At 50.8% G+C, this 57671-nt stretch carries 49 protein-coding genes, 1 tRNA gene and 1 pseudogene (2 of these 51 cut by a window edge); 23 read left to right on the top strand and 28 right to left on the bottom strand.

Annotated features, from left to right (window positions below):
• Positions 1–236, bottom strand: the 5' end (the start) of a protein-coding gene (locus tag QZN53_RS04100; RefSeq protein ID WP_163437644.1) for a transketolase. It extends 1837 nt beyond the left edge of the window; the window shows 236 of its 2073 coding nt (coding positions 1–236); it begins with the start codon at positions 234–236; its stop codon lies off the left edge, out of view.
• Between the two features lie 196 nt (positions 237–432).
• On the opposite strand from QZN53_RS04100, the gene QZN53_RS04105 reads away from it, so the two are divergent.
• The 4 genes from QZN53_RS04105 (at position 433) to gmk (ending at position 5731) form a co-directional block, all read left to right on the top strand.
• Complete coding sequence (locus QZN53_RS04105) at positions 433–1500, top strand: hypothetical protein (RefSeq protein ID WP_163437600.1); 1068 nt, start codon at positions 433–435, stop codon at positions 1498–1500.
• A gap of 79 nt (positions 1501–1579) precedes the next feature.
• Positions 1580–4138, top strand: a complete 2559-nt coding sequence (locus QZN53_RS04110; protein WP_163437645.1) for an NPCBM/NEW2 domain-containing protein — start codon at positions 1580–1582, stop codon at positions 4136–4138.
• A 7-nt stretch (positions 4139–4145) separates the two neighbouring features.
• Positions 4146–5057 (top strand): glycosyltransferase family 2 protein, encoded by a 912-nt coding sequence (locus QZN53_RS04115; protein WP_163437646.1) that lies wholly within the window; start codon positions 4146–4148, stop codon positions 5055–5057.
• Positions 5058–5167: 110 nt separating this feature from the next.
• Entirely contained in the window at positions 5168–5731 is a 564-nt protein-coding gene (gene gmk, locus QZN53_RS04120; protein ID WP_163437647.1) for a guanylate kinase, read from the top strand.
• Here the strand turns inward: gmk and QZN53_RS04125 are convergent.
• Complete coding sequence (locus tag QZN53_RS04125) at positions 5728–6687, bottom strand: L-threonylcarbamoyladenylate synthase (protein WP_294651822.1); 960 nt, start codon at positions 6685–6687, stop codon at positions 5728–5730. The genes gmk and QZN53_RS04125 overlap by 4 nt on opposite strands.
• A gap of 93 nt (positions 6688–6780) precedes the next feature.
• Positions 6781–9675, bottom strand: a complete 2895-nt coding sequence (locus QZN53_RS04130) for a DUF349 domain-containing protein (protein WP_163437649.1) — start codon at positions 9673–9675, stop codon at positions 6781–6783.
• A 127-nt stretch (positions 9676–9802) separates the two neighbouring features.
• Between QZN53_RS04130 and priA the strand changes: the two genes are divergently transcribed.
• Positions 9803–11884 (top strand): primosomal protein N', encoded by a 2082-nt coding sequence (priA, locus tag QZN53_RS04135; protein WP_163437650.1) that lies wholly within the window; start codon positions 9803–9805, stop codon positions 11882–11884.
• A 54-nt stretch (positions 11885–11938) separates the two neighbouring features.
• Here the strand turns inward: priA and QZN53_RS04140 are convergent, their stop codons facing one another.
• Positions 11939–12622: a M15 family metallopeptidase gene (locus QZN53_RS04140; protein ID WP_294651826.1), complete on the bottom strand. Its 684-nt coding sequence runs from the start codon at positions 12620–12622 to the stop codon at positions 11939–11941.
• A 41-nt stretch (positions 12623–12663) separates the two neighbouring features.
• Positions 12664–15033 (bottom strand): carboxypeptidase-like regulatory domain-containing protein, encoded by a 2370-nt coding sequence (locus QZN53_RS04145; protein ID WP_163437651.1) that lies wholly within the window; start codon positions 15031–15033, stop codon positions 12664–12666.
• Between the two features lie 61 nt (positions 15034–15094).
• Here QZN53_RS04145 and QZN53_RS04150 point away from each other — a divergent pair, with 61 nt between their 5' ends.
• The 4 genes from QZN53_RS04150 (at position 15095) to QZN53_RS04165 (ending at position 17771) form a co-directional block, all read left to right on the top strand.
• On the top strand, positions 15095–15865 hold the full coding sequence (locus tag QZN53_RS04150) for a nitrilase-related carbon-nitrogen hydrolase (RefSeq protein WP_163437652.1): 771 nt from the start codon (positions 15095–15097) through the stop codon (positions 15863–15865).
• 222 nt (positions 15866–16087) lie between these two features.
• Positions 16088–16219 carry a hypothetical protein gene (locus QZN53_RS04155; RefSeq protein WP_283428338.1) on the top strand — a complete coding sequence of 44 codons (132 nt, stop codon included), beginning with the start codon at positions 16088–16090 and terminating at the stop codon, positions 16217–16219.
• Between the two features lie 17 nt (positions 16220–16236).
• Positions 16237–16590, top strand: a complete 354-nt coding sequence (locus QZN53_RS04160) for a hypothetical protein (RefSeq protein WP_163437653.1) — start codon at positions 16237–16239, stop codon at positions 16588–16590.
• Positions 16591–16610: 20 nt separating this feature from the next.
• Entirely contained in the window at positions 16611–17771 is a 1161-nt protein-coding gene (locus QZN53_RS04165; protein WP_163437654.1) for a phosphotransferase, read from the top strand.
• A 12-nt stretch (positions 17772–17783) separates the two neighbouring features.
• On the opposite strand, the gene QZN53_RS04170 is transcribed toward QZN53_RS04165, so the two are convergent.
• The 7 genes from QZN53_RS04170 to QZN53_RS04200 form a co-directional block, all read right to left on the bottom strand.
• The gene (locus tag QZN53_RS04170) at positions 17784–17936 is read right to left on the bottom strand and encodes a hypothetical protein (protein ID WP_163437655.1); all 153 of its coding nucleotides are present in this window, start codon (positions 17934–17936) and stop codon (positions 17784–17786) included.
• Positions 17937–17945: 9 nt separating this feature from the next.
• The gene (locus tag QZN53_RS04175) at positions 17946–19532 is read right to left on the bottom strand and encodes a carbohydrate-binding domain-containing protein (protein ID WP_163437656.1); all 1587 of its coding nucleotides are present in this window, start codon (positions 19530–19532) and stop codon (positions 17946–17948) included.
• Positions 19533–19680: 148 nt separating this feature from the next.
• The gene (gene queA, locus QZN53_RS04180) at positions 19681–20727 is read right to left on the bottom strand and encodes a tRNA preQ1(34) S-adenosylmethionine ribosyltransferase-isomerase QueA (RefSeq protein ID WP_163437657.1); all 1047 of its coding nucleotides are present in this window, start codon (positions 20725–20727) and stop codon (positions 19681–19683) included.
• 1 nt (position 20728) lies between these two features.
• Positions 20729–21712 carry a WYL domain-containing protein gene (locus QZN53_RS04185; protein WP_163437658.1) on the bottom strand — a complete coding sequence of 328 codons (984 nt, stop codon included), beginning with the start codon at positions 21710–21712 and terminating at the stop codon, positions 20729–20731.
• A gap of 9 nt (positions 21713–21721) precedes the next feature.
• A complete protein-coding gene (locus tag QZN53_RS04190; protein ID WP_163437659.1) occupies positions 21722–22798 on the bottom strand; it encodes a BON domain-containing protein in 1077 nt (358 codons plus the stop codon).
• A gap of 172 nt (positions 22799–22970) precedes the next feature.
• Positions 22971–24443 (bottom strand): glutamate--tRNA ligase, encoded by a 1473-nt coding sequence (gltX, locus tag QZN53_RS04195; protein ID WP_163437660.1) that lies wholly within the window; start codon positions 24441–24443, stop codon positions 22971–22973.
• A gap of 70 nt (positions 24444–24513) precedes the next feature.
• Positions 24514–27285, bottom strand: a complete 2772-nt coding sequence (locus QZN53_RS04200) for a TIGR02171 family protein (protein ID WP_163437661.1) — start codon at positions 27283–27285, stop codon at positions 24514–24516.
• A gap of 77 nt (positions 27286–27362) precedes the next feature.
• Between QZN53_RS04200 and QZN53_RS04205 the strand changes: the two genes are divergently transcribed.
• Both QZN53_RS04205 and ispD read left to right on the top strand, forming a co-directional pair.
• A complete protein-coding gene (locus QZN53_RS04205; RefSeq protein ID WP_163437662.1) occupies positions 27363–28802 on the top strand; it encodes a sodium:alanine symporter family protein in 1440 nt (479 codons plus the stop codon).
• 27 nt (positions 28803–28829) lie between these two features.
• On the top strand, positions 28830–29552 hold the full coding sequence (ispD, locus tag QZN53_RS04210) for a 2-C-methyl-D-erythritol 4-phosphate cytidylyltransferase (protein WP_294651840.1): 723 nt from the start codon (positions 28830–28832) through the stop codon (positions 29550–29552).
• A gap of 2 nt (positions 29553–29554) precedes the next feature.
• On the opposite strand, the gene QZN53_RS04215 is transcribed toward ispD, so the two are convergent.
• Both QZN53_RS04215 and QZN53_RS04220 read right to left on the bottom strand, forming a co-directional pair.
• Entirely contained in the window at positions 29555–31060 is a 1506-nt protein-coding gene (locus QZN53_RS04215) for an SO_0444 family Cu/Zn efflux transporter (RefSeq protein ID WP_294651842.1), read from the bottom strand.
• Entirely contained in the window at positions 31061–31393 is a 333-nt protein-coding gene (locus QZN53_RS04220) for a helix-turn-helix transcriptional regulator (protein WP_072800525.1), read from the bottom strand.
• A 128-nt stretch (positions 31394–31521) separates the two neighbouring features.
• Here QZN53_RS04220 and galE point away from each other — a divergent pair, with 128 nt between their 5' ends.
• Both galE and QZN53_RS04230 read left to right on the top strand, forming a co-directional pair.
• Complete coding sequence (gene galE / locus QZN53_RS04225) at positions 31522–32541, top strand: UDP-glucose 4-epimerase GalE (RefSeq protein ID WP_163437663.1); 1020 nt, start codon at positions 31522–31524, stop codon at positions 32539–32541.
• Between the two features lie 94 nt (positions 32542–32635).
• Positions 32636–32708 (top strand) — tRNA-Gly (locus QZN53_RS04230).
• 566 nt (positions 32709–33274) lie between these two features.
• On the opposite strand, the gene QZN53_RS04235 is transcribed toward QZN53_RS04230, so the two are convergent.
• Positions 33275–33490, bottom strand: coding sequence for a CopG family antitoxin (locus tag QZN53_RS04235; protein WP_163437664.1), 216 nt, complete (start codon positions 33488–33490; stop codon positions 33275–33277).
• A 141-nt stretch (positions 33491–33631) separates the two neighbouring features.
• On the bottom strand, positions 33632–34780 hold the full coding sequence (locus QZN53_RS04240) for an FISUMP domain-containing protein (RefSeq protein ID WP_163437665.1): 1149 nt from the start codon (positions 34778–34780) through the stop codon (positions 33632–33634).
• A gap of 231 nt (positions 34781–35011) precedes the next feature.
• Here QZN53_RS04240 and QZN53_RS04245 point away from each other — a divergent pair, with 231 nt between their 5' ends.
• The 4 genes from QZN53_RS04245 (at position 35012) to QZN53_RS04260 (ending at position 39342) form a co-directional block, all read left to right on the top strand.
• A complete protein-coding gene (locus QZN53_RS04245) occupies positions 35012–36169 on the top strand; it encodes an HRDC domain-containing protein (RefSeq protein ID WP_163437666.1) in 1158 nt (385 codons plus the stop codon).
• A gap of 58 nt (positions 36170–36227) precedes the next feature.
• Positions 36228–36803: a 5-formyltetrahydrofolate cyclo-ligase gene (locus tag QZN53_RS04250; protein WP_163437667.1), complete on the top strand. Its 576-nt coding sequence runs from the start codon at positions 36228–36230 to the stop codon at positions 36801–36803.
• 65 nt (positions 36804–36868) lie between these two features.
• Positions 36869–37855 (top strand): RNA methyltransferase, encoded by a 987-nt coding sequence (locus QZN53_RS04255; RefSeq protein ID WP_283428349.1) that lies wholly within the window; start codon positions 36869–36871, stop codon positions 37853–37855.
• Between the two features lie 113 nt (positions 37856–37968).
• Complete coding sequence (locus QZN53_RS04260) at positions 37969–39342, top strand: sensor domain-containing diguanylate cyclase (protein WP_163437668.1); 1374 nt, start codon at positions 37969–37971, stop codon at positions 39340–39342.
• Between the two features lie 97 nt (positions 39343–39439).
• Here QZN53_RS04260 and pheS read toward each other — a convergent pair whose 3' ends face one another.
• From pheS to QZN53_RS04275, 3 genes are read right to left on the bottom strand one after another with little or no spacing between them, the layout of a single operon-like run.
• Positions 39440–40462, bottom strand: a complete 1023-nt coding sequence (gene pheS / locus QZN53_RS04265) for a phenylalanine--tRNA ligase subunit alpha (protein ID WP_072801315.1) — start codon at positions 40460–40462, stop codon at positions 39440–39442.
• Positions 40463–40499: 37 nt separating this feature from the next.
• Positions 40500–40919: an AgmX/PglI C-terminal domain-containing protein gene (locus tag QZN53_RS04270; RefSeq protein WP_163437669.1), complete on the bottom strand. Its 420-nt coding sequence runs from the start codon at positions 40917–40919 to the stop codon at positions 40500–40502.
• Positions 40920–40943: 24 nt separating this feature from the next.
• Complete coding sequence (locus QZN53_RS04275; RefSeq protein WP_163437670.1) at positions 40944–41453, bottom strand: pyridoxamine 5'-phosphate oxidase family protein; 510 nt, start codon at positions 41451–41453, stop codon at positions 40944–40946.
• Positions 41454–41684: 231 nt separating this feature from the next.
• Here QZN53_RS04275 and QZN53_RS04280 point away from each other — a divergent pair, with 231 nt between their 5' ends.
• The 3 genes from QZN53_RS04280 to QZN53_RS04290 all read left to right on the top strand — a co-directional run bounded on the left by QZN53_RS04280 (position 41685) and on the right by QZN53_RS04290 (position 46139).
• On the top strand, positions 41685–43748 hold the full coding sequence (locus QZN53_RS04280; protein WP_163437671.1) for a carbohydrate-binding domain-containing protein: 2064 nt from the start codon (positions 41685–41687) through the stop codon (positions 43746–43748).
• Between the two features lie 48 nt (positions 43749–43796).
• A complete protein-coding gene (locus tag QZN53_RS04285) occupies positions 43797–44867 on the top strand; it encodes a class I SAM-dependent RNA methyltransferase (protein WP_163437672.1) in 1071 nt (356 codons plus the stop codon).
• A 78-nt stretch (positions 44868–44945) separates the two neighbouring features.
• Positions 44946–46139 carry an MFS transporter gene (locus QZN53_RS04290; RefSeq protein ID WP_163437673.1) on the top strand — a complete coding sequence of 398 codons (1194 nt, stop codon included), beginning with the start codon at positions 44946–44948 and terminating at the stop codon, positions 46137–46139.
• Between the two features lie 29 nt (positions 46140–46168).
• Here QZN53_RS04290 and QZN53_RS04295 read toward each other — a convergent pair whose 3' ends face one another.
• Complete coding sequence (locus tag QZN53_RS04295; RefSeq protein ID WP_294651851.1) at positions 46169–47302, bottom strand: GGDEF domain-containing protein; 1134 nt, start codon at positions 47300–47302, stop codon at positions 46169–46171.
• A 131-nt stretch (positions 47303–47433) separates the two neighbouring features.
• Here QZN53_RS04295 and QZN53_RS04300 point away from each other — a divergent pair, with 131 nt between their 5' ends.
• A complete protein-coding gene (locus tag QZN53_RS04300; protein ID WP_163437674.1) occupies positions 47434–47985 on the top strand; it encodes an NUDIX hydrolase in 552 nt (183 codons plus the stop codon).
• Here the strand turns inward: QZN53_RS04300 and QZN53_RS04305 are convergent.
• Genes QZN53_RS04305 through QZN53_RS04315 form a run of 3 tightly spaced genes read right to left on the bottom strand, consistent with a single transcriptional unit; the run spans position 47963 to position 50914 of the window.
• Positions 47963–48505, bottom strand: a complete 543-nt coding sequence (locus QZN53_RS04305) for an outer membrane beta-barrel protein (protein WP_163437675.1) — start codon at positions 48503–48505, stop codon at positions 47963–47965. The two genes, QZN53_RS04300 and QZN53_RS04305, sit on opposite strands and share 23 nt — an antisense overlap.
• 25 nt (positions 48506–48530) lie before the next feature.
• Positions 48531–49343: a tRNA (N6-threonylcarbamoyladenosine(37)-N6)-methyltransferase TrmO gene (gene tsaA / locus QZN53_RS04310; RefSeq protein ID WP_163437676.1), complete on the bottom strand. Its 813-nt coding sequence runs from the start codon at positions 49341–49343 to the stop codon at positions 48531–48533.
• Between the two features lie 11 nt (positions 49344–49354).
• Positions 49355–50914 carry a hypothetical protein gene (locus QZN53_RS04315; protein ID WP_163437677.1) on the bottom strand — a complete coding sequence of 520 codons (1560 nt, stop codon included), beginning with the start codon at positions 50912–50914 and terminating at the stop codon, positions 49355–49357.
• 105 nt (positions 50915–51019) lie between these two features.
• On the opposite strand from QZN53_RS04315, the pseudogene prfA reads away from it, so the two are divergent.
• Positions 51020–52109: pseudogene (gene prfA / locus QZN53_RS04320) on the top strand (peptide chain release factor 1).
• Positions 52110–52118: 9 nt separating this feature from the next.
• Positions 52119–52997, top strand: a complete 879-nt coding sequence (gene prmC / locus QZN53_RS04330) for a peptide chain release factor N(5)-glutamine methyltransferase (RefSeq protein WP_163437678.1) — start codon at positions 52119–52121, stop codon at positions 52995–52997.
• A gap of 61 nt (positions 52998–53058) precedes the next feature.
• Here prmC and QZN53_RS04335 read toward each other — a convergent pair whose 3' ends face one another.
• The 5 genes from QZN53_RS04335 to QZN53_RS04355 all read right to left on the bottom strand — a co-directional run.
• On the bottom strand, positions 53059–53286 hold the full coding sequence (locus tag QZN53_RS04335) for a hypothetical protein (RefSeq protein ID WP_163437601.1): 228 nt from the start codon (positions 53284–53286) through the stop codon (positions 53059–53061).
• Between the two features lie 90 nt (positions 53287–53376).
• The gene (locus tag QZN53_RS04340; RefSeq protein WP_294651856.1) at positions 53377–53844 is read right to left on the bottom strand and encodes a septal ring lytic transglycosylase RlpA family protein; all 468 of its coding nucleotides are present in this window, start codon (positions 53842–53844) and stop codon (positions 53377–53379) included.
• Entirely contained in the window at positions 53831–55738 is a 1908-nt protein-coding gene (locus tag QZN53_RS04345; protein WP_163437679.1) for a tetratricopeptide repeat protein, read from the bottom strand. Before QZN53_RS04345 ends, QZN53_RS04340 begins: the two co-directional genes overlap by 14 nt.
• A gap of 35 nt (positions 55739–55773) precedes the next feature.
• Positions 55774–57489, bottom strand: coding sequence for a tetratricopeptide repeat protein (locus QZN53_RS04350; protein ID WP_163437680.1), 1716 nt, complete (start codon positions 57487–57489; stop codon positions 55774–55776).
• Positions 57489–57671: the end of an RNA polymerase sigma factor RpoD/SigA gene (locus QZN53_RS04355; protein WP_073057730.1), read on the bottom strand. It continues 669 nt past the right edge of the window; 183 of the gene's 852 nt are visible here — the last part of the coding sequence; its start codon lies off the right edge, out of view; the stop codon is at positions 57489–57491. The genes QZN53_RS04350 and QZN53_RS04355 overlap by 1 nt, the downstream gene beginning before the upstream one ends.

Genomic DNA, 57671 nt, shown 5'->3' on the forward strand with positions numbered 1-57671 from the left:
ATGGCCAGTTCGCCGTACAGGAGCGCGGACATGTGGCCCGGGTCCATAAAGAAGCGGTCGCGGGCTTCCCAGTAGGGGTTTTCGGGGTCAAAACGGAGAAATTCCGAATACAGGAGCGTAATGGCGTCTGCTGCGCCCATGGCTCCACCCGGGTGACCGGACTTTGCCTTCTGCACCATGGCAGCGGAAAGGATTCGAATGTTGTCAGCCGCTTTTGTAACCAACGCGTCTTGCACTTTTTTAACCTCTCTTTAGAATTTGCGACCCAAATTTAACTTTTTTTGGCCAATCTCTCAAGGTAAGCAGTCAGAAAACACCTTATAATCTCCTTATAATTAACGAAACTTAGTGAAAAATGTTTTACCAAATCCATAGGAATATACGGCCGTTTTATATCTATTTTTGGGGCAGGAAAAACAAAGGTCTCTTAACATGTTAAAAAATATTTACAAAACAGTCTTTATCGCCTTGGCAGGTCTCGTCGGAACAGCCAACGCACTCGAAATCCGTCCTCTTGCTGAAATCGAATTCCCGACAAAAGTGAATATCGCTTATGAACAAGCGGGCAACAAGAATGACTCCAAGTGGGACACCGATCTTCTGTTCATGGGCGGTACCGAAGTTCTCTTCTCTCCCGTAATTCCTATCCGCTTCGGTGGCGGTATCGCTTACAAGAGCGCCCAGAAAAAGGGCGGCACGATTGTGACTCCGGCAACTCTCCCTATCTGGGGAACCATTTCTTACGATCCCATCAAGGGCCAATATGCCGTTTCGCCCTACATCGTTGCAAGATTAGGTACCCTTCTGCCGCTTTCCAGCAACGGAAACTGGTATGAAAAGCCTCTCAACTTTTTTGCCCAAGGCGGTATCGGCGTCATCCTGCCGTTCAACATCGGACTTGAAGTCAACTACGACTACACCACACTGCTCAAGTCTTACAAGAGCTTAGATACCCAGGCTAGGGCATCCTCCGGTCGCGTGGGCGTCATGATTTCTTACGGATTCGATCTCGGATCTAATAACTCGAAGCCCGAAGAAGAACCTAAGGGCTACGACGTCTCCTCCATTACCAACGAAAGCACAAGCGAAGAACCCGCCGAATCCCAGGAATCTTCCGGTTTCGACTACTCCGGCGGAGCTTATGACTCTTCTGAACCGGACACCACGGCAACGACTTCTGAAACGGATTATGGTTACGGCTATGGCGCCTCTGAAGAAACTCCGGCTGAATCTACCGAAGACACCGCAAGTGCCCCTGTAGCAGAAGAAGCCCCGGCAGAAGAGAGCGCCGCTGAAGAACCGGCTGCAGAAGAAGCCGCCGCAGAGCCCGAAGCTGTCGCAGAGCCCGAACCGGAACCTGAACCGGCTGCAGAACCCGCTCCGGAACCGGAACCCAAGCCCGCAGCAAAGAAGGCTTCGAAGAAGTCCAGCAAGAAGTCTAAGAAGTCTTCCAAGAAGTCCTCCAAAAAGTCCAGCAAAAAGAGCAAAAAGAAGAAGTAATGCTCACACAAAATTGAAAACTGAATAGTTAACAAAGAACTAGGCGCCCACGGGCGCCTTCATTATTTATATTTATAAAATGAAAGCTTTCATTACTGGACTTTTGAAGAATCTCGCCCACCCGGGAACGATTGTAGGCCTCATTGTTTCGATTGCTATTCCGTTCCTGATTTACCTGGGTCCGAACGTAGGTCACAAGGGCACCATTAAAAATCTTGACCTTTACCTGCCACTTCCGCTATTTATCATCCAGCTGATTGCAGCGATTGTTATTTTCGCTCTTTTGCATAAGGATTTTCGCGAATGGATCAAGGGGATTCTGCCCGAAAAGAAGATTTCGATCTTGATGATTGCCTTTACCGCGGCAATTACGATTTTCGCCGGCACCCAGATTGAAGCCCGCCACCGCGTGCAAAGCGACGAAAGCGTATTCATGTCAGTCGCCCAGAACATGTACTACAACCATGAATCGGGCACTTGCAACCAGGGATTCTTCGAAGACGGCAAGCTGAAATGCGTAGCAACCTCCAACAGTTTCAAGACCAAGGGACTCGCCTTCCTTTACCTGCTCGGCATGCCGCTCTTGGGCAACAACCTGCACTGGATTTTCCACATGGAACTCTTGATGCTCCCGCTTGCGGTGCTCTTGATGTTCCTTGCGATTGTCGCCTGGACGCGAATGCCCTTGCTCGCTTTCTTTGCAGCTCTTTTGACAGCGCTCCAGCCCACGGTACTTTTCCAGTTCCGCGCCATGTCGGTGGAACCGCTCTACATTTTCCTTTCTGCCCTTTCACTGTTGATTTTCAAGTGGGCCTACGACCGTAACACCGTCAAGCACTGGGCGCTCCTCGCTCTTTCGCTCGCGTTCTTTGCACAGACCCGCCAAGAAACCGCATTCTGCCTGCTCGCTTTTATCGTATTCGCTCTCCCCAAGCTCCTCGACAGCAAGAGCGCCAAGGCACCCACATTCTTTGTAACTCTTTCTCTCTTCTCGGTTCCGGCGCTCCTCACCATCAGTTACTTCCAAGGTTTTGGATTCCAGGGTGGAGAATTCGATGCCCACGGGCATTTCTTTGAAGACCTCGCCCGCAACTGGGAAGAAATGACCAAACCGCTCAACAAGAACGGCGAACTCGAAAACCCCTTCCTCACCTACTTTAATTACCTGTTCGCCATTGGCGCCATTTACCTGGTAGTTCGTGCAATCTGGGGCGCCAAGAAGAAGGAATACTTCTACCTTGAAATCCTCGCTTTCTTGCTCCTGTACCACATCCAAACCTACATGATCCTTGAAAACGTCTCAGGCGATTTCAGCATCCAGATCAACCAGCGTTACAGTTTGGTCATGTTGCCGTCGATGGCTTTTGTCGGCGCACTCCCGGTAACCCACTTGGTACAATTGCTGATCGGTTCCATGAGCACCAAGGACGCCAAGCAAAACGCGATGACGACCGCCCTGGTTACCCTTGTTGCAGGCATTATCTTTACCGGTTGGACCTTCCACTATAAAGAAGACTTCAACAAGAATATCATGTACAACCGTAACCACCTGACCATCGAAGAACACGAGATTCTGGGCTGGCTCGCAGAACAGCCGAAAAAGGAACGCATGTTCATTTACGGTCGCCCCTGGCACTTTATCGGTTACGGCGTATCGTCTATCCATTACGACCGCGCACGCCAAATGAGCACGCTTGACCTCAAGAAACTCATCGACAAGTACAAAGGCGAAGTCTACTACATTCGCGGTCTAGATTGCTGGGACAGCCAGACTTATCACAAGAAGGCCGTAGAACACCGCATTGCTACCACCTGCGATGTATTTGAACGCGACATGGACTTGGAAGGAGTCAAGAACATCCTGATTACGAACAACTACTGGGTACAAATCGCCAAGTTCAACGGCCGCAAGGAATTCAACCCGCAAAAAATCATAGCCGTAAGCGACCTTGAACTAAGAGCCGCCTCCGAGGATTCCACCAAGCAATCACTTTTCTACCGATTCAACCTGAACGAAACCGCAGCCGTTGCAAACCAATGGGACTACACCATTCTTTTCGATGGCGACACCATTGCTCACAGCGCCTACTCTAACGGAAGCTTTAGCGGAAGCATCGCTAATGACAAGTTAAAGTCCGGCTACAACCAAATGGAATTCGTGGTACAGAATCGCGAAAACGGCAAGCTCATGGCCGACATCCAGAAATTCTACTTTAACAATGCCGCAGGCGCCGTGCAGCTGACCGAAATGCCTTACGTAAGCCACAAGCAAGCTTGGGGCAAACTCCACAAGAACACCTCGCTCGAAGGCAACACGTTCAAGGTGGGCGGCAAGCTCTATAACGAAGGCTTTGGCACGCACGCCTCTTCCGAAACGGTATTCAATATCGAAGGCAAGTACAAGACCTTCAAGATGGGCTACGGCCTCGACGAAGAATCGCTCTGCAGCGACGGCGTGCAATTGCAAATCATTGCCGACGGCAACGTGATTCACGACAGCGGCCGATTCGTTCTCGGCAATTTAAAGGTTGCCGAAGTGAATGTCGAAAACGTGAAGACGCTTACTATCAAGACCAACTCGTTTGAAGACATGGACTGCGACCACGTCGACATCATCAATCCCGCGCTTATTCCCTAGGTAAATCATGCTGTTATCTGTAATCATTCCTGTTTTTAACGAAGAAGAAATCGTCGCCGAAACCTACCGCGTTCTCGAAGAAGAACTCAAAGACATCGAGCACGAACTCATCTTTGTAAACGATGGTTCCAAGGACAAGACCCGCGAAATCGTAGAATCGCTTTTGCCCCAGAATCCGAACAACAAGATTATCAACTTTAGCCGCAACTTCGGTCACCAGGCCGCATTCAGCGCGGGCCTCGACCATTCTACGGGCGATGCCGTGGTGATTATCGACGGCGACCTGCAAGACCCGCCGAGCCTGATTCACGAAATGCTCGAAAAGTGGCGCGAAGGTTACCAGGTCGTTTACGCCCAGCGCAACAAGCGCAAAGGCGAAACCATTTTCAAGCGCTTTACCGCCTTCTGTTTCTACCGCCTGATTGGCAAGCTCACCAGCATCGACATTCCGCCTGATACCGGCGACTTCCGCCTGATGGACCGCTGCGTGGTGAATCAGCTGACCAACCTGCCCGAACGCAGCCGATTCTTGCGCGGGCTCGTTTGCTGGGTCGGATTCAAGAAGATTGGAGTCAAGTACGACCGCGCCGAACGTACCGCAGGCACCTCCAAGTACCCGCTCAAGAAGATGGTGCGTCTCGCCCTCGACGGCATTACCGGTTTCAGTTCCGCACCGCTCAAGATTAGTTTCTACGCTGGATTGTTCGCAACCGTCGTCGGTCTCGGCGTGTTGATTTGGTCGATCCTCGAAAAGTTCCTCAGCCCCGCGACAACCGTTCCCGGATGGGCATCGCTCATGACAGCCATCGTATTCTTCGGTGGCATCCAGCTGATGTCTATCGGCATCATGGGTGAATACATCGGTCGCATTTACGACGAAGTCAAACAGCGTCCGCTTTATATTGAAGACAAGAAGTAAACAGTGATTAGTGATGAGGAATGTGAAATGAGAAATGCATGACGAAACATTACACATTACACATTTCACATTTCACATTGAAATTGATTGCAAGAAGTTAAAAGGTTTTTATGCGCAACAAATTATTCGTTATGAGTGCCGCTAGCGGCGCAGGCAAGACCACCCTCAAGGATTTGGTCATCAAGGATTTTCCGGACATCAAGTATTCCATTTCGGCCACCACGCGCAAGCCGCGCGAAGGCGAAGTTGACGGCGTTCATTATTTTTTCAAGACCAAGGAAGAATTCGAAAAGCTCATTAAAGAAGACGGCCTGATCGAATGGAACGAAGTCCACGGCAATTACTACGGCACGCCCAAGAGCTTTGTCGAGAAGACGCTCGCCGAAGGCAACCGCGTGATTTTCGACCTTGACGTTTTTGGCAAGGTGAACTTTGACAAGGTCTACCCCGACGCTACCGGCATTTTGATTTTGCCGCCGAGCGAAGAAGAACTTGAAAAGCGTCTGCGCGGTCGCGGTACCGATTCCGAAGAAGTGATTCAGCTGCGCCTGAAGAACGCCAAGAAAGAAATGGAATTCGCAAAGACCCAGGGCAAGTACGAATACGTCATCATCAACGACGACTTGCAGCGCGCCGCTAACGAACTCCGCGAGATTTTAAAGAAGAAAGACTAAAGCTTGATGCTCGCCCGTTTGAGGCGATCATTCAAGGCCATACCGACTCCGACATTCGGAATCGGGTCTACCAGAATCAAGTCGTACCTGGGGTCATCCAAGTCATGCATGTAGGCGTACAGTTTTGCTGTCGCCTCTAGCATATTGCCCGATTCAGAGAGATTGAGAGTTGCGGGAATCACGCCGGGGGTATTGCCGAAGGCAATACGCACGCAGTGTTCCGGCAGCGTAAAGCCAGCAGGAATTTCGCCATAGAGCAGCGGAACCTGCGGGCGGTAGTGCGTATCGCACTGCCCCGGCGCCGCCATCGCTTGCCCAGGCTTAGAGGTAGATTCCTTAATCTTCACGTCACCGATGACTTTTGCAATCATCTCGGGCGTAATCGCCCCCGGTCTCAGCACCGTCGGCTCGCCCACTAAAGAGACAATCGTGCTTTCTACGCCCACGTTGCAGGGGCCGCCATCGACAATGCCTGCAAGGCCACGATCGGCCAGCTGTGCCGCTACATGTTCGGCTGTCGTCGGGCTCACATGCTTGAACAAATTCGCGCTAGGAGCAGCGAGCGGCACGCCCGCCTTCCAGATAATTTCTTGCGCCACCGGGTGCGACGGGAACCTCACCGCTACAGACGGGAGTCCACTCGTACACAAATCCGGAATGCATTCCTTCTTGGGCAGAATCATGGTCATGGGGCCCGGCCAATAGGCCTTCGCCAACGCATACGCCGCCTCGGGAATATTTTCGGCAATGTCAGCCAACTGCGAAATCTCGCAAATGTGAACAATCAGCGGGTCAAAAGTCGGGCGTTCCTTAATCGCAAAAATCTGCGCCAGGGCCGACGGCAAATAAGCATTACCCGCAAGGCCGTAAACAGTCTCGGTCGGAATCGCGACCACCTGTCCATCGTGGAGCAGGCGCGCGGCATCGTCAATACTTGTCCAAGGAGGAAATTGCATGATAGACCAAAAATAAAAAAATCGCGAGACATGCTCGCGATCAAAAATTGATAAAAGAAGATCCCGGCTTAAAAGCCGGGATGACATTGAGGACTAAGCTTCTGCCGGAGCGGCTTCTGCTGCCGGAGCTTCTTCCTTGTCCTTGCGGCCAAAGGCAAACACCTTGTCGCAAGCAGTATTGAAGCGCTGCCAGGTCTTTTCGGAATGTTCGCGAGGCACGGCGCCCACTTCCTTCCACAAACGACGCAAGTGCTTCACCTTGTTCATCGAGGCACCGACAGTCTGTTCGTTCAAGTCAGTCAGCAAGTCTTCGGCCTGTTCGCAGAGCAACAGCTTTTTCTGCAAATTGTTCTGGCGAGCCTGTTCCTGAATGTCGAGCTGGTCGCGACGGCGGGTAAAGAAGTCATCGCAAGCTTCGCGGAACTTCTTGTACAAGTCCATGTCTTCCAAACCGCAGAATCCAAGTTCACGCCATTCCTTCTGGAGTTCGCGAACAGCGTCAGCAAGCTGGTTAGAGCCTGCGCTTTCGGCAAACTGGCGGACCTTTTCGATCATGGCATTCTTCTTTTCCTTAATCACGTCAAGACCTTCGGCCAAAGTCGAATCAGCGTGAGCGAGGCGTTCGAGAATCTTGTTGTAAACCGTATTGTAGCGGTTGCTGATAGATTCAATCGCTTCCTTCGGAACCATGCCAATGGCCTTCCATTCCGCTTCCATGGCCTTGAGTTCGTCAAGCGTACCCTGGGCTGCAGCTTCCATGGCTTCGAGTTTTTCGCACAGAGCGTTCTTGGCATCCAGATTCTTCTGCTTCGAGGCATCCATTTCTTCAAAATGGGCGCGTTTCTTTTCGAAGAAGCTGTCGCATGCGGTACGGAAACGAGTCCAGATTTCGTCGGACTTGCTCTTCGGCACAGGGCCAACGGCCTTCCAGGATTCCTGAAGCTGTTTTAATTTGTTCGAAGTTGCGTTCCAGTCGTTGGATTCCTTGAGGGCTTCGGCTTCCATGCAAAGCGCCACCTTCTTTTCGTAGTTGGCTTCGCGGTTTTCGTCTTCAGCCTTCAGGTTTTCCTTATGCTGTGCATAGTAGGCAGTCGTTGCAGCCTTAAAGCGTTCGGTCAAGGCAGCCACATTTTCCTTAGGCACCATGCCAATGGCCTTCCACTGTTCCTGGATTTCCTGCATGGCCTTGTACTTGTCCTTCCAGAACATTTCCGTGTTCTTGACAAGTTCTTCGATCTTGGCGCAAAGGGCTTCCTTGTCGGCCAAGTTCTTCTGGCGTTCCGCATTCATCTCTTCGATAAAGCCGGCGCAGTTTTCCTTGATCTTTTCGTAGTTGCTCTGGAAGTGGTCACGGTATTCCTGCAGCTTGGCGGCAGAGATAGGTCCGATTTCTTTCCAGCGGTTCGTAATATCCTTGAGTTTGGCAAGAACAGCCTGGCTGCCCGGTTCCTTGGTCAAGGCATCCATTTCAACGAGCAAGTCGTCGCGGTCCTTTTCGTTATGCCAGTTTTCCCACTGCTGCATTTCCTGGAAGCGCGCCGTAGCGGCCTTGTATTCCTGCCACAAGTCGTGATACTTGAACTTGTTTTCGCCCACGATTTCTTTCCACTGCTGGTAGAATTCGCGAACCTTCTTGTTCAAGTCGCGGAAGTCTTCGTTTTCGTCGAGAGCCTTTACCTTTTCGATAATAGCCTTGAGCTTTTCGGAATTGGCTTCGAAACGCTTCTGGGAATCTTCTTCGTATGCAGAGATCTTGTTAGAGAGCGTGTTGCGGAGTCCGTTGTAAGACTGCAACATCGGGTCTTCGCCTTCCAGCAGCGGAAGCTTTTCCCATTCACGCACAATGGCGTGCAAATGCTTCTTGGTCATGTCGTTCACGTCGGTGTCTGCCAAGGCCTTAAGGCGTTCCAGCAGTTCCGGTCGCACCGATTCGTCGGTCGCTTCGGGCACGTCCACGACGACTTCTTTAACCTTGCGCAAATCCTGCACCTTGAAGGTGGCGTTGTTGTAACGCTTGGTCCAAGCGGAATCCATCAGGGACTTGCTTTCGGCACATTCAGCGAGAATGGCATCCACGCGTTCGGCGTTGTCTGCCACCTTGTTTTCAGAAATCAAGGTTTCGAGTTCTTCGAGAGCTGCCGTGAGAGAAGCAATCTTTGCCTGCTTTTCGGCTTCGGCCTTTTCGGCTGCGATGCGTGCGGCATCGGCTTCGTCGCAAAACTTCTTGAAGCTTGCATAAACTTCGTCAATCGTCGCCTGCTTGTCGCCCATACCGAGCTTAGCGGCTTCTTCCATCAGAGATTCAAACTGGGACTTGACAGAGAGGGGTTCCTTCTGTGCTGCCAAGAAATGAGCTTGCTGTACAAGAGCTTCGCGCTTGCTTGCCAAGAGTTCGGCCGCCTTCTTACCGTTGTCTTCAGCTTCTTTTCTTGCGCGGATACGTTCACTTGCAGCCTTACGAACTTCGGGCTGTCTGGAGCTCTTTGCGATATCCTGGAGCAAGGAGTCGGAGGTCACCTTGCGTGCAGCCGTCATCGCGATATCTTCGTCCAAGTCGCGGTTAGCGGCAAGGGCCAAGATAGACTGCTTGGTACAAATCTTTACGAGTTCGGCACGAACGAGACCTGCGGTGTTCACACCCTTGAGCAAGTCTTCGGCATAGTGCGTATCCTTAATGTCTTGCAGATAAGCGAGATCCTCGGCACTCGGTTGAGCCTCGGTTTTAAGCTTCTTGACCACTTCTTCCAAATAACGAGTCTTCGCGATACGCTTCACTTCTTCGTCGGAATCACGTTCTGAAATCTTTTTCAGAGTAGCAATGATGGACAACTTCTTTACGGCAGCAATCCTTACAGAAGCATCGGTATCGGATTCGGCAATACGTTCCAGGACATCCTGGTTGTCCGCACCCAATTCAGCGATCGCTTCGAGTCGCTTTTCGGGGTTGGAATTTTGCCACTTCGGTTTAAAGGCGTCAAATAAGCTCATAGAGATCTCCAATAGTATGGCAACTCCCAAAGGGGAATTGCATACTATAATCTAACAAAAAAAGTTTTTTGAAACAAAAAAGATTGAAAAATAGGCGCTTTTTGCGGTATTAACTATCTTTTAGCCCGTGACAAAACGAATCCCAAAACTTAGCGCCCCAGAAGAGGTACATCAGAAACTCAAGTCCGAATTGTTAACGGATTTTTGCGAAGTGTACATTCCCATGGCCCCCGATGTATACACCTACGGAGTGCCCGCAGGCATTAGCCTTGTGCGCGGAGACGTTGTATGGGTTCAGTTTGCCACCCGTAAAAAGCCGGCCCTCGCCGTGGTCTCTAAAGTCCACCAGGACCGCCCCAAGTTTGACGTGCGCCCCGCTTACCCGCACCAGTCCGGTTACCGTTTTAGCGAACGCTACATGGAAATGCTCGAATGGACGGCACGCTATTATATCAGCACGCCCATGAAGGCGCTGTTCGTGTTCTGGCCCAGCGATTTCGAGAAGTACCTGGATGCCTTAGCATTTGCAAAGGGGGAAGCCTCCCCCTCGCATGAGCCCCAAGGGTCTCCCGCTACCCCCTCTGCGGGGAGCCACCCCGCAACGCCCCCGAACGCTCCGGCGTTAACCTTAGAACAAACTAACGCATTCAACACGCTTTGCGAAGAACTGAACAAGACCGGTTTCCGTGGCGTATTGCTTCACGGCGTCACCGGTTCGGGCAAGACCCGCGTTTACCAGGAGCTCGCCCGCGAAGCCCTCAAGCAAAACAAGAAAGTTTTAATCCTCGTGCCCGAAATCGGGCTTACCCCGCAAACGCTCAAGCGCTTTGAAGATTTTCTGCAAGTTCCGATTGTGGTTTTGCACTCGGCGCTTTCCGCCCCCAAAAAGCGCGAAGGCTACGTCTCCATTTTGAAGGGCGATGCGCAAGTAGTTCTCGGCACCCGCAGTGCCATTCTTGCGCCGTTTGATTTCGACCTGGTGATTCTCGACGAAGAGCACGACACCTCCTTCAAGCAGCAGGATCCGGCGCCGCGCTACCACACCCGCGAAATGGCTTTCCATTTGGCGTACAAGTACGGCGCCCTCGTGGTTCTCGGAAGTGCCACGCCTTGCCTCGAGACATTCTATAACGCCCAGGCAAAAAATTTAAAGATTGTCTCGCTCAAGGAACGCGCCACGCAGGCGCCGCTCCCAAAAGTGCAAATCGTAGACATGGGCAAGATGCGCCAGCAAAAGGGAATTCTCCTATCACCCACGCTGCGCGAAGCTTTGACCGATTGCATTGAGCGGGGCGACCAAGCGATTATCCTCATGAACCGCCGCGGCTTTTCGAAGATGCGCGTGTGTACCGAATGCGGCGAGACGCTTTACTGCAAGCATTGCCACATTCCGCTCGTATACCACAAGCAATACCGATCGCTCATGTGTCACTACTGCGCCGCCCTTTACCCGGTGAACACACCGTGTAGCGCCTGCGGCGCCGAAACTTACGAGTTTGTGGGCGGCGCCATCGAGATGCTCGAAGAAGAAATTGCCGAATGGATTCCGAATGCGAAGGTGATTCGCATGGACCGCGACACCACCCAGAACGTGGGCGCCAGCGAAAAGATTCTCGATGCGTTCCGCAACCGCGAATACAACATTCTGATTGGAACGCAGATGGTCGCCAAGGGCCACGACTTTCCGGGCGTGCAATTAGTCGGGGTCGTTGGCGCCGATAGCGGGCTCGGCATTCCCGATTTCCGCTCCACCGAAAGGCTATTCCAATTGCTCAGCCAGACAGCAGGGCGCGCGGGTCGTGCCGGCGGCGAAGGCCAAGTGCTTATCCAGACGCTCAAGCCGTCTGAACCCATCATGAAATTTGCCGTGAATCACGACTTCAACGGATTCGCGAATAAAGAAATGGAAGACCGGCGCGCCGCCTTCTACCCGCCCTTCTGCAAGCTTGTAGAAATCAGCTGCGGCAGCCGAGACGAAGACTTGTTGCGTCACACCGTCGAACGGCTCGAAGCCCTTCTCCGTGCGAACAAGAACCTCATGGTGCTCGGCCCTGTGGATGCATTCGTGCCCGTCGTGCAAAACGTACATTGGGCAAAGCTCTACATCAAGACACAAGACCTCGCCCCCGTCCGCAAAATTCTGCATCCCATCATAAACGCACCCAAGCCCTGGGTGCAAAATGTGGAGATTAAGGTAGAAATCGAATAAAGAATCTCCTATAAAAAGGAGATGCCCGTCTACACGGGCATGACAGATAGGCTATTACAGCGGGAACTTCGGATAGTTCTCGCGAACGTACTTGCTGGGGTAAGCGTTAAAATGCCACCACTCGCTGCCGAGCGGAACCCAGCCCGCCCCGCGCATGATCTTGCGAAGCTTGTTGCGGTTATCCACTTGCTGCTGCGTAAGCCTGCCGCTCTTTAAAGCTTCCGCTTCGCCGACTTCGCCCGCGCAGCGTTCAAACGAATCAAAGTCCGTGCCCATGTCAAGCAAGTTGCCATCGGCATCGGTAATGCTCAAATCCAGCGCCAAGCCAAAGTTATGGAGCCCGCCCGTGGCCGGCGAAGACACGTAGGCCGAATAAGGCGTACCGCGCACGGTCTTCCGCAAAGCCTCTTGCGCATACAACGGCCGCGAGGCGTCAAAAATCACAAGTTCAGAGCCCGGCATTTCGCGTTCCATAATCTTCACGGCCTTGCGGAGTTTTGCTGCAGCATCCTTATGCACAAAAGCGCGCTGCACGCCACAATACAAATCGTGCCCCGTTACATTCTCGAAGGTGGCGTAACGCAAGTCCATGCGCACGCCCTTCAGGCGCGTGATTTCGACCATGTTGGAATCAGCCGTCGCAAAAGCGATCCACTTCTTGACGGAGCTGCAATAGCGCAAGGGCTTTTCGGGCTTCGGCGGAACAAATAGAGAATCCGTCTCATGGGCAAAAGCCATGGCACTCAGAAAAAGCGCTGCGAGAAGAATCCTTTGAGCCACTAAATTCCCAATTGAACTTCGACGCCGAATTGCACGTACAGGCCCATGCCCTTGGCAATGAACGGCACCAGGTCGTAGCCATCGGTAATGTCATCGTTATTGTCGCGAGTCACCCAAGAACGTTCGCGGGCGTTTTCGCTACCCAAGAACTTAAGCGCACTCACGTCCAAGTTAGCAAAGATGTTGTCCACTTCCACGAAGAATCTTGCCGTCCTGAAGAAGCTATTGTTCTTGCCGATCAAGTCAAGGTTCACGCGGGCATCCGTGCGGAACATGTCCGTATAGTCATTGAAATCCTTAAGGCGGCGAGTTCCATTGCTACGGTCCATGGCGTTAGAGGGCGTAATCTCGTAGTAGTACAGCGGACGGTGCAATGCCGCATGGTGCGTAATGATGAATGAAAGAATCGAATCCTTACGCGGATAATAACGGAAGTGAGAAAGAATATCCAGACGAGAGTTCGCTTCCCACGGGAGCGACTTGCCACCATCAAGTTCGTATTCACCGTACACGGAGCTCACGTTTGTCGCCATCGAGAAATGATGCGAGGTCTTGAGTTCCATGGTGGCAGAGGCGCCCGCCACCCAAGCGTAGTCAATCGGAGTCACGTCTTCGTACTGTGCAAATGCCTTGGGCATCGGGAGCAGCGGATCCGGGTAATAACGGCCAAAGCCGGAACCCTGCGCAATCAAGTACTTGGAATTGTAGCCCAAGCCGAGCTTGCCGGATACGCCCGATTCCAAGCGCCCCGTCAGTTCGCCATCGTCATAGTAAGGCTTCCAGTCGCTACGGTAAGCGGCATTTGCAATCAAACGCCAGAAGGCCGTATCGACCTTCGAAAGGTTCTGGTCAAAGTCGAACGAGGCGGTCGGCGCCGCTTCGCGTTCGCCCAGATCGGTCACCGCACCCACAGACAGAATCTTCTGCGAAAAGTCGCTCTGCCAGTTCATGCGGCCAGCACCCGACCAAACGCCAGCATTAAAGTCATCCGAAAGCGAGCCACCATAGTCCTGGTAGCTGCGTTCCACAAAGTGGTGTTCATAGAGCAAGGCCCAGCTCAACTTGGAACCCAAGATAGAACCCTTGAAGTTCTTGTCGGCACCGGCCGTCAAAGTCGTATGGGTCTGTTCGTAGCCATCGATGTAGGTCGCCGCTTCCTTGGAGTTTGCCGTATTGCGGAATCCCTTAGTATCGCGGAGCGTATCGCCCAGCACTTCGCGCACCACGCCGGCATGCACAGAGGTACCGAAGCGGGAATTGTATTCAGCGCCCACCACCAAGTACTGCTGTTTACCTTCGATAATGTCAATCGAGTTCACCTCGTTATAAGAGGTCGCGGTATCCTGGTGCACGCTATACTCGTCAGAGCTGTACAAGGTACGCAAGGCCCAAGTGTTGCCACTGCTGTCAGAACCATTAAACTGGGCGTACACGTCAAAGGCAGTCAGGTCATACGGGTCAGAGGTCTTCACGTTACAATCGCTACCCGAGCATTCCCCGCTGCGATCCTTGCGGAATTCGCTAAAGAACTTTTCGCCCATGTTCTTGAGCATTTCATCGTCAAGTCTGCGGAAAGAGAACCTGAAGCTGTCCCAGAAAAGCCACGGGGCGTCGACCACCACTTCTTGCAAGGCAATGCCAGCAGTGCCTCGCAGGCCCCAATCACCCTTAGTCTGTTCGGGGATGTACTGCACCGAAGTCGCAAGGCCCTGACCAATCGGGCCTTCGCCATAATGGTCATGAATTTCAATCGCGCTCAAGATATGCGGGTTAATCACCGAAAGGTTACCCGGGAAGCCCACATCCAGGTGGCGCATATTCGGCACGCGAAGTCTGCCCAAGTGGTAAGCCACGTCGCTTGCACGGGAGCCTTCGTAGTAAAGCGCACTGCTAAAGTCTTTCTGTCCCGAAATACCCGGCATCTGGCTCAGATGTTCCGTCACGTCAAAACGCATACCGGCAGCATCTTCGAGTTTGTCGAGATTCACCTTGCGTTCAAAGTTCCACTGTACCTTGTCGCCACCGCCACCAATCACGGTGCTTGTACCCAGGTTGCGCACGTCGGCGGTCGTCTGCATGGTGATCACCATGTCGAACAAATCCGCGAAATCTTGCAGTTCCACCTGCACGCTATCGAAGCCATCTTTTTTAAAGATAAGCACGGCGTTCTTGGAATCGGCAGTCAATTCAAATCGACCGTCAGCATCCGTTTCACCAAGCTTCTTACCCGAGACATAGGTAATCGTTGCATTCTTGATAGGCAAATCGGTTTCGGATTCCAGAACCACACCCACAATCAAGGTCGGGGTCGCGGCAAACACGGCAGCTGCAAAAAGCAGTACAAAAACAAACAGGGAACGAATTCTCATGATTCTTAAATTAGAAAAAACGCCGCCCTAAGTTCTCCCGACAATGAGCTATATTTACAGTATGCTCGATATTTACTTGGTACAAATGGAAGTCGCCCCGAACGACAAGGCAAAAAACTTCGCCAAAGTACGCGAATTGACCGCAAATGTCCATAAAGAGCCGAACGATCCCGTACCCGGTTTAATCATATTACCCGAAATGTTTGCCACAGGCTACCTGCCCCTGCACCCCGAATCTGCCGCCGAAGACTTCTCGACCAAGGATTCCGGCGAAACCGCCCAGCTTTTATATGAACTAGCGAACCAAACCGGTTGCTATGTCATGGGCGCAGGCATCGCATTTTCGAGCAGCAAGCTTTTGAACCACAGCAGCGTCTACGCCCCCGGCAACGCAAAAGAATTCGCCCACTACGACAAGCGCCGTCCCTTCTTTATGGAACAGCCCAAATTCAACGCCGGCGAAAAAGTTAATTTGTTTGAAATTCAGAATTGGAACGTCGCCGCGACCATCTGTTTTGACTTGCGATTCCCGGAGCTCTATCGCGACGCCACCAAAGCGGGCGCAAGACTCATCACGGTTCAAGCCGCATGGCCCGTAGAACGAATCGCCCACTGGAGAACCCTTCTGCAGGCCCGCGCCATCGAAGACCAGGTGTACATCGCAGCCGTAAACACCGCTGTCTACGGCGGAAACTCAATGATTGTAAGCCCTAAAGGCGAAATCATGGCAGAAACCGACGACAAAAGCGAATGCATCGTGCATGCACGCATTGAATCGGCACCGCAAGAAGAATATCGCAAAAAATTCCCTGTTTTAAGGGACATTTTATAATATAAAGTAAACAAATCTATACAAAGCAAATTAGAGTAATTTTCATCACATTTTCTCCAATTGTAAAGATTTGATTTAATTCACGGACTATCAACAAGTTAGCTTCAACATACCCAAAAAGCCGAAAAAAAAGGCATTATTTTTGACATTGAAATGTCAGAAATTTATTGTATCTTTATTGACATAAACGAATCGACAGTGTCTTAACGTGTGAGGTAAATTATGTCGAACACAAACAGACTCCAGTATGCGAAGGCGTTAATTAAGGCCGGAATCACTCGTGAACTGATTCTCAAAATCACAGCGATTTCGAGCTATCAGTATTCGCAGATTCAAAGAGAACTTGCGGCCTAAGGTTTCGTACTTTGAAAATGGTGTTGGTTATTCAAGCGCAGCCCGCCACCTCGAACGAGGAAAGGCAGGCTGTGCTTTTTAATTGCTATCGCGACGGTTCGCTTTTGCTCGAAGCCAAAGACGGCAAAAAGCCCGCCCGCTTTTACCTCAAGCCAGGAGACATTTTCCCGTGGGACCAGTTTTTGCCCAAGCTCCTTGTCAACTGGCAACTCTCTGACTACAAAGACATTCCTAAGGAATTCACGCCCGAAAAGCGCATTCCCGATTTCGTACTCGAAGGCATCCTCAAAGAACCTCTCGAAAACCAACTCAAGATTTTGGCCACCCTCAGGGCCCAAGGGTATTTCCCTCCGCTTAAGGCCAGAGGCTAATGTGAAATGAGATATGTGCGATGATTGAGGACATTTCAGAAAAACGCTGGTTCATGGGCAAAGGCCGCCCCATCCATTCTATCGAAAAACTCGACAGTTTACCCCTCGGCGGCACAAAAGTTTCGATTGTTCAAGTCCTTTTTGAAAACGGCGAACGAGATTACTACTGCGTCATCGAAGACGAATCCAAAATAGGCGCGGTACTCGCCGAATACTTCGGCCCAAAATTTCCAAAAGAAACCTTGCTGCACGCACAACCCCTGAATGCAGAGCAAAGCAATTCCGCTTTCTACTCCAAGGGTGAATTCTTTTTCAAACTGTACCGCCGTTTGCAAGTCGGCGAACACCCCGAAGCAGAAATTCTCAAGCACCTGAGCCAAAAAACGGCGCAAGGGCTCCCCAAAATCGCCCCGGATTTCTATAGCGATTTCAGCTACACAAAAGACGGCGAAACACGAACCCTCGGGATTCTCGAAGAACACATTCCTGACGCACAGAATGCTTGGGATTTGATGGTCCGCACACCAAATGAGATAACGCAATCCGGCAGCCAGATTTTTTTTGCAGACGCAGCATTCGAACTCGGGCGCACGACCGCCCAAATGCACAAGGCGCTCAAAGATCTAGAAGGCACGCCCGCGCAGGCCGAAGAAATTCCCTTCGACAAGCTCATCGGGCTCTTGAAGGCAAACGGGAAAGATGACCTCGTGCCGATTATTCAGAAAAAGCAATTCCTTTTCCAACAAAAAAAGGAGATCCCGGATTTAATCCGGGATGACAAGCAGAATGCAAGAGCACTCACACCGCAGCGTATTCACGGAGATTATCACTTAGGGCAGTTGCTTTATAAAGACGGCAAGTTTATCGTGCTGGACTTCGAAGGCGAACCCACCCGCACTCTGAAATACAGGCGCAGACTCCGCTCCCCCGCCGCCGACATAGCCGGCATGCTCCGCAGCTTCGCCTATGCCAGCGCCGTCCGCGGCGAAAAAGAATTCGAGCAAGTCACGGCCGAAGCCTTTTTGCAAGGCTACAGCCGTGAATCCGGCATTTCTGTATCGCAATTAAAAGAAGAGGCCTCGCCCTATGTACTGGGCAAGGCCATCTACGAAGCTTGTTACGAGCTGGAATTCCGACCCGACTGGTTCTGGATTCCAGAACGGGCGATTACAGCACCGTAATTTTTTACGGAGCTAATTTTCTTCTAGATCAAGCCACACATTTTCATCATCACAATTATCGCAGTTATCACAAGTGGATGCACAAAGCACCCTTTCATGTTCAAATTCCAGCACGGTCATCTGCGGTTTTAAATATTCTTTTTTCTGTTCGATTTTAATATTCATTGTGCACCCCTACTTTTTAATGACCTTTTTGCCATAGTATGCACCACGAGCCGTGGGTGCGCCATTCAATTTGCGACCCTTCAAGTCATAGTCACGTTTCATCTGGAACAACTCGCCAGTGCGGGTATTCATGCGCCCCACAAATGTTGTGTGTTCACCATCTTCATCATCATCAATCAGTTCAACATCTATTATTTCCGGGATATCAGAAATAATTGCGGATTCACCAAACGCGGCAGGACGAGGACTTGGACTAGAGCAAACAATTTTAACATCGGCATCTTTTTTACGGAAGTACGCACGCATTGCCGGAGCCGTAGAAGAGGTTGAAACCTTTCCAAACTTACCTTGCAAATCGCCTTCTCCAAACAGGGCGTAATAAAGGTTTACATTGGCATCGTCTTTCCACGTTCTGTATGAATAATTACCCGCAAAAAGCCAATTTCCTGATTCCCCCCAAACTTCATTGTTTCCACTCGTTTGGAAAGTAGCCTTATCACCTTTCAAATCAATATTCAAACTTGTATCACCTGCTTTCACTACAACTATATAAGGCGTATTTGCTGCAGGACGATTTCCGTCACCAATATATTTCATTTTCGCCCTCCACTGGCAACCATCCTGCACGACAGTTCTTAAACCATAGAACTTCGCATTAAATGTCGCATTGTCAGGCAAGGTAAAGGGCAATATCGTTGTCGCAGGAAGGCCCCTGTTGTCAAATTCGCGTTGATATTCAATAGAGCCAACTTCAATAGCTTCGGGAATATTTACAGTAGCCGAACCACTATAGTTACCATCAATAATGGCCTTATCACCAACAAACACAACAGGAGCATAAGGCATCAACAGTTTACCCTTAATAGCTGAAGATGTTAACGTACCTTCGTATTTATTAGCGGATTCATCTTTAAGTGCCTTACCCGAAACTACAGAAACAGAGCCAGAGTAACTACTGACATAAATATTATCCGTAAGATTTCTCCAACCAAGAGTTATAGTACCGGAACTAGCTAAACTACAGCCAGATTTAATACCATGATAACTACTTCCACCAGTGGTCACTGCATAAACTGAACCACCATTAATGGTAACGTCATGAGTAGCACAGATAGCATCTGTACCACTAGTGGTTGCATTAATTATGCCACCATTGACCGTTAGACTACTAACGTAAAAAGCCCTTCCATCAGGATCAAACGAAATAGAAAGAATGCCATCTTTTTTTCCGGACTGGTTAAGATTCATCGAACCAGTCTGTTCCCTTTGTCCATAAATCGTGACATTAGTAGCCTCAATGAGATTTGTTTTGCTACCACTCACATTTAGTGATGCGCCATCGGCAAGGATAAAATAGAGGTTTCCGCTTGACTTCAGCTGACTTGTATAGCTTAGGCTACCTTCAACCACATACCAACCACCAGAAGATAAACTACTAATATTCGTATTAGTATCTAATACGGTGCAATCATGCGTTTTTTCCTTTCCATCCTCATCAATGTAGGATACAGATTTAGTCGCACCCCAGCTATTCGCAGCCATCAACAGGGCAACAGGCAAAGCCAGTCCCACCCTCATTTTTGCATTTTTATTCATTTTAAAGCTCCCCTTTCAGCATAAGCTGAAAATTTTCTTACGCAAATATTACTTTAACAACGGGTTCCCGTCAAGGTTATAGCAAAAAAAGCCGGTCCCCAACACGGGAAAACCGACTTTTTTTTATGAATTGTTTTTACAGAAAACGTTAAAGAATCAGCATTCCATCGCCGTAGCTGAAAAGCTTCATCTTGTTTTCAACCGCCATTTTGTAGGCTTCGAGGGTATTTTCGCGGCCATAGAAGGCGGACACCAGCAAGATGAGGCTACTCTTGGGCCAGTGGAAATTGGTCAGCAAGCCATCCACAATCTTGTAGCGGTAACCCGGATAGAAGAACGCATGGGTCACGCCCTTCTGCGCTTTCACAATACCGTTGGCGTCGGCAATCGTTTCGACGACACGCGTACTCGTGGTACCCACCGTTACAATGCGGCCACCTTCGCGCTTGGCCTTGTTAATGATGTCGGCGTTTTCCTTGGTGAGCTCGTAATGTTCGCCATGCATCTTGTGCTGGGTAAAGTCTTCCACCGAGATATTCTGGAAGGTTCCCGGGCCCACATGCAGCGTGACTTCAGCAACGTAAACGCCCTTCGCCTTCAAGGCCTCGAGCATTTCTTCGCTAAAGTGCAAGCTCGCCGTCGGAGCGGCCACGGCACCGGAATACTTCGCAAAAATCGTCTGGTAAGCCTTCTTGTCATCTTCATCATCGGGGCGATCAATGTAAGGCGGGAGCGGCACGTGGCCTTCGCGATTCATCACCGCTTCGAGTTCCACCGGAGTCACTGCAAAACGCAGCACGCGAGCGCCGTCTTCCTTGATGTCTTCGACAACCGTCTTGACGCCAGCAATATCAAGTTCGCGACCAATCTTGAAAGCCTTACCCGGGCGAACTTGCGCCTCGTAGCGGGCAGAGCCATCTTCGGCGGGAATTAAAGCCTGCACCAAAAGCGTTTCGACTTCGCCGCCGTGTAAGGTATGGCCGTAAAGTCGGGCCGGAATCACCTTCGTGTTATTCACGACCAGGCAATCGCCCGGCTTGAACAAATCCACAATTTCAGGAGCCTTCAGAATGTGGCGTTCACCGCCATCCTTTGGGCAATGCAGAATACGGGTTTTCCCCTTGCCCGCCGTGCGGCTAGCAATCAGTTCCTTGGGGAATTCAAAATTATAGTCAGAAAGATTATGCGATTCCATTTTAGGCATCCATCTCAGCGAGAGCCTTTTTCAACAACTGTTTTACGTCTTCTTTAAGCGAAGCCGGTTTCAAAATGCGAACATCGCCCGCAACGCCCATCAACCAGGTCTTGAAATCCGGCGTAATGCGAAGCTTCATGTCCACGATCATATTTTTGTTCTTGTCGTAGCGCTTGGAAATTTCAGGATTGAAATGCGAACGTTCAAACTGCGTTTGCAACCACTTATTACGAATTTCAAGCGAAATGTCTTCGGGTTTGCCCGTGCCTGTATACTTGCCAAATGCGTACTTGTAATGCATGGCTGCATCAAAAACAAACTTAGGCATGGCATGGTTTGTTTCTTGCACATTCTTGATCTGTTCAAAAAGGTAATTCTTGAAAGTCTGATTACCCTTTTCGTCTTCTTCGCCAGCAATCAGGTACAAGGTATCCACGCGCATAATCACCTTGACCGGGTTCACTTCCTTGGTTTCTTCAGCAACTCCGGAATGGTCCGTGGCATGGCTATACTGGATCTTGATTGCAAAACCTTCGTGAATGGCCTTGAGCACACGATTCACCATGGTATCTTGCAACTTGTCGTCGCTGAACGGGCCGTAATCAAGCACATAGTCCGGGTCCGTCGAAATCGCATCGGGCTTAAAGTCTTCAGGATTCGTCGTCTGCATAGTCTTGATGACTTTATCCAAAAGCTTGACCGTCTTGATTTCAGGGGCGGCATTTGCAGGCAAGTTCTTCTTGATTTTTTCAAGCTGCTTTACGACTTCTTGATTAAAATTCGCTTCTTTATCGGTCTGGATAATGTAGAAGGTTTCACCGTTTTCCTTGAACTTACGGAGGCCACAATTTTCTTCGCTAATCACTTCCAAATGGCGGAAAATGGTACGCGGACCACAACCCATCAGACGAGCCAAGTCATTCACCGTCTGCTTGACTTTCAGCTTGTTTTTAATTGCGTTAATTTTTTCGTAACCGGTAGCCATAGGCACCTCCTAAACAATTCTTAAACGGTTTTCAATGGACGTCGTCTTCACATTCTTAAGGAGCGTCGCAAAGGCAAGTTCCCTTTGCAACAGAGAAGTCACGCTTCCTTCCAACAAATATCTGCGGTTATTGCAAGATATTCTAACGTTTGCGCCACGTAAAAAAGAACTCGCCGCAATTTCCGATTCCACCTTTTGGCAAATATCTACGTTTATCGGGTCGTAGACTTCTGTCACCAAGCAAATCAAGTCGCGTACGCCCGGAATTTCGGCCAAGCGATTGTCCAAGTCCTTGGGGCGTTCGTTTTCGTAGCAAAAAGCCTCAACCTGCACTCTTCCATCTTGCACATGCACCTTGCAATCGAACAAGCGAGTCGTCGAAGAATCCAACTGGTCGTACACAGATTTTTCAATCTGCTCATCAGTCATAAACGGCGGCACCACCACGCGGGTAAAGTCCACGCAACCGCGCACCTTGGGTATAGCGTTCACACACTTTACCACTGCCCGCTGGATAGACAGATTCTTGACAAGGCCATTCAGGTAAATAATGCCCTGCCCCGCTTCTATCGAAATCTTGTCGCAATGTTCCGGGAACACCTGGGCAAGTTTGCTCTGTACTGTTGCACACAGCTTTTCGTTCGACAGGTTCTGCGCCAACGGCGGGAGCGTAATAAACACCAGCGTATGGTCTTTCAGCAAAACTGCGAGTTTATCTTTTTCGCCATCGTTCACCAAGCCAACGGCCACACCGAACTGATTGCGAATGGCATGATAAATGCAATCACCCAAAAGCGTCTGCGCACTCTGAATCGGCAACAGGCGATAGCCTTCGGGAGACTCTTCGTCTTCTATCACGACTCTCGGTTTTTCAATTCTTTGATAAGGACCGCCATCATAAGTGACGATTAAAATCAACTTATCGGGAGTCTGGAATATGCTCTTGACAAATCCAGGTTTGGGCGTGCCTTTAAAATAGACCCAATCGCCCGCCTTGATGCGGTTGTAGCCGTAAATTTTGGTGTAGTCGCGATTGACATATTCCTTGTTGCAAAAAACGAACTCGTTCGAAAAAGCGACAAACATGGTGCCGCAAGATTCACAACAACATAAAAGAGGAATATGCGGGTCCATTCCCCCAAAGGTTGAATACGTCTCGCGGGCAAATATGCCGTGTTCCACTACCTTCTGGCAGCGTCGGCAAAAAAGCCTCTGAGAGTACAATCTGTGAGGGAACTGTTCGCGCATGTTTTACGGTTTACTTCATGAGCGGCATCGCCACATCCATGCGGCGGAGCACTTCTTCTTTACCGATAAGTTCAAACATTTCCCACAGGCCTGGGCCAGCGGTAACGCCAGACACAGCAAGACGCGGGGCACCCACGAGTTCACCGACCTTGTGGCCGCAACGTTCGGCGAGGTCGTAGAAACCCTTTTCGATAACCGGAGTTTTGAAGTCTTCGATGGAGGCGAGCATGTCGCGCACGAGTGTCGCCACTTCCTTGGAGCCTTCGCCGAAGTGTTTCTTGACACCCTTTTCGTCGTAGGTGGTCGGAGCGACAAAGAAGTACACGGCCATGTCGGCCAGGTCCTGCACAAAGTGGGCACGCGGCTTGAGCTGCTTCACGATTTCGTCGAGGCGAGCTTCCGGTTCCTTGGAAAGGTCGATACCCTTCGCGGCAAGGCCTTCCTTCATGATACCCTTAAGCATGCCGTCATCGCACAGGTGAATATGCTGGCCGTTCATCCACTGCAGCTTCTTTTCGTCGAAACTTGCGGACTTCGGGTTGATGCGTTCGAGCGTAAAGCTGTCGACCATTTCCTTGATGGTCATGACTTCGCGGTCATCGCCCGGGTTCCAGCCGAGGAGAGCGAGGTAGTTCACGAGTGTTTCGGGCAGGTAGCCAAGGTCACGGAAATCACCCACAGAGGCAGCGCCCTTGCGCTTGGAAAGCTTACCGCCGTTCTTGTCGAGAATCACCGGCAAGTGGCACCATACGGGCGGCTGCCAGCCAAAGGCCTTGTAAAGGAGTTCGTGCTTCGGCGTGGAGCTGATCCATTCGTCGCCACGGAGCACGTGAGTCGTACCCATCAGGTGGTCGTCCACGACGCTTGCAAAGTGATAAGTCGGATAACCGTCGCGTTTGATAAGCACGAGGTCGTCCAGAAGTTCATTCTGGTAGCTAATGTGGCCGCGGATCATGTCATCGAATTCGGTGACGCCGGTTTCGGGAACCTTGAAGCGAATCACTGCCTTTTCGCCGGCAGCGATGCGGGCTTCGGCTTCTTCGCGGCTGATGTTGCGGCAATGACGGTCGTAACCAGTGACCGGCACATGAGACTTTTCCTGTTCGGCGCGGACTTCCTGCAGGCGTTCTTCGGAGCAGAAGCAGTAGTAGGCATAGCCTGCATCCAGAAGCTTCTTAATTTCGCGGTGGTAGATGTCCAGACGTTCGCTCTGGAAGTACGGACCGCAGTCACCTTCGCAACCCGGACCTTCGTCCCACTGCAGGCCCAACCACTTAAGGTCGCGCATCAAGTCGTGCAATGCAGTTTCGTTATAGCGTTTGCGGTCGGTATCTTCGATACGCAGGTAGAACGTACCGCCCATGTGTTTCGCAAAAAAGTAGTTGTAAATAGCGGTACGCGCACCGCCCACATGCAAGTAGCCCGTAGGACTGGGAGCAAAACGGACACGGACGGGACGATTAGAATTGCAATTTTCGCACATAGAATCCTCTTTTTGTTTATTCCGTGTCAAAAAATAGCAATTTCAAGAAGAAAGTGTTTTTAACGCCGTGTCATTTTAAAGTTTTCAAAAGAGAATCAACACGGGAAGTAATTTTGGGAGCGCCCGCAGAGCACAAATGGTCAAAATCAAGCGCTTCCTCGTCTGTATAATCGTGTTCGCCCATTTTGTTTTCATCAAGTAAAGTGAAATTTGAATACGTGGTTTCGTATTGAGCAATTCGTTCAATAAGCGTTTTCGCCAAACTACGACGCAAACCATAACGGCCAAACGCTCCCGTTTCCTTGTATTTCGGGTTCTGCGGCATAATCAAGCCCACGACATGTACATCATGTTCTTTCGCCTTTTCAATTATACTTTCAAGCGCTTCAAAGCTATTTTCAATCAAATACATCTTGTCGTCATAATAAGTTGAATCCAAGGTAATTTCTACCGTATCGCCCCAGGATTTGCACTCGTTAGCCATAAAGCGTCCGCGATCGCCGAAATAGCGGTCATACTCCACCATCGAGATTGCATTTTCGGTACTTTCTAGCAAACCATCCGGGTATCCGTCTTTCCAATAATCATGATTTGCATCGTACACATAGCCCGGATAATTATAGAAGGTCGTCGCAAAGAAATTATCGCTTTCCGGGCCATCGGTCTTATACCAGAAATCGATATCCAGAGAAATCACGATGTACTTCAGTTTTTTCAAATGAGTAAACAAGTACCTATCGAGATAGTCGCGGGAGGAATAAATCGAGTTCGGCACATGGGAGAAATTCACCGCAAAAAATTCAGACGAGAACTCCTGCGGAGACAATCCGTTCAAAGGCCTCGAAGACCCAAGAATCGCCACATTCGCAGAATCGCGATAGCGCCATAATAGCTCCATATTATTCCGCATCATGTAAGATGCCAAGGCATCTTCGGGGTCCATATAGACCCCCGCGCTATCTTTATCAAGCGTTTTATTCTCTGTAACCGCCGGGTTCTTGTACGCCCAAAGATTCGGGTGCCAAAGTTCGTTGCCCTTAGCAAGTGCCACGACGCTACCATCAGACATATCAACCAGAACTATTCCGGTATGGGCCCCAAAACCATTCGCAAGCGTTGCCACAGCCAAACGACGGTCCACCGCCACCCATTCCGTATGGTCAAACGTAAAGCCAGTCGGAGAGGCTACCGATTGAATCAACTTACCGGTACTATCGGCCACAAAGATGTTTTGGTGCACCGAATACTTGGAACCCACATAATTTTTACCCGTGGCGCTTGCAAAATCAAGGAACAAAGTCTGCTTTTCGCCATCTTTTGAAAGCGAAACATTGCAAGCCTGCTCCCCATTGTACCAAATCGTATCGCGATCATTGACGCGGGCTCGCAAAAGACGTGCGCCCGAAACAGCCAAAAGGTTATCGTCACTGATACCGCCATGATAAGCGCCGTCAAAAAGTTTTTGCGGAGTGCCAAATTTTCCATTTGCGAAAGGCACTTGCCAAGTAGAATTAGACATGAACGTCGCTTCGTTCTTATTAACGCCGGCATCAGTCACATAGACAATTACCGTATCACCGTTTTCAAGAACGCGCCAGCGCGGAATCGCCGCACTTTCGACATTGAGCTTTACCAGATTAGAGCCGTCTTCGTTCAAATCGCGCACATAAAGTTCCGACTTTCCTTCAACACCCTCGTACTTGGTGCAGAAGGCGACTCGCTCTCCGTCGGGAGAGATTTCAGGATGGTAAGCTTCAAGTGTATCGACAATTTCTACAACAGAAAGAGTTCCATTGGAATAATCAATATAAGACAAATTCCCCGTTTCATCGTTGCGGAACACGAGTTTTGTTTTATAGGTGTCGGTGTACGAATAGACCGATGTCGCATTCGCCAGCGGAGTCACCTTGCTTACGGCAATGCGGCCATTGTCCCCCATCCATACAGCATTAGGGATATTACCAAAAGCCAAGCGGAAGCCGACATAATATTCTCGCGCTACAGATGTCACCGTGTAGACATCGCCACGCGAAAGCGTGTTAATGAGAGCCGCTTGATTGCGATAGCTACCACCCTTTACAACGCGCTGGCCAAGCGAGCCTCCGTCAGGAGCGCCCACAAAATTTGTCACCGTGGTATCGCGCAAGCGGCCATACCAGTCATTTACCCATTCCAGCGCATTACCTGCGATATCGCAGATTTCGCCTTCTTTGGCCTTGCCACAAACAGGGTGCAACTTGTAATCTGAATTATCGGCTGTCCAGGCCTTTTCTTGCGGATTCCAATCTTGGTTTGCAGCAAAAATCCATTCGGCCTCCGTCGGCAAATGGATTGCCTTTTTTTCGGGCAAGTATTCAAAACCTTCCAAGCGAACGCAATGGTTTTCTGAATCCAGATATTTTTTCAAGTAAGTATAAGCCGTGTCAAAACCTTCGGACTTGCCGCGCTCATTCGCAAAAAGCACGGCATCGTAGTAGGTCAAATCGGTTACCGGCAGTGAATCATTTTCGCACTTTATCGTAAGCCCAATCGCAGGCGCCATCAAGGCGTTAAATTCACCGCAAGTCACTTCGCTCCTTGAAATCCAAAAATCATAACTGAACTTGACCTTCATGGATTCCAGGGAAACGGTTGCACCAGCAGCCTTCATCAAGAACATTCCCGCCGGAGTCTCCTCTTCTTTTGCAAGAGTGTCTTCGATATCAACGGGGTCTTTTACAGAAAGTGTATCATCCGGAATGACATCAACAATCGAATCGTCTTGAGACGTCGACTTGTCTGAATTGGAACAGCCCCAAAACAAGGCCGAAACCATACACATCAGAATCACACACCACTTCATATAACCATATATATATTTTTTATTTCTATATTTGCGCCGTTCAGAACATCTATAACCCTAAAATTTCGGGGAAAATCATGGAAACCTTAAATTCCATCTTAGATACTATTGACGGCTACGTGTGGGGAATCCCGCTCATTGCGGTCATCTTGTTTGTCGGAATCCTGCTCACAAGCCGCCTCGGCGTGCTTCAGGTAACAAACCTCGGCAACGCTCTGCGTTACATGCTCCACAACGAAAAGCACGGCGAAGGCGAAGTTTCAAGCTTTGCCGCCCTCTGCACCGCTCTTGCCGCAACCGTCGGCACGGGTAACATTGTAGGTGTCGCCACCGCTATCGGTACCGGTGGCCCGGGCGCACTCTTCTGGATGGAAGTCGCAGCCTTCTTTGGCATGGCCACCAAATACGCCGAAGGCCTTTTGGCTGTCAAGTATCGCAAGGTCGACACCGACGGCAAAGTGTTGGGCGGTCCGTTCTACTACATCGAAAGCGGTATCAAGGAACGTTTCGGACTCAACTTTAAGTGGCTCGCCGTTCTGTTCGCTGTCTTTGGCGTGCTCGCCGGTCTTCTCGGCATCGGAACCATTACGCAGGTCAACGGCATTACGTCGGCAGTAGCAACCGTATTCCCCTCTGGCGAATTCGTCAACATCGGCGGAAACTCTGTTTCTGTGTCTACCGCAATTGCAGGCCTTTTCTGCGCAGGCTTTACCGCCCTGGTAATTATCGGCGGCCTCAAGCGCATCGCCAAGGTTTCGCTCTACATTGTGCCGATTATGGCCATCTTCTACATTCTGTTCTGCTTGCTGATTCTCGGTTTCAACTTCTCCAAGATTTCGGGCGCTGTTGAACTGATTATCCGCGCCGCTTTCAACCCGAGCGCTGTAACCGGCGGTGTGGTCGGTACGATTTTCATTGCCATGCAGAAGGGTATTGCCCGCGGCATTTTCAGTAACGAAGCAGGCCTCGGTTCTGCCCCGATTGCCGCCGCTGCCGCAAAGACCAAGGAACCTGTCCGCCAGGGTCTCGTTTGCATGACCGGCACCTTTATCGACACCATCATTATTTGCTCCATGACGGGCCTTGCCATTGTGGTAACAGGCGCATGGACTCCGGAACTCGGCCTCCAGGGCGTAAACATCACCATGGAAGCCTTTACCCGCGGTCTCGAAAACCTGCCCGCAGGCGCAAGCGTAGCCCCCTTCATTCTGACAACGGCTTTGGTGTTCTTTGCCTTCACGACGATTCTTGGCTGGGCTTACTATTCTGAACGCTGCCTGGAATACCTTGTGGGTCGCGGCAAGAAAGGTCCCATTCTCACCTTCCGCTGGCTGTATGTGGCCGCCGTCTTTATTGGCCCGTACCTCACGGTGAGCGCCGTGTGGACCAGCGCCGACATCTTTAACGGTCTGATGGCTTTCCCGAACTTGGTCGCCCTGGTTCTGCTTTCTGGCATTGTTGCCCGAGAGACCCGAATTTTCTTGGACAAGCTCCACAACGGAAAAGTTGGTGACTAAATTTTAAAGTAACGATTGGATTTGGCAATGGCAGACATGAAAGGAAAATTCGCGGCAGTGCTCCCCGCCGGGGGACTCGGCAAGCGCATGGGCGGTAACATTCCCAAGCAGCTTATGGTTTTGGGCGGCAAGCCCGTTTACCGCTACAGCCTCGAAACATTCCTTTCGATGGATGAAATCGCCGAAGTCGTGATGGCTGTACCCGCCGACTGGAAAGATCATTTCGAAAAGGAAATTTTCGGCGACAAGGTTGGCGACGAGAATTTGCGCGAGCTTATCCGCACCAAGATGAAAATTGTCGTGGGCGGTGCAGAGCGCTGGCAATCTGTCGAAAACGGCGTGAATGCGCTCACCAGCGATGCCGAATTCGTGCTGGTACACGATGTGGCACGCCCCTTCATCAGTAAAGAAATCATCCACGACGTGTGTGAAACGCTTGTTACCAAGGGTAGCTGCCTTGTGGCAAAGCCCGCCGTCGACACCATCAAGATTGCAAAAGACGGCTGCGTGCAGCAGACTATCGACCGCAATACCGTATGGATGGCACAAACCCCGCAGGCAGCCTCGATTAAGTTACTGAAAAAGCTCTACGGGCGCATTGCCGCAGAGCCTTTAAACTTCACGCCCACCGACGAAGCCAGCATTCTCGAATACTTCGGCGAAAGCGTCTATATCGTCAAGGGCAACAACCTGAACGACAAGCTTACGACTCCCGAAGACTTCGAGATTTTCGCAAGCCGCGCCAAATAATTCTACACTTCCCCGCCGAATTCAAATCCGGCTTCGTCAATCGCCTTCTTGAGGGCGGTTTCGTTTATATCGTCTTCGTCATGCCACTCCACACGGAGTTCCTTTTTCGCGACATCGGCTTCAGCGGAAATCACGCCGTCTAGAACCATGACGGCCTTCTCGACACAAGCCTTGCAATGACTGCAATTCATGCCGTTCACGCGATAAGTTTTAACGACATGTTCGTCATGATGGTGATGTTCGTGAGAATGTTCATGGCAATGGCATTCGCCTTCACCGTGTTCATGGTGATGATGTTCATGGTGATGTTCTTCGCATTCGCAATGATCTTCACCTTCGCAGCAGCAATCATGTTCACCACAGCCGCAACCACAATGTCCGCAGCCACAGCCCTTGTGCGCAAACTTCGCATAAATAATCAACACGGCAAATACGATTGCGCAAATGTACTCGAACACGCCGAGCGCTCCGTGACCATGACATTCTGCAGAACCATGCGGGAGCATTGATCCAAGAAACGTATCCATCAGGAATGTGTCGACAATAAAGCCAAAGAACATCGCACCGAAAGCAATCGAAATAAGGTAGGCCGCGAGAGTACGCTTGCCAAAGGCCTTGCCCACCACCAGCATGCTTGCGATACTCGTTGCTGGGCCAGCCATCAACAGCACCAAAGCTGCACCCGGCGTAACACCCTTTTCAACAAGAGCCAAAGCCAGCGGAATAGATCCCGTCGCACAAGTGTACATGGGCATGGCAAGCACCAGCACCACCAACATGCAAAGCAGCGGGTATTCGTGCAAGAACAAGAAGAAATCATCCGGCACAAAAGCCGCAATCAAGGCGCCCAGCAAAAGTCCGATAATCAGCCACTTGCTCACATCGCCAATCATGTTCACAAAGCCATATTCAAAAGTTTCTTTCACCTTCTGCGCAAAAGACTTTTTCTCGTGTTCATCGTGATCATCATGGTCGCAAGAACAATGATCGCCTTCGCAGCCACAATGTTCATGCTCATGATGATGTTCGTGATGCTCATGCTCGTGAGAATTTTCAAGCACGGCAACACCCGTTTCAGGCTCGTTCTTTGTGACCAGATTAGTAAACACGCCGCCTAGCATTGCCGTTACAAATGCGGCCACCGGGCGCAGAATCGCAAACGGTCCACCCAAGAGCGAATACGTCGCCAAAATGGAATCCACGCCCGTCGCAGGCGTCGAAATCAAGAAACTCACGCTCGCGCCCTTGCTCGCCCCCTCTTTGCGAAGCGCAATCGAAGTCGGAATCACGCCGCAGCTACAAATCGGAAGCGGAACCCCGAACAAGGCCGCCCACAATACCGACTTAAAGTTCGGCTTCGCAATCTTTGGCACATACAAGTGATTCGGCACCCACACATGCAAAATGCCCGCAAGCAAAAAGCCGAGCAAAAGGAACGGCGCCATCTCCGAAAACAGCGTAATGAATTGCCAAATAAACTTTTCCAGAATATCTAAAACCGCAGGCATTTACTTACCCTTCTTGTGCAGAATATGCGTGAGACCCGTATTGAAAATCAAACCGATATGTTCATCATCCAGCGAATAGAACATCTTGCGACCGTCGCGACGCGGCTTCACCAAGTTCGCCGTACGCAGAATGCGCAACTGGTGGCTCACCACCGACTGTTCCAGGTTCAACTTTTCGGCAATATCGTTCACCGAGACTTCGCCCGAAAGTAGCAAGTGAATAATGCGGATACGCGTGGTATCGCCAAAGAACTTGAAGAACTCCGACAGTTCGAAAAGAACATCCATCGAGACTTCGTTTTTCGCATTTTTGATATATGAACAATTATTCATATTTTCATATATACATTTTTACCAGCGTTCCGTCAAGGTCAAAAGCCGAAATTCGTCCCATTTTCTTAAAAAGTTCCATCTTTTCTCCCCCATTTTTATATTTTTAGCCAAAAATTGAGGTTTTTTTAATGAAAATTGCAGTTATTGGTGGCGCAGGTTATATTGGCAGCCACACGATTATCGAACTTTATAAGGCAGGCCATTCCGTTGTCGCCGTCGACAACCTGGTGAACTCTTGCGATGAATCACTCCGCAGAGTCGCCGAAATTGTCGGACAAGAAATTCCCTTTATCAAGGCGGACGCCCGCGATGCAGCCGCCATGGACAAGATTTTCAAGGAAAACCACTTTGATGCCTGCATCCATTTTGCCGGGCTCAAGGCCGTGGGCGAATCGGTCCAGAAGCCGCTGGAATACTACGAAAACAACATGAACGCGACATTCGTGCTGCTGAACGCCATGCGCAACAACGGCTGCAAGAACATCATCTTCTCGTCGTCGGCCACCGTGTACGGTGACCCCGCAGAAATTCCCATCACCGAAAAATGCCCGAAGGGCGCCATCACCAACCCTTACGGCCAGACAAAGTCGATGCTGGAACAGGTGCTGATCGACGTGCAGAAGGCAGACCCCGAATGGAACGTGGTACTGCTCCGCTACTTCAACCCGATTGGCGCCCACCCGAGCGGCCGCATCGGCGAAGACCCGAACGGCATTCCGAACAACTTAATGCCTTACATTACGCAGACCGCCGTAGGCATCCGCAAGGAACTCGGCGTGTTCGGCAACGACTACGACACCCCCGACGGAACCGGCGTGCGCGACTACATTCACGTTTGCGACCTCGCCTCGGGCCACGTGAGCGCCCTGAAGGCCATCGAAAACAAGTGCGGACTCGCCATTTACAACCTGGGTACAGGTCACGGCTACTCCGTGCTCGACGTGGTGCACGCTTTTGAAAAGGTAAACGGCATCAAGGTGCCCTACAGCATCAAGCCCCGCCGCGCCGGCGACATTGCCACCTGCTACTGCAACCCCGAAAAGGCTTACAAAGAACTCGGCTGGAAGGCCCAGTTCGGCATCGAGGAAATGTGCCGCGACGCCTGGAACTGGCAAAAGAACAACCCGAACGGTTACCGCAAGGGGTAACGGTTCCAAAAGCCGCTTTCCGCAAAAAAATTCATTTTTTGCGGCACCTTCCCCTTGACACCTCCGCCCAATTATTCTATAATTGGGCAACCCCGCGGGAATAGCTCAGTTGGTAGAGCACGACCTTGCCAAGGTCGGGGTCGAGGGTCCGAGTCCCTTTTCCCGCTCTAAAAAAGAAACGCCACCTTAACGGTGGCGTTCTTTTTTATTCGCGTGAACGGGACTCGGAAACGAGAAGAGGGGCCGACTAAATAATGAGTTGCGCGAAGCGCGTGCGAATTATTTAGGAACTCACGCCCTAAAGGGCGGGAGGCCCGCCAGGGTGAGGAGCTAGCCGGTCGCAGACCGGAGACTAGCGACGAATCACTAAATTCTTTCGTGGGCGCAAGCCCGTGGAAAGAATTTAGGACTTTGAGCGAAGCGATAAACCCGTCAGGGCAGCAAGTCAGCCGCGCAGCGGAGACTGACGCAGCTGTCAATCCCTTTTCCCTATACGCCAAATCACATAATTTGTCTCATGCACGAAGTGCGAAGAGGCAAATTATGAGCTTGAGGCAAGCGCAGCTTGCATCGAGCCCGTAGGGTTAGACCGCAACCTTGCGCAAGCAAGGAATATTGCGGGCTAACAATCCCTTTTGACGCCTACGGCGTCCGCGGCGTCACTCGGTCATGACAAAATGCAAGCATTTTGTCGCGACACTCGTTTAGCACGCTTTTCCCGCTCTCAATCTTCCTACTTCCAACTCATGTTCAATTTGCGTTTTGTATTCGCGCAATCCGTCAAATACGAATCTATCAGCACCTGGTACGGAATACCGAGTTCCGCAGCCATATTCTTGAAATAATCGATTGTATCAGAATTCAACCTTATGGTTATCTGTTTTTTGAAGAGCTTTGCATAAGGATTCTTCTTGGCCTTCATTTTTGAAAAATCATATTCCTTCTTCATAAGCAATCTCCTTTTCTTGCGATCCAGATTTTCTCTATATAATTATAATATAATTACAAAAATAAAAAAAAGAACAACACCCAATGGGCTATTTAAGCACAGCCCGGTTTTTGTTTAAAATTAACGGATAACACTAAAGGATCAATAATCCTTTACGCAACGAATAGAGAACGCAGCAGTTTTAATAAATCTATTTTCTGAATCTCGCTGCAAATCCATATCTGTTGCACGAACAAATAAGCCTTTATACAAGTTTGCTTTTTCATCGTACGATTCACCGGGAACCCAATGAAAAGCCTGTTTCATAATTTGAGAAAACTCGTCATTTTCATCGTCATACAAACCCGCCGGCAGCAGAGAAAAACCTCTCGGATTTTTCACAATTCCATTCCAAACCTCCGAGCTAAGATAATCACTACCACTCATCGCCCCATGACCATCAATGGCCGCCACCCACTCTCCTCGATTCATAATATGCCACCCATCAGGGCAAATTCCCTGATGGACAACATACTCCGAATTATTTGGTACAAGAGTATTCCTAGACTCATCCGTCGTATTCGGGCATTTTTCACTTCCCATTTGAGAAGAATCACAAACAGCGGGGAAAGCCATAGCGGTTGCCCAGGTATAAAGCCCACCCCACCCATTTTCACAATACCAGGGATCGTCATCGTAACAATATTTGGTCGAATCACCTTGTTGATTTCCACCAGAAATCATCTTACCAAAATTCAGATTTTCCGCAAAAAACGTGAGTGTATCAGTAACATCGTCATACAGACGAATCGTTTTGTATACATGATTATCGCGCGGATCAGTAAATTCACCATAGCTGAGTTTGGCATTAAACTGTCTACTCATGTCATAATATTTGCTACTACTGGATTGTTGCACAACAGAGCTAGAAGACATCGGTATCCAAAATCCATTTTGACAGATATATTTCACCTGTTCCTGTGAAATAAACACAGTATACCCTTCTTCATCTTTTTCACATGGTGTTCCTGAAAAAGATTCTTCACTGGAGCTTACAGGATTTGGGACACTCGAGCTACTATTCTTACCGCTTACAGAACTAGAAGAATTCTTTTCTGCAGCCGAGGAACTAGATTTTTTAGAATCTTTCTGTGAAGACGAAGACGCGTCTTTATCTTTACCCGAAGAACCGTTGTCCTCATTGCTACTCGACGAGATTTCACCGATTGGATCGGGAGCGGAGCTACTAGATTCATCGCCACATGCAACAAACAAAACCGCAGAAAGCAACAGCGCAACAAAATATTTCACAAAAAACCTCCGATAACCTCATGAATTCGGGCAGAATGTAGCATTTTTTAGGGCTCAAGAAGTTGACGCAGACCTTCGTCAGCATGACAGTGGGCGGGATATGCCGGGGCGTTGCGGGGTGTCCCCGCAGTGGGGGTGGAGAGCAACGAAGTGCGAACCAGGGGGATTCTTCCCCCTTTTTATAATCCATCCGAATTTACAATAAAAATTTTATTACATTTCACCCTACCGATGCAAGACGAGAAATACATACTGGTAGATAGCGAAGAATCGCTGGCGAATTTGCTGGCGGATTTGGAGCTGTACGAAATGGCCGCCGTCGATACCGAGGCGGATTCCATGTACCATTATACCACTCGCCTTTGCCTAATCCAGATTACCATCGGCGAACACCACTACATCGTGGACCCGCTGTGTGGCCTTGACCTGGCCCCTTTGTTCAAGGCCCGCGCCATGCAGACGCTCATTTTCCACGGTGCCGACTACGATTTGCGACTGCTCTGGCAGACCTACGGCTTTTCGCCGAAGCAAATTTTCGACACCATGCTCGCGGCAAAGATTCTGGGCGAAGATCACCTGGGCCTTGCGGACTTGGTGCGCGAATACTTCGGCGACGAACTCAAGAAAGAAAACCAGCGAGCCGACTGGACCACGCGACCGCTGCCGCTCGAAATGTGCGAATACGCCATTCACGACACCTTCTACCTGCACGAACTCTGTGCGATTCTCGTAGAAAAGTTGCAAGAAGCAGGCCGCATGAGTTGGCTTACCGAACAGTGCGACGCCTTGATTGAACACGCCAAGCATCCCGCCCCGCAGAGAAAGGATCCCTGGCGCGTCACGGGTTCTGCACCGCTTTCGCCGTGCGCCCTGAACGTGCTCAAGTTCCTCTGGGAGTGGCGCGAAAACCAGGCCCAGGAACTGGACCGCCCGCCCTACAAGGTGATGCCGGTGGAACTCATGCTTGCCATTGCACGCCGCAGCGAGGCGAATTTCCCAACCGTGGACTTGGAAAAGTTGCCGAAGCTCCCCCGCAATTTTCGCGACGAGCGACTGAATTCGTTCGTGAACATGCTGCAGACGGCCGTGGCCGTGCCGCAATCGGACTGGCCCGAAAGACTCCCCAAGGCCCCGCCCCCGCCGGTGGTGCCGAACTCCGACCTGCTCTCGGTACTCAAGACCTGGCGCGACCTTAAAGCCGAAGAACTGGAGCTTGACCCGTCGCTCTTGGCCAACAAGGCGCAGCTCATTTGGCTTGCCGCTCCGGGTGACATGCCCTGGGAGGCCCGCTACGAAGAAGCTCACCTCATGAACTGGCAGCGCGTCCTGTGGACTGAAATTTTGCAACAGAACCTGCCCAACGCAAAGCGCGTAGGCGACCCCGACTAAATTTTTTTACGACTCACCTCAACCGCCCGCTACTGGACAAATCCCCGCAGGCATCATTATGGAATCTGTACTTCTCGTTTCTGCCTTACTCCTTTTAATTTTCGGCTCCAGGCCGCTTTTCGAGATGTTGCGCAAGAAGCGCGACGGCGAAGAGCTCATCGGAAACCCGTGGGAAGAAATCCACGCCATCAAGGGCTACAGGGAATCGCGCAAGGTGGCGGCGTTCTACCCGCTCACGGGCGAACCGAACATCATGCCGATTATCGAACAGCTCGCCGACGAAGACCGCTTGCTGCTCCCCCGCTGCACGGGTCCCACGACCATGGAATTCTGCCACGTGCAAAGCCTGAAAAAGGACCTGGTCAAGGGCAAGTTCGGCATCATGGAACCGCGCGGCGACATCCCGGCCTACGAGGGCGACTTCACCGTGTTCCTGGTTCCCGGCACCAAGTTCAACCTGACCGGCGAACGCTGCGGCCACGGCAAGGGTTACTACGACCGCTTTTTGGCAAAGCACCCGGGCGCCCACAAGGCAGGCATCGCGACTCCCAAGCAGATTAGCGTGGAGCCGCTCGTGCAAAAGCTAACCGACATCAAGATGAACCAGATTATCATTTGTAGGGAAAAACCCTAAGACAAAACGTCATTGCGAGCACGCCGTGCGAAGCAATCCAAGGAAAATTTTTAAAAGGAAAAAAAATGGCTTTCGACAAGAACAAAGAAACTGAATTCGGCATTATCCGCCACGACTTCAAGGACCGCGAATCTCGTGACGGTTTCCGCGAACACCGCGAAGGATTCGAGGATTTTCGCCGCCGCGATTTCAACAAGCCGCGCGAAGGTTTTAACAGCGAACGTCCACGATTCAACAAGGACCGCGACGGCTTTACCCGCCGCAAGACCGATGGCGACCGCCGCGTGAGTTTCGGGGACCCCGATGGCGCTCCGCAAACCGCTATCGGCGGCATCCGCGAAGTGACCGACCTTCTGGAACGCAGCCCCATGCAAGTCCACCGCGTGCTCTTTATGCACCAGTCGGGCAATCCCAAGCTCTACGAACTGCAAAAGCTCGCCAAGCGCGCCCACGTGCACGTGCAGCAGGTGGATTCCAAGGTTCTAAACACCTACACCACGCAACACCACGGCGTGGTCGCACTCTTGAACGAAAAGGAACTTCTCGTTTGGGAAGACATTCGTGAAGAATATTTTAAGGCCAAGGAAAACGGCGAACGCAAGCTGATTGCCGTAGGCACCAACATCGAAGACCCGCGCAACCTGGGTGCCTGCATCCGTAGTGCACTCGCCTTGGGCGTAGACCTTTTGATGCTCCCGGCCAAGGGCATGTGCGGCATTACGCCGGCTGTCGCCCGCTCTGCCGCAGGCGCCCTCGACAAGATGAAGATTTGCCGCCCGAACAACCTGGAAGCCGCCGTAGGCGAACTCAAACTCGCGGGTTACCAGATTTTGGGCCTCGATGCCGACACCGAAACCAACCTCGCCGGCTTCGAATTCAGCGACCAGGCCGTAATCGCCGTCGGTGGCGAAGACGTGGGCCTTCCGCCCTTCATTCGCAAGCAGTGCGACGCTGTACTCCGCATTCCGATGATGCCCGAAGCGCATTCCTACAACGCCTCGGTGGCCCTTTCGCTCGGTCTGTACGAATACGCACGCCTCCGAATCAAGTAAATTATTCCAACTTGGACTATAAAATACACCCCCATAGGGTGTATTTTTTTATTATAGGCCGTTTTTCCCCATCAAATTGGTATATATTTTTACCACAAGAAGGGAAAATATTTATGGACTTCGAATCTTTGCTGTCAAAATACGAAGCAAAAGCTTGTGTTGTCTCCGTCGATTTTTACGAAGACGAAACGTACGGAAATATCCGCATTCTTGCAGGCAACAAGGCGCACTGTGACGAAATGGAAATGGAACAGGGTCGCCCCTTTATTCCTGGGTCGCCATACGAGGCTTGTTTTCCTCAAAACCGCAATTTCGAAGATTACTGTTTCCGCTGCACACGAACCAAAAAGCCTCTCCATGCCTACGTGGAACTTTACACCATGGGGCTCTGGCTGAACATGTTCCTGATTCCGATTGAATCGGATAAGCCGAACACCGGCTACTGCATTTACGTTTACGATGTATCGCCCAAGGTGGATTCTGCTGCCATGGTCGACCTTTCCGGCGATGTGGCCTCTGAGGTGTTAAAGGCATGCGTCAAGCTCCGTAGCTCGAACGACATCAAGAAGACCATCCAAGAAGTCATCGAAGATATCCGTAGCCTTTGCGATTCTGAACATTGCTGTATTTTGCTGACCGATCCCGATACACGCACCTGCGATATTCTTGGCGACGCCCTCAGCAAAAACACAAACCTGCTCCCCATGTCCACCTATCTAGAAGGCTTCTACGAAATTACGGAGACTTGGGCCGCAACCCTTGGTGGAAGCACCTGCATTATCATCAAAGACCGCCACGACATGGATCTCCTGCATCAACAAAACCCCGTGTGGGCAGATTCGCTCGAAGGCGCCATGATCAAGACCATCGTGCTGTTCCCGCTGCGATTCGACAACAAGGTGCTCGGTTACATGTGGGCCATCAACTTCAACGCCGAAAACACCATCAAGATTAAAAAGACGCTTGAACTGACGACCTACTTCCTCGCCTCTGAAATTGCAAACCACTTGCTTCTGAAGAAGCTTGAAATCATGAGTTCCATTGACTCGCTCACGGGTATCAAGAACAGAAACATGATGAACAATCGCGTAGACTTGATTGTAAGTGGTAAAGAACGCATACCAGACGCAGTGCTCTTTATCGACCTGAACGGGCTCAAGCGCGTGAACGACGACCAGGGCCACAATTCAGGCGACAAGATGCTCCGCACGGCAGCAAAGATTTTGCAAGAAGTTCTCCACGACGGCGAAGTGTTCCGCGCAGGTGGCGACGAATTTATGGCAATGATTCCCAAAATTACCGAAGCCGAACAGCAAAAGCGTATTGAGCAAGTCCAGGACGCTGCTAAAGCAAACAACATCCACTTCTCGATTGGTTCGTGCTACGGGGGAAAAGACGTTCGCAAGGCAATGCACACAGCCGACGAACGCATGTACGCCGACAAGAACGCTTACTACGCCGCACACCCCGAAGAAAAGTACAGGTGATAAAGCACCGATTTTTCAAAACAAAAAAGCGGGCCTTTCGGTCCGCTTTTTTCATATATCTCGTCTGTAGCCGCGAAGCGGCGTCCTTTCGTCTAAACTAGAACTGGCTCAGGAATCTCTGGTCGTTGCTGGTCAAGAGGCCGATTTCCGGAATCGCGTGGCGCAGCATGGCGATACGGTCGAGACCGAAGCCGAATGCAAAGCCTGTGTACTTCTCGGAATCGATGCCGCAGTTCTTGAACACGTTCGGGTCCACGGAACCGCAACCGCCGATTTCCATCCAGCCGGTTCCCTTGCAGCGACGGCAACCCTTGCCTCCGCAGAACACGCAGCTCACGTCCATTTCGGCGCTGGGCTCCGTGAACGGGAAGAAGCTCGGGCGGAAACGCGTCTTGACGCCTTCGCCGAACAGCTTGTTCATGAACACCTGGAGTACGCCCTTGAGGTCTGCAAAACTGATGTTCTCGTCAACCACGAGGCCTTCGCACTGCTGGAACATCGGGGCGTGGGTCGCATCGTTATCGACGCGGAACACGTGGCCCGGAGCAATCATGCGGAACGGCGGCTTGTGCGTTTCCATGTAGTGAATCTGCGTGCCGGAAGTATGCGTACGGAGCATCACCTTGTCGTCCACGTAGAACGTGTCCTGCATGTCGCGGCTCGGATGGTCAGGAGGCGTATTGAGCGCTTCGAAGTTGTACCAGTCCGTTTCGATGTCGCGACCGAAGTCCACCTCGAAACCCATCTGGCTAAAGAAGTCGATAATCTCTTCGCGCACATCGTAAAGCGGATGCGTGCTGCCCGCCGGGATGCCTGCACCCGGGAGCGTTGTATCTACAAAACCGCTTTCCAGCTTCTTCTGGAGGGCAGCCTGGTTCGCGGTCTCGATAGCCTTGTCGATAGCCTCGGAGACGGCGACCTTAAGTTCGTTCACGAGCTTGCCGTAAGCCGGACGTTCCTCGGCGCTGAGGCTCCCCATCTGCTTCATGAGGTCGGTGACGGCCCCCTTCTTGCCCAGGTACTTCACGCGGAGGTTGTTGACGGCTTCTTGGTTCGTAAGGTCGGTCTGCGCAAGTTCTGCGTCAAACGCCTGCTTCACATTGTTAATAGCTTCACTCATAGTGGCCACAAATTTAGCAATTTTCAGTTAATCTAAATCATTCCGAAAATATCAAGGGGACCGTAATCGTGCACTTCTCGTAATCCCCAGCGGGATATTTCCACTGTAAAAGGTCTTCCGCTACGACTTTTTCAAATTCGGGATAGTCCGTGGTTGCACTCACAACTTCCGTCTTTTCGACATCACCATTTGCAAGGATGGTGTACTTTACTTTTATCGTACCGGCAAAATGAGGCTTTTTGCGCAGATAGTTATTATAAAGCGGAACCAATCGCTCCTGCGTGTTTTTCGCGATTATGACTTTCAAGTCCTTTAAGTGCCGTAAATTTTCCGACTTTTTATCAGATGTTTTTTCTTCAGTAGCCTGAGACGGTTCTTTCGACACGCTCGGATTTGACGTTGACGCACAAGCCGCAAAGAACAAGGTCACACAGAACGCGACAAGAATCTTTTTCATAAGTCCTCCAAGTATTTTCCAAAACTATTTTTCCGGTTTCGCTTTCCCAGTGAAATTCGTGCTTGTAATCTTGAATACGGTCACGGTGGCGGCCTGTTCAGGCGTGAATTCGAACTTATGCGGGGCTGCGGAGTGCGGTATGCCGGCGGCATGACGTTCCATCAAGAGCGAGAGCCCGCGGCATTTCTCGGCAACGTCTTCGACGATTTCGGCTTTACCCTGCCCGACAACGCTTGCGTAAAAGCGACCGCTCTTGCAATAATTGTCTTCATGAATTTCGATGCGATTCTCAACGCACATGCTGAATGCCACATTCGGATTCTTGCGAATGCAATCCAATTTCTTGCCGACATGTGCGCAATGGAAGTATAGTTCCAAAACACAGTCTTTCAAGCTGTACCCAAACGACAGCGGAATCACGTAAGGCATGCCTGCATTCGCATCATCTACCATCGCGACATGGCAGGTCGTGCACTGTTCAATAATCTTCGCGATGTTCTCGTCGCCAACAATTTCTCTATCTTTACGTCGCATATAGTCCTTTTTATTCAAATTTAATTTATTAAAACAGGAATCACGTTAGTGATTCCGAATTCGTGTAACAACATCAATCCGCTTGCTTATTGAAACGAGAGCAACCATTTTACACACCTCTTACACAAAAAGATGTTTACCTATGTTGTTTTTGGCAGCAACGCTTATTATCATTACAATACTGCATACTTTTCGACTGAAATGTATATTACAAGAAAAAGGAGTGTGTTCATGAAATTCGTGAAATTGCCAGTAATTGCGGCGTCTGTCGCCTTAAGCATTATGGCCTGTTCAGACGATAATGGTTCTAATCCAGTCCCCACCGGTGAAGATCCCATTTCAGCCCAAAACCCCGCTGGCAACGAATTTTCCGGAACAGAAATTCCCGGTACCGAAATTCCCGGTACCGAAATCCCTGGCAACCAGATTCCCGGCAACGAAAATCCGGGTTACGAAAATCCGAACAACCAGATTCCGGGTAACGAAAACCCCGGTAGCCAAATCCCCGGAACAGAAAATCCTGGCAACCAAAATCCAGGCAATGAAAATCCCGGAACCCAGATTCCGGGTAGCGACGTTTCCAGTTCGAGCACCACAATTCCGGACGGCGACGCACCTGTCCTTAGCTCCAGCAGCGTAGGCGGCACCAACCCGAATCCGGGCAGCGAACCTGGCGATGACGAAAACGATAACGAGGATTCCAGAACCCTGGACGGCACGCAGATTCTCCTGAAGCTTTCCGGCACCTCGGCCACCGTCGAAAACAATAACGGCTGCGTCGATATTGCAGACAAGAGTGCTACTATCACCTGCCCGGGCGCCTACTACGTGACCGGCGAATCTTCTGACTTCCAGGTAGTCGTAAACACTCCGGCCGCCGAAAAAGAAGGCAACACCGGCATTTACCTCTACAATGCCACTTTGAAAAGCTCTAATGCCCCGATTCTCGTGAAGAACGCCGACAAGACGGTGATTCACCTGGTCAAGGGTACCACCAACGTGGTCGAAGATGGCAACGGCAACCATTTGTTCACCAAGATCAACGGCGCACAGGACACCGCCAAGGCTGCCATCTACTCCCGCGACGACTTGAACATCAAGGGTGCAGGTACCTTGACCGTCAAGGGCAAATTCAGGAACGGCATCCAGTGCAGCAACGATCTTAAAATCAAGAACGGCAACATCACTGTCGAAGCCGAAGAAAACGCCGTCAAGGGCAAGGGCAGCCTCCAGATTTCGGGCGGCACTCTGAACCTTACCGCCAAGAAGGGCGACGGCCTTGAAAGCGACGAATGCGAAGAAGTCAATGGCGAATGCAAGAACATCGTCGAAGGCAAGGGCATTATCGATATCAGGGGAGGCAATATCACCATCAAGGCTGGCGACGATGGTATCGATGCCGCAAACTACGTGATGATTAGCGATTCTACCGAAACCTCCACAGTCAAGGTGACTGCTACGGGCAAGGGACTTGTTGCCGAAAAGTATATCTATGTCAATGGCGGCACGCTCGACGTGAAATCCGAAGGCGATGACGCCCTGCACACCCACTGGCAAATCTACATGAACGGCGGCGATGTCACGGTCAACGCGAAGGACGACGGAATCCACGCGGATTCCGCCCTGTACCTGAAGGGTTCCACCATCAACGTGGTCACAGCCAACGAAGGTATCGAAGCTTACAAGATTTTTGCCGAAGGTGGCATCACCTCGACATTCGCAACAAACGACGGTTGGAACGGTGCCGGTGGCCCGAAGGAAAATGCCGGTCAGTACGCTGCGTTTAGCGAAAGCGGTGGCCATATCGTTGTGAGCGGTGGCTACCACTACATTAGCGCGAAGGGCAACATGGTCGACGTGTTCGATGCGAACGGCTCTGGAAAGATGACCGGCGGCGTGCTGATTCTCGAAATCACTGGCGAAAGCTACGAAAGCATGGGCGGCTTCGGCGGCGGCTGGGGCGGTGGATTCCCCGGCGGTGGCGGCGGCATGGGCGGCGGCAACGGAGGATGCACCTCCAACATGGCAGGCGGCTTGATCGATACGGATGCCGGCTTCGAAATTACCGGAGGCGTTCTCCTTGCATTCGGCAACTACTCCACGGACCTTCCCAAGTGTGCCACCGTTACCTACAACAACACAAGCTACTACGGCTCCGACAAGGCGGCATTCAAGCCGACTTACCAAGGCAACGCCATTATCTACGGCGGCGAGGTGACATCAGTTGCTCAGGTACAGACGAACGGCTGGACAGAAGTCAAGTTCCCCAACGGCGTGAGCTACATGCACAAGTAAGCGGAACACGATTCCCAACCGTCTTTAAAACTTTCTAAATTTATGGCTATGTTTTTTGAACAAGCCATTGCACATCAGGTTCCGGGCTACACCCGCGAAGCAGATTCCGCCCACGGCGAATCGCTCGCCATGCTCGATTACAAAGATGAACTCCGCGTCAAAGATGCGGCTATCCAAGAATTCTGGGACATCAATCGCCTTGCGGGCACTCCGCAAAAGGTGATTGCAAGCCCGCTGCCGCGCGCCTACCGCACCACAAGCAAGCGCCGCGTGTACATGCAGCCGGGCAACCTGCAGTTCGATCGTCAAGAATCGATGCTCGAGCCCGAAGAGCACAACAAGATTTACGACTTCTTGTTCGAAAAGCTGATTCAGCCGGCTTACAAGCCGCTCGCCTACGCGCTCAACTGGATCATTATCCGCGGCACCTACCATTTCAAGGTGACGGCGGCACACGCCTACGTGGACACGACTGAATCAGATTACTATCTGGAATCAAAGCGCCCGACCGAAGGATTAAACTTCAAGCAGCTCTATGGCCCGCGCGAAATGAGCCTCGGACTCGGCAAGTTCAGCCTGCGCTACCCTGTCACAGGATTTAGCCAGATTAACGAAAGCCAGATTCACAATTTGATCAAGGCCGCAAGCCGTTTGCTCAGCCTGAGCAAAGAAGACCACTTCTTGGATTTGTACTGCGGTTACGGATTGTTCAGCTTTGCGCTCGGCGAAGCCGCCAAGGATGTATTGGGCGTTGAATGGGAAGGTCCGTCGATTGATTGCGCAAAGGCTTCTGCCAAACACCTCAAAAAGTCTTACCGCTTTATCGCAGGCAAGATTGACGAAATGTTCGTGCAGACTCGCCTGCCGCGGCCGATCCCAGGTGAACCCGAAAAAATCCTGCTGGACCCGCCTCGCAAGGGCTGCGAACCCGGCGTGATTCATGCACTTGCCATGCGCAAACCGATTCGCGTGTGCCACGTGTTCTGCGGCACCGACGAAATCCCGGCCTCGCTCAAGGAATGGGAACGCTACGGCTACCGCGTGCGTGAAATCCAACCGCTGGATTTGTTCCCCGGCACCCCGCACCTTGAAACGATTGTTATGCTGGAGAGAAAGTAGAATGTGAAATGTGAGATGTGTGATGAGAAATTTCTCATTTCACATTCCTCATTCCACATCACACATTGAGAAAGGATTATGTCAGCAGAAGTTTCGACAACAGAAAAGCCTGCACTATGGACGCGGAATTTCGTGACGGTTGCCGCCGCGAATTTTTTGCTGTTCTTTAGCTTTTACCAATTGCTGCCGATTCTCCCGCTCTACATTATCGAGAAATTCGCGACCGACAATGCAACGGCCGGATTCATTATTTCGCTTTATACGATTGGTGCGCTAGCCTGCAGGCCATTCGCCGGATTCCTGGTGGATACGCTGAGCCGCAAGCCCTTGTACTTTTGGACATTCTTCGCGTTTACCGCCTGCTTTTTAGGCTACAAGACCGTCGGCATTTTGCCGATTCTTGCCGCCGTGCGGTTTGCGCATGGTCTGTTCTTCGGAATCTCGAGCACGGCGAGCAACACGGTCGCCATCGATGCACTGCCGGCATGTCGCCGCGGTGAAGGCATCGGCTATTTTGGCATTAGCGTGAATCTGGCGTTTGCAACAGGCCCGATGACCGGCATGTTCCTGTACGAGGCATTCGGCGACACCATCGTGTTTGCGATTTCGATTATTTTGTGCGTAATCGGTTTGATTCTTGTGCAGACTTTGAATGTGCCGCGCAAAGAAAAGAAACCCCATGCGCCGCTTTCGCTTGACCGATTCTTCTTAACCCGCGCCATTCCGCAATTCGTAAACTTCATCTTCGTCGGATTCGCCTACGGCCCCGTCACAAACTACATCGCCCTTTACGCCAAGGAGCTTGGCATTGGCGGTTCCGGCTGGTTCTACGCCTTGATTGCGGCGGGTCTGATTATGAACCGCATTATGACAGGACGCTTGATTGACCGCGGCTACCTGATTCACTTGGTTGGTACCGGCATGACCTTGAACGTGATTGCCTACTTTATCCTTGCATTCAGCCACTCGCCCATCACCTTCTTTACGGCGGCATTCCTGATTGGTACAAGCCTCGGCCTCATTTTCCCGGGCTACCAGACCATGTGCGTTAACCTCGCCCGCCACGACCAGCGCGGTACCGCCAACAGCACTTACTTGAGCGGTTGGGACATCGGTATCGGCGCCGGAATCCTTACAGGTGGATCCATGGCAGGGCATTTCGGCATGCACCAGCCCGTGTTCCTCGCCTGCGGTGTAGCACTCGTAATCGCCGACGTGCTTTACTTCACGTGGACCGCAAGGCATTATTTGAAGAATAAGTTGGAAGGATAACGGAGCGGGCTTTCGCCCCCGAAAAGATATTACGTCGAACGCTTGTCTTCGTACATCATCTGGTCTGCATCGATGACGCTCTTCCTGAAGTTCGAAATACGACCATCCCAACTGGCATAACCGATGCTCACCTGGAGCGTATAATACCGGCGTTCGTCGCGATTTTCAATTTCTTCACGCAAGCATTCGCGGATAATCCTGATGACATATTCGGGTATTTCCGTCTGCACAACAAGCAAGAATTCATCGCCGCCATAACGGCACAGGAACACCGATTTACCCATGCAGGCACATGCGCTCTTGAGCGCCTTAGAAACAAGCACAAGTGCGCGATCGCCTTCGATATGGCCGTAGGTATCGTTAATCTGCTTGAAGTGGTCCACATCCACCATCACCACGTAATAGCTCTTGGAGTCGCGCGGAGACTGCAAATAGCGTTCCAACTGGTTACGGTTGTTGAGCGAGGTCAGCGTATCCGTCGAAATCAGAAGATTTTGCAGGTTCAGGTAAACGAACAGAATGATCATGGTACACCAGAAGCAGAAAAACGGCGTCGTCATCGAGAAGAACACCTGCAAGGCTGCCGCCACTATGCAGCCCGGGGTGTAGCTACCCACAATCAAGTACGTCTTGAAATTCTTGCGGTTTTCCGGTTTAAGCCCACGGAAAAGGCAGCGAACCGTCACCGTCATGATATACACAAACGGGAGGAACATCAGCACCACATAGTACAAGTCGCGCGGTTCCAGTTTATCATCTAGCCAAAAACCAGGCATTGCCACAAACGAAACAAGCAACAGCACCATTTCTACAAAAATCGGGATTCTTAGTTTCGCCTGAAGACAATGGATCTGCACACGCGTCATCTCTGGGCGCGTACTCATTTCGGCAAAAGTAAAGCAGCTATAAAAGAGCAGTGCAATAATAATCGCGTTCGAGTAGTTCACCGCCAAAACGCTAAAGGTATTTTTCGGGATAGTGCCGTCGTTTACAAGCGCCCAAACTGCATCGCTCAGGAAATAGAGAATATGCCACAGCACCAAGTTATGGAAAAGCTTGAATTTGAACTGCGGCGTCGGGAGTCTTTTGATGCTATACAAAAGGAGAGTCAAGACACACGCACAGCCGACACTGACTTCTGCATAAAAAACAAAATCACTCATATTCTTACACCTACTATGGAAAAATAGAAAAAAATCTTATTTTTCAATTACAGAGTCTATTTTTTGACAACATTACACCCTAGAATGGACCCAAATTTACCCCCGAACTTATAATTACTAAATTGACAAGTATGAAACCCTGGAAACTGCTTAATTCGGAATATCTGGTAGACGCACCGTGGCTAAAAGTCGCTAAAGAAACCTGCGAACTTCCCAACGGCAAGGTGATAGACGATTTCTATACGCTGTGGCAACCGGACTGGGTACTGATACTTGCCCGCACCACCGAAGGCAAATGGGTCATGACAGAGCAATACCGCCACGGCACCGGACAAATCGCGTTGGAGTTTCCCGCCGGAATCATCGACAAAGGCGAAACGCCGGAACAGGCCGCCCTGCGGGAATTGCAAGAAGAAGTCGCCTTCCGCGGCACAGCCGACAAGGTCACCTACCTGGGCGCATACCCCGTAAACCCGGACAGGCATCGCGGCAAGTTCCACGTGGTATTCATCGACGGCGTCGTAAAGGGCGGAATCACCCACTTTGACAGCACCGAAGACATCGAAAATCTGCTGCTGAGCGACGAAGAATTGCAGAAAAAAATGGCGGACGGTTCTTTCAACCATCCGCTACAAATCGCCGGCTATTTCAAGTGGCGGCTTACTTATGGGCGTAAGCAATAAAGAGCGTTACGCCCACCATGGACATATCCTTTTTGATGTTTTCCAATTCATTCGAAGACGAGAACACCTTCATGCCAATCAAGGCACCATGACCACGGACTCCCGTATCGTAGGCAGCCGTAAACTCAAGTGCAGCACCCGATCCATCATCCAGATCTAGGCCTCGGATATCGGTCTGATTCGCCGTCCAAGAAAGGCCTATCGAGCCAGACAAATGGAAATGATCTACAGGGTAGAAAATAATACTCGGGCCGAAAAGATACGAGTTTAACTGGATGTAATTGTCAGAATCATAATAACGATGACCCAAAGCGGCTAACTCGCCGGCAATCCACAACCGTTCAGTGACTTGTCCACCGATGCGGAGCCCAAGAGTCACGGCAATTTCATCGCAGCCATTACATTCCAAGGAATGGTCATCAACCTCCGAGCTTGCGCCACCATAGCCTAATCCCACATCGACATAAACGGCGAAAGAAGGTATTGCGAGGAAAATTAGCAAAAGGGCTATTTTTTTCATTTTTTCTCCTGTCTTAATTAAAGGCTTAATTCTTTTTTAAGCCGTTCGCGCACAAATATAAGAATTCTCTGTGCAAGTCCTTGTCGCCGTATTTGTCTTCGGCACCAGGTTCCAGCTCTTCGGCAGAATAACCGCTCGTTATGCGCTGTAGCAACACTTGTCGTTCAGGTTCGTCGTAGCTGAAATGGATGCGGAAGGTGCGGTACGCCAGCACGCCCGTATGGGTATTTTCATCAATCGTCAGGCGACGTCGAGAACTATCGAAAACATCTTTCGAAAAATTCCCGCGGGAAAGTTGCACCTGCGCAAAGCTGAACAAGTCAAAGACGCTATGCTCGGCGATCCAGCGGTTTTGCGATTCGAATTGAGCGTCCACCTGAATCGTCCACGAATCGCCCACCTGTTCTTCGACCCAACCGGCCTTGGCATCGGGGAATGCATCGGCCATCGGAATGTACGGTTTGATATCAAAAACAGGCGTCCCATTCAGCAAATCCGCTTCGTCCACATACAACGTAAGACCTTCGATTTTGAGAAGACGAACGCAAGAAAGCCCAATCGGATTCGGGCGGTAAGGGCTGCGGCTCGCAAAGGTTCCAACGCGGTCTTTACCCTTGGGCGGCACGGGCGGGCGCGTTGTCGGGCGCCAGCCTTCGTTTTCATGGAATTTGAAAATCACCCAGATGCGTTCAAAGCCGTCTAGGTCGCGGAGCGCTGTTTCGAAATTCATTCCCGGCTTGAGCTCGATGCGACCCGGATGCCCCGCAAACAGCCTCCCCTGCCGGGGAGCATCGTACTTGTAGACGGCATCGCCGTAGAATGTACCGATTGGGGTCATTATTCCAGGTCTTATTCCGAATCTTTACCGTAACGGATATAATCTATCTTGCCGATAAAGAATCTTTGATCATGCAATCCCTGATACATAGAGTCATAACCGATTCCAAGACCATATTCGATATTCGAGATGTCCCCATGAGTGATAGCATCAACGCGAGGATCGCCATCTAACGAAATGCTCACATAAAGAGTCGACGAACCTGAAGTTCCTCCAATTGAAATATTGACAACATGCCATTCATTCAGCGTTATTTCGCCCACTTTTTCAATATGCCAATCATAATCATTTTTTGCATCACGATAATGGAATCTCAAGATGGACCCATCAAGACGAATCTGCCAACCGTCAACACCGGATCCTGGAGGTTCAGCAACAAATATATTGCTCATATTACCTTCCGCCGTAGCCATAAAGCGGACTTCAGCAACGAACCCGTTGCTTTTAAAGGTTTCGCTCAACGGAATAAGCAAACCATTTGAGCCATTCAAGACAAGGCTTCCACATTCAGCTTCCACCGGAGTCACCTTGTCATCTATATAGGCATTGTTCTTTCCAAAATAATCGCGTCCTAAATCTTCCGGATCATCAAATTCATAGGCGACATCATACTTCGAAAGATTTTCCGGTTCATGAGTCTCAGTACAACGAAGTTCAGCGGCGTTCGAGGCAACCACACTCTCTTTTTTGTACGAAGCCTTATCATACCAACTGATGGAGCCATCTGCATTTGCTTCGTCACTTGCCGAACTCACCTCAACGACAGAACTGGAACTTTCGAAATAGGTTTCGACATTGCCCCAATCCTTATAATTGATACAACTTTCTTTAAACATTTTGACAAGTTGTGTATATTCACGTTCCGACATGGTTTCATCGAAATCGGCTGTGATTTTATTTCCTTTGCAACGAACATTCGTGTATGAGTAATCATTCTTTTCAAGGGCACACATGGAATCGACAACCGCCGAATTTTCGTATTCGGTTTCAACCGTCACCGTTCCATTGCTATATGAATAACGGGATGTACTAGGCAAACCCATAAAATTCATGTTCATCACGAAAGGATTTTCTGAAACGACCTCGCAATAATCCGACAATCCCGTCTGATAACCCTGCGCACTAGAGGAAGATTTCGATTCGCTAAGCTGATTCGAATCTCCGGGATCGCTATTCGAATTTTCATCTTCGGGGTCGTCATATTCCTTACACATCGACACGAACATGTTCAGAAGTTTTTTGTATTGGCTATTCGTCAAGCGGTCGCTACTATAAGCGATAATAGACTTGCCATTGCATTCGACTTCACCATAATCGTCGTCTGACTTATACGAAGAGCAAGCCCACTTGGCGACTGACTGATCTTCGTATTCCACCTTTTCGACAAGTCTTTCATCTGAATAGTCAAACGATGTCTTGGAATAAATACCTTCTTCAAGAGTTTCAAGAACCAGAGGCTCCGAAGACACGATCTTGCAATAATCTTGACCTTTACTCGGGCTCGAAGAACTATCGCCACAAGCAACCAAGCCCAAAGAACACAGGCCTGCAACCCAAACTAGTTTTTTCATATTATTCCTCTTTCTCCAAAATTTTACTATAAATATACTCTTTTTAAAGGCCTCCGCAATAGGGAGCCAAATTGGATTTACTTAAAATTTCTACTTTTGCACCCGATGAAAGATAAAGCAAAAAAACTGATTGAAAAGTACGAGGAATTGGAATCGGAACTCGGCAACCCGGATGTTCTCGCTGACCAGGCCCGTTACAACAAGATTCACAAGCAGTACAAGGGTATCGAAAAGGCCGTCATTAAGGCCAAGGAATACCTGCAGATGCTGAACGACCAGGAAGAATGGAAGGCCGCTCTCGGCGATTCTGACCCTGAAATGGTCGCGATGGCAAAGTCGGAACTTTCCGACATCGAAAAGAAGTTGCCGGGTATTACCGACGAACTCCAGATTTTGATGGTGCCGAAGGATCCGTGGGATTACCGCAATGCCACGCTCGAAATCCGCGGCGGTACCGGTGGTGACGAATCCGCTCTGTTTGCGGGCGACTTGTTCCGCATGTACCAGGGTTACTGCAGCCGTATGGGCTGGAAGATGACCATCCAGGACGCCAGCGAAGGCACCGTGGGTGGTTACAAGGAAATTCGCGTATTCATCGAAGGCGACAGCGTGTACGGTACGCTCAAGTTCGAAAGTGGCGTGCACCGCGTGCAGCGCGTGCCCGAAACCGAAACACAGGGCCGCGTGCATACCTCTGCCGCAACGGTCGCTATTCTCCCGGAAGCCGAAGATTCCCGTGTCGCCCTCCAGATAGGGGTAGGGGAAGTCCTGCCAGGCCAGACCGTCGTGAACGGGGGCCATGACCTTGCGCCAGAGCTGGGCGTACATTAACAAGACGGACTCCGCCGTGCGACTCACCCACATTCCGACAGGCGTGGTGGTGAGCTGCCAGACCGAACGTAGCCAGTTGCAGAACCGCTTGCACGCTATGGAAATGCTGCGTTCCAAGATTTTGGACGCCGTGATTGCCAAGAAGGAACAGGAAGAAGCCGCGAGCCGTAAGGCTTTGGTGGGCACCGGTGACCGTAGTGCCAAGATTCGTACTTACAACTTCCCGCAGAATCGCGTGACCGACCACCGCATTGGTCTTACGCTGTACAATTTGGACAAGGTCATCACTGGCGACCTCGATGAAATCATCAACGGGCTCCAGATGGCGAACGCCCAGGAAAAGCTCGGAAAGTTCAACGCTTAAGGTAACGCAATGCCGCAGATGACTGTACTTGAAATTCTGAACCGCACCAAGGTATTCTTCGAAAAGAAGGGAATTCCTGACGCGCGCTTGGATGCCGAATACATCATCAGCCACGGACTTCAGATGAAGTCCCGCATGGACATTTACCTGAACTTTGAAAAGCCGCTGACGGAAGCCGAACTCGATGTGCTCCGCCAGATGGTGGCTCGCCGCGCCAACCGCGAACCGTTGCAGCACATTATTGGCGACACCAGTTTCCGCGGATTCATTATCAAGTGCGACAAGCGGGCACTGATCCCGCGCCCCGAAACGGAAATGCTAGTCGACATGGCAAAGGAACGCCTCAAGGGTATCGAAAATCCGTTCATCGTCGAAGTGGGCACGGGAACAGCCGCGATTTCTATCGCCTGTGCGAAAGAAATCGCCGGAGCGAAAGTGCTCGCCACCGACATTTCCGAAGACGCACTTTCGCTCGCCCGCGAAAATGCCGAAGCCAACGGCCTCGGTGCAAACGCCGAAGGTTCGAATCTGGCTTTTGCGCAGGGCGACCTGCTGGATGCCGTCACCGATACCGCTAAAATCGACTGCCTAATTGCAAACCTTCCCTATATTCCCGACGGCGAAAAGGGAAAGCTCCAGCCCGAAGTCGACAAGTTCGACCCGGAACTCGCCCTCTATGGTGGCCCCGACGGCCTTACACTCGTGCGCAAACTCTTGCAGCAGACCGAAGGCAAGCTAAGCGCAGGCGCCCCGATTCTTTTGGAAATCGGATCTGAACAAGCCGAAGTCTTGAAGAACGAAGCCGCCAACTACCCGTGGCTGGAATTTGCTGGAATCCACAAGGATTACTGCGGGAATATCCGCTTCGTGAGCTATAAGGCGAAATAAAACTCAACTCATACAACAAGAGGAGATCCCGGGTCTGTCGCCCAGGATGACAACGCAGACGTTACACCCCCACGGTGCAGCCGAGGGCGGCGAGCACGTAGTTTTCGCTTTCGCCCGCACGGTAATAGGGCAGCAAAGTTTCGTCGTCTACTAAAGAATCATCAAAGCCATTCAGCTGGAGCTGTTCGTCAATACGACGCTTGAACGACGAAAAGCCGGAATTCCAGAGCGTTACGGGCTCGCGGGCGGCTTTACAGGCTGATTTTCCAAAATCATATTCGCTATACATATTTTCCTCTTTTTTTGTACAGCCAAATATAAAATCAAGCCGATGTCAAATTATGACATCGGCGAATTTCTTTTTTTGAAGAGCGTCGGGCTACTCAATCACCGTAGCGGTGACCTTGGCATGTCCGACTTTATCGAGGCCAAGCTTTTTACCGGCGGCAGCGCTCAAGTCTATAATGCGGTCACGTACAAAGGGGCCGCGGTCATTCACGCGCACCACGACAGAAGCACCCGTATCGTCACGAACCACACGCAACTTAGTGCCAAAAGGCAAGGTTTTGTGGGCACAAGTCATCGCATTCTGATTGAAAATTTCACCGCTGGCCGTCTTTTTGCCGTCGAATCCCGGCCCGTAATAACTCGCCTGACCCTTCATGACCTTTCCGATCGGAGCGGTCTTTTTGCCCTTTTTACCCTTTTGAGGAGCTTGGGTATCTTCGGGGAACCTTTCGTAACCTTGACGGGAAGCGATCTTTGCATTTCCATTGGCGCAGCTAGACAAAAGCATAGCCACAAACATGGCCAGCACCACAAAAACGATGCGCCTATTCAAAATCATACATGCTGTTGTACGTGTTTTCAAGGATTTCATCTTCCTGACTCTTTACTTCGGCCTGTTTTTCTTCGGGCGCCTTGTTCAATTCTTCGTAATACTGCGCAGAAAGCTTGTTCACATGGGTTTCGCTGCTCTTGACGCGCTTGCGCAAACGTTCCAGATCCTGGTCGGTAATGGTCAAGCGGGTATTCATCATCGAAGCCGCCTTCTTGCCCCAAGGAGTCTGACCATACTTGTCGCGAAGGAGCTTGTAAGTGAGCATGGTGCTGTCGATACGTTCCGGATTCATCTGGAAGTAGATGGCCTTCATGTAAAGGGCCTGAATGCCGGCCTGCGTTTCGGGATATTCCTGATACAAGCTGTCGAAACGCGTAAACGCACGGGCATAAGCGGAATCCACCTGATCCATCTTATCCAAAGGCATTTCGGCAGCGATTGTCCAAAGGCTTTCGGCTTCCATGTACTTTTCTTTCGCCAAATCTTCGCGGGTCTTTAAGGTCACACGCATACCCAAGTTCACCTGAGCCTGCTTTGCATATTCCGTTTCCGGATACTTCTCGATAATCTGCTTGTAGATTTCTTCGGCAGAATCGGGATCATGCATATATTCGTCGTAAATAAAGGCCTTGGCGTACAAAGCGCGCAGGGACTTCGCACTGTCGCCCGATTCAATCACGGCATCCAAGCGAGTCATCGCGCTGTCGACTTCATCCAGCTTGAACAGGAAAAGTTCGGCAATCAGGAATTCCGACTTGAAGAAGTTATCCACGTTCGGAATCGAATCCTTGCGTTCCTTGTCGTTCTGGTTACGCATGGCAATCAAGCGCTTTAAAGCATCGCGGCGTTCGCGGGCTTCTTGGCCCCACTTACTAATCGTGCGAGAAATAAAGCTACTATCGTAATAGACAACGGCCTTGTCGTAATCAATCGTCTTGTGCTGTTCGTAGTCGCCCAGGCAGAAATAACTGCGCGAAGCAAACTCGGAACGCGGGTATTCCGTGTTCACCTTCTGCAAAATGATAATCGCATCAGGATAACGGCCGCCCAACATGGTCAATTCGCCAATGCGAACCAGGTATTCCGGCTGTTTGGACTCGTTTTCGGGATTCTTGTAAAGTTCCTTGTATTCGTCTGCCGCCTTCAGGTATTCCTTGCGGTAAGCAAGGCATTCTGCCGCCTGTTCCCCCGCCGTCTGCTGCTCGCGAGCGTTCAGTTCCTTGATTTCCTTGGCGGTATAATGTTCGCGAGCCTTGTCCCAGTTTTCTTTCTTGAAGTACAGGCCGGCCAATCTAAAGTGTGCCTTACCGCGCATAAAGGGCGTACCTGCCGTATCGGCCAGCACCGCTTCCAAAGAAGCAATCGCCTGGTCCGGGAATTCGGCCTGTTCGTCCAAAAGCGAAAGAAGGTTCAACCCCTGGAAATAGTACGGGTGGTCCTTGGATGCAATCACCGGTTCCAAGGCAAAACGGCTAATGTTAAATTCGTGATTGCGGTATAGGCAATAGGCTCTCTGGTATTCCACCGCCTTCATGGAATCATGGTCGGCAAAATAACGTTCAAATTCGTCGTACTTGGTAATGGCCTTGCCCCATTCATGCTTATGGCGGAAGGATTCACCAATCAAGAACACAGCCTCGGCGGTACGTTTCTTGTTCTTGGGGAAACGTTCCAGCACGCGGGAGCCTTTTTCGATAATCTTGTCGTATTTCTGGCGTTCTTCGGAGCCAGGCAGGGAATTTTCGCTATCCGGAATACTGTCGAGGCGGGCGGCACGCATTTCGGCGGCCTGTTCATCCAGGCGTTCCGCATTGAACATGTGGTTCAGGTAGGCACAGCAAGTACACCCCTCGAACACGAGGGCGAGCATCACAAGTGCCATGTAGCGGATACGTAGCATGGGAGTAAAGATACAAAAATGAGGGCTATAAAACCCTAGTATTGGTTCAAATACTTCGTGTAGTCGCACAGTTTGAGGCCCGGCGGAAGCGCGGACTTGTCAAAGCGGACCATACGGACTTCGGCCGGTTTACCCACTACGCGGGCAAGCATTTCGAAGTTATCCTGAGTTTCCCACACGGCGGCATCGATAATCAAGCCATCACCGCAATCGGTTTCACCCGTGCTGTTGCCGATACCAGAGATTCTGGAATTCTGCTTCAGGAGTCGCGTATAGATTTCGGGAGCAATTCCAAAATGATTCGAGGTCGAAGACGAGTCATGCACGACAACATGTACTTCGCGGAAATGATTCAGGGAATCAAAGACAACCGTGTAAGTGTGCATGTAAGGCGCAATAAAGAACGATTCCTGCCACACGTTCCTTGCCACGGGCCTGAAGTTTCCAATCGAGTACTTCTTGAAGAATTCCTTGGGGGTTGCACCGTAGCGCACCACATAGTGGCCAAGCATCGTCGAGAAATCATGAACGGCAGACGGAGCCATGGTTTCGCGTAGGCTATCCACGGCTCGGTTCAAGTTCGCGGTCAAGCCATCGTTCTTGTTAATGGGCGCAGGCCTGGTAATGTTAGATTCCTGAATGCGCTGCTGAATGTCGGGGTATTCCGGATCGATCTTCTGGATTTCCTGGAACTGCTTGCGGGCAAGGTCAAACTGGCGGCCCTTCAAATAAGCGCGGCCGAGAGCTTCCTTGAGCGGCAAGTTTTCGGGATACTTGTCGACCATGGGTTCCAAAATATCGAGGGCAGTCTGAGCACGGTCTTGGGGAGAGAGCACCACTCCGTTACCCGGACCCGGAGGAGACTTTTCGCCCAAAGTCGAGACGGCTTCGCGAGCCGGAGAGTAATCGGGCATGAAGGCCAGAATGCGCTGGTAAATCTTTTCGGCGGCATCGAAATGGCCCTGGTATTCGTCCATGTAACCCTGCAACAGCAAGAGCTTCACGTTTACCGGGTACTGAGAAAGGGCGTATTCCACAACGGCTGCGCAACTGTCCAGCTGACCGCTGCGATGGTAAAGGTCAGCAAGGTTTTCGTAGGCAGCAGGCACATCGCCGCCCGAAAGGCTCACCACCGTCTTGAATTCGTTGGCTGCCTGCAAGTAACGGCCGTTTTCCATCAAGAGCTTGCCGTACCAAAGCCTGGTCTGGTACAAGGCTGGCGCACGTTCAGAAGCCACGCGGGCCAGTTCCAACGCAGCAGAGGCGTTACCGGCCTGGTAAATCTTGCGGCTTTCGACATAGGTTGCCACACCGGAACCCGGCAAGCGGGCCTGCAGTTTTCCAATCAAGAGAGAAAGGCGGTCCTGTTGGTTTTCCGTTAGCGAGCCCATTTCGAACAAAGTATTAATTTGTCCAAGAAGCGCCGGCAAAAGATCCGGGTAAAGAACTATCACGCCATCGTAAATATCGTAGGCAGCCTGGTAAGAGCCCGAACGGGCAAGCTCCGTCGCACGGCGAAGTTCAGTCTGCACCTGCACCGGGACCTTGGCAACATCGGCCGTCAAATCCGGCGTATCGCCACGGGCAACGGTCGAACCGGCAGGCAAACCGTAAGGAATCCCGCCTACCGAAATTTTACTGGGGCCATAAACATCATAAATACGAAAGCCCGCAAATGTAAGCAGGGCTCCGCAACAAAGGGTCAAAAACAAGTATGCAGCCCTTCGGGCTGCCCAAGACGAATACGCCATTACTTTTCCAAGAAATCAGCCAGTTTTTCTTTATGTTCCTTGCTCTTTTGCAGACGACGCAAGGTTTTGTTCTTGATCTGGCGGACACGCTCGCGGCTCAGTTTCAAATCTTCACCGATATCCTTGAGCGTCGTGTCTTCAACCGTATCAAGTCCGTAGAACATGCGAAGGATTTCTTCTTC

The sequence above is a fragment of the uncultured Fibrobacter sp. genome (genome assembly GCF_900316465.1).
Taxonomy (GTDB): domain Bacteria; phylum Fibrobacterota; class Fibrobacteria; order Fibrobacterales; family Fibrobacteraceae; genus Fibrobacter.

What these genes read in the sequence shown, in the direction of transcription:
- QZN53_RS04145 (WP_163437651.1), bottom strand. Translation starts at nt 15,033, where the DNA reads ATGAGAATTCGTTCCCTGTTTGTTTTTGTACTGCTTTTTGCAGCTGCC.
- QZN53_RS04275 (WP_163437670.1), bottom strand. Translation starts at nt 41,453, where the DNA reads ATGCGACGTAAAGATAGAGAAATTGTTGGCGACGAGAACATCGCGAAG.
- QZN53_RS04165 (WP_163437654.1), top strand. Translation starts at nt 16,611, where the DNA reads ATGATTGAGGACATTTCAGAAAAACGCTGGTTCATGGGCAAAGGCCGC.
- QZN53_RS04185 (WP_163437658.1), bottom strand. Translation starts at nt 21,712, where the DNA reads ATGGCTACCGGTTACGAAAAAATTAACGCAATTAAAAACAAGCTGAAA.
- QZN53_RS04215 (WP_294651842.1), bottom strand. Translation starts at nt 31,060, where the DNA reads ATGCCTGCGGTTTTAGATATTCTGGAAAAGTTTATTTGGCAATTCATT.
- QZN53_RS04315 (WP_163437677.1), bottom strand. Translation starts at nt 50,914, where the DNA reads ATGAAAAAACTAGTTTGGGTTGCAGGCCTGTGTTCTTTGGGCTTGGTT.
- QZN53_RS04155 (WP_283428338.1), top strand. Translation starts at nt 16,088, where the DNA reads ATGTCGAACACAAACAGACTCCAGTATGCGAAGGCGTTAATTAAGGCC.
- QZN53_RS04160 (WP_163437653.1), top strand. Translation starts at nt 16,237, where the DNA reads ATGGTGTTGGTTATTCAAGCGCAGCCCGCCACCTCGAACGAGGAAAGG.
- QZN53_RS04130 (WP_163437649.1), bottom strand. Translation starts at nt 9,675, where the DNA reads ATGAGCTTATTTGACGCCTTTAAACCGAAGTGGCAAAATTCCAACCCC.
- QZN53_RS04175 (WP_163437656.1), bottom strand. Translation starts at nt 19,532, where the DNA reads ATGAATAAAAATGCAAAAATGAGGGTGGGACTGGCTTTGCCTGTTGCC.
- QZN53_RS04235 (WP_163437664.1), bottom strand. Translation starts at nt 33,490, where the DNA reads ATGAAGAAGGAATATGATTTTTCAAAAATGAAGGCCAAGAAGAATCCT.
- QZN53_RS04245 (WP_163437666.1), top strand. Translation starts at nt 35,012, where the DNA reads ATGCAAGACGAGAAATACATACTGGTAGATAGCGAAGAATCGCTGGCG.
- QZN53_RS04150 (WP_163437652.1), top strand. Translation starts at nt 15,095, where the DNA reads ATGCTCGATATTTACTTGGTACAAATGGAAGTCGCCCCGAACGACAAG.
- QZN53_RS04295 (WP_294651851.1), bottom strand. Translation starts at nt 47,302, where the DNA reads ATGAGTGATTTTGTTTTTTATGCAGAAGTCAGTGTCGGCTGTGCGTGT.
- QZN53_RS04255 (WP_283428349.1), top strand. Translation starts at nt 36,869, where the DNA reads ATGGCTTTCGACAAGAACAAAGAAACTGAATTCGGCATTATCCGCCAC.
- QZN53_RS04110 (WP_163437645.1), top strand. Translation starts at nt 1,580, where the DNA reads ATGAAAGCTTTCATTACTGGACTTTTGAAGAATCTCGCCCACCCGGGA.
- QZN53_RS04290 (WP_163437673.1), top strand. Translation starts at nt 44,946, where the DNA reads ATGTCAGCAGAAGTTTCGACAACAGAAAAGCCTGCACTATGGACGCGG.
- gltX (WP_163437660.1), bottom strand. Translation starts at nt 24,443, where the DNA reads ATGTGCGAAAATTGCAATTCTAATCGTCCCGTCCGTGTCCGTTTTGCT.
- QZN53_RS04335 (WP_163437601.1), bottom strand. Translation starts at nt 53,286, where the DNA reads ATGTATAGCGAATATGATTTTGGAAAATCAGCCTGTAAAGCCGCCCGC.
- tsaA (WP_163437676.1), bottom strand. Translation starts at nt 49,343, where the DNA reads ATGACCCCAATCGGTACATTCTACGGCGATGCCGTCTACAAGTACGAT.
- QZN53_RS04300 (WP_163437674.1), top strand. Translation starts at nt 47,434, where the DNA reads ATGAAACCCTGGAAACTGCTTAATTCGGAATATCTGGTAGACGCACCG.
- queA (WP_163437657.1), bottom strand. Translation starts at nt 20,727, where the DNA reads ATGGAATCGCATAATCTTTCTGACTATAATTTTGAATTCCCCAAGGAA.
- QZN53_RS04285 (WP_163437672.1), top strand. Translation starts at nt 43,797, where the DNA reads ATGTTTTTTGAACAAGCCATTGCACATCAGGTTCCGGGCTACACCCGC.
- QZN53_RS04280 (WP_163437671.1), top strand. Translation starts at nt 41,685, where the DNA reads ATGAAATTCGTGAAATTGCCAGTAATTGCGGCGTCTGTCGCCTTAAGC.
- QZN53_RS04345 (WP_163437679.1), bottom strand. Translation starts at nt 55,738, where the DNA reads ATGCTACGTATCCGCTACATGGCACTTGTGATGCTCGCCCTCGTGTTC.
- QZN53_RS04190 (WP_163437659.1), bottom strand. Translation starts at nt 22,798, where the DNA reads ATGTTTGTCGCTTTTTCGAACGAGTTCGTTTTTTGCAACAAGGAATAT.
- QZN53_RS04125 (WP_294651822.1), bottom strand. Translation starts at nt 6,687, where the DNA reads ATGCAATTTCCTCCTTGGACAAGTATTGACGATGCCGCGCGCCTGCTC.
- QZN53_RS04140 (WP_294651826.1), bottom strand. Translation starts at nt 12,622, where the DNA reads ATGGCTTTTGCCCATGAGACGGATTCTCTATTTGTTCCGCCGAAGCCC.
- gmk (WP_163437647.1), top strand. Translation starts at nt 5,168, where the DNA reads ATGCGCAACAAATTATTCGTTATGAGTGCCGCTAGCGGCGCAGGCAAG.
- QZN53_RS04220 (WP_072800525.1), bottom strand. Translation starts at nt 31,393, where the DNA reads ATGAATAATTGTTCATATATCAAAAATGCGAAAAACGAAGTCTCGATG.
- QZN53_RS04270 (WP_163437669.1), bottom strand. Translation starts at nt 40,919, where the DNA reads ATGAAAAAGATTCTTGTCGCGTTCTGTGTGACCTTGTTCTTTGCGGCT.
- QZN53_RS04105 (WP_163437600.1), top strand. Translation starts at nt 433, where the DNA reads ATGTTAAAAAATATTTACAAAACAGTCTTTATCGCCTTGGCAGGTCTC.
- QZN53_RS04305 (WP_163437675.1), bottom strand. Translation starts at nt 48,505, where the DNA reads ATGAAAAAAATAGCCCTTTTGCTAATTTTCCTCGCAATACCTTCTTTC.
- QZN53_RS04260 (WP_163437668.1), top strand. Translation starts at nt 37,969, where the DNA reads ATGGACTTCGAATCTTTGCTGTCAAAATACGAAGCAAAAGCTTGTGTT.
- pheS (WP_072801315.1), bottom strand. Translation starts at nt 40,462, where the DNA reads ATGAGTGAAGCTATTAACAATGTGAAGCAGGCGTTTGACGCAGAACTT.
- QZN53_RS04340 (WP_294651856.1), bottom strand. Translation starts at nt 53,844, where the DNA reads ATGATTTTGAATAGGCGCATCGTTTTTGTGGTGCTGGCCATGTTTGTG.
- ispD (WP_294651840.1), top strand. Translation starts at nt 28,830, where the DNA reads ATGGCAGACATGAAAGGAAAATTCGCGGCAGTGCTCCCCGCCGGGGGA.
- QZN53_RS04170 (WP_163437655.1), bottom strand. Translation starts at nt 17,936, where the DNA reads ATGAATATTAAAATCGAACAGAAAAAAGAATATTTAAAACCGCAGATG.
- QZN53_RS04200 (WP_163437661.1), bottom strand. Translation starts at nt 27,285, where the DNA reads ATGAAGTGGTGTGTGATTCTGATGTGTATGGTTTCGGCCTTGTTTTGG.
- QZN53_RS04115 (WP_163437646.1), top strand. Translation starts at nt 4,146, where the DNA reads ATGCTGTTATCTGTAATCATTCCTGTTTTTAACGAAGAAGAAATCGTC.
- QZN53_RS04250 (WP_163437667.1), top strand. Translation starts at nt 36,228, where the DNA reads ATGGAATCTGTACTTCTCGTTTCTGCCTTACTCCTTTTAATTTTCGGC.
- QZN53_RS04205 (WP_163437662.1), top strand. Translation starts at nt 27,363, where the DNA reads ATGGAAACCTTAAATTCCATCTTAGATACTATTGACGGCTACGTGTGG.
- galE (WP_163437663.1), top strand. Translation starts at nt 31,522, where the DNA reads ATGAAAATTGCAGTTATTGGTGGCGCAGGTTATATTGGCAGCCACACG.
- prmC (WP_163437678.1), top strand. Translation starts at nt 52,119, where the DNA reads ATGCCGCAGATGACTGTACTTGAAATTCTGAACCGCACCAAGGTATTC.
- QZN53_RS04350 (WP_163437680.1), bottom strand. Translation starts at nt 57,489, where the DNA reads ATGGCGTATTCGTCTTGGGCAGCCCGAAGGGCTGCATACTTGTTTTTG.